This is a genomic window from Paucibacter sp. PLA-PC-4 (assembly GCF_026241155.1).
Taxonomy (GTDB): domain Bacteria; phylum Pseudomonadota; class Gammaproteobacteria; order Burkholderiales; family Burkholderiaceae_C; genus Roseateles_E.
On the sequence record NZ_JAPFGP010000010.1, the window covers coordinates 165,693 to 219,915 of the forward strand.

The following is a 54,223-nucleotide window of genomic DNA, read 5'->3' on the forward strand; positions in this document are numbered from 1 at the left end:
AAATGGCCAGCCTCGATGGCGGCCAGTGCTCGGCGGTGAGATTCCAGCGCGAACTCGTCCTGGGCTTCGCGGCTGATCTTCCACTGCGCGGCCACCTTCTCCGCGGTCAGGCCCATGCCGTAAGCCAAGCCGATGTTCTCGTCGCGCTCGAAGATCGCAGGCGGCAGGCTGGGCTTGTTGCCGCCCATCGGCACCATGCTCATCGATTCGACGCCGCCGGCAATCATCACCTCGGACTCGCCGATGCGGATCCGGTCAGCCGCCATCGCCAGCGCGGTAATGCCCGAGGCGCAGTAGCGATTCACCGTCACGCCGCCGACCGTGTTGGGCAGACCGCTCAATACAGCCGCCACGCGAGCGATATTCATGCCCTGCTCCCCCTCGGGGAAGGAGCAGCCGATGATGGCGTCCTCGATCACCTTGGGGTCAAGACCCGGCACCTGGGCCAAGGCGGCCTGAATAGCGCGGCTCAGCATCTCGTCCGGACGGGTGTTCTTGTAGTAGCCCCGACCCGACTTGCCGATCGGCAGGCGGGTGGCGGCGCAGATATAGGCTTCTTGAACTTGCTTGCTCATGATGTGTTCCAGTCAGTTGGGGACAGAGCTACTCGCGTTGCTCGGGTGGTCTGTCCCGCAAGGTCATTAGTTACGAACCGGCTTGCCGGTCTGCAGCATGCCCATGATGCGTTCCTGCGTCTTCGGGTGCTCCAGCAGCGCGCAGAAGTGCTTGCGCTCCAGCGACATCAGGTATTCCTCGTCGACCAACGAACCGGCTTCGACCTCGCCGCCGCAGACCACATCGGCGATCAGCGCCGCCAGGTGGTAGTCATGGGCGCTGATGAAGCCGCCGTCGCGCATATTGGCCAGTTGACCCTTGATGGTGGCGATGCCCGAACGGCCGGCCACCGGGAACATCGCCTTCAGCGGCGGGCGGTAGCCCGACTCGAACATGGACTTGGCCTGGCTGGAGGCGACGTGCAGCAGTTCGTCCTTGTTGGGCACGACGATGTCGCTGTCCAGCAGGAAGCCGTTCTTCTTCGCTTCCAGTGCGGAGGTTGCGACCTTGGCGGTAGCGGCGGTGGTGAACCCGTCCTTCAAGAAGGCAAAGATGTCCGCATCGGCACTACCCGCCTTGGCCATCTCGGCAGCACGGCGGGCGATATAGGTCAGGCCGCCGCCGCCGGGGATCAGGCCGACGCCCACTTCCACCAAGCCAACATAGCTTTCCATGTGAGCAACACGGCGCGCGCAGTGCACGGCCAGCTCAGCGCCACCGCCCAGGGCAAGGCCGCGCATCGCCGCGACCACCGGCACATTGGCATAGCGGATGCGCAGCATCATGTCCTGCAGCTTCTTCTCTTCCGGCGCGATGCCCTTGGCACCCGACTTCATGAAGACAGGCATCAGCGCTTCGAGGTTGGCACCGGCCGAGAACACATCGTCCGGGCTCCAGATCACCAAGCCCTTGTACTTCGCCTCGGCGATCTCGACGGCCTTGAGCAGGCCCTCGGTCACGGTGGGGCTGATCAGGTGCAGCTTGGCGGTGATCGAGGCGATCAACACCTCACCGTCCAGGCTCCAGACGCGGATCTCTTCGTTCTTGAACTCTTCGGTGCCGGCCTTCAGGGGTTCGTCCGCGCCCTCGCCCACCAGGGACTCAGGGAAGGCCTGGCGCTCATAGACCGGCAGCTTCGCGCGCGGCTTGAACTTGGCCTCGGCAGCGCTCCAGGAGCCTCGCGTGCTGTGCACACCGCCGTTCTCAGCCACCGGGCCCTCGCTGACCCAGGCAGGCAACGGGGCGCTGGACAGGGTCTTGCCCTCCGCGATGTCGGCGGAAATCCACTCGGCAACCTGCTTCCAGCCGGCGGCCTGCCACAGCTCGAACGGGCCCTGGCTGCTGCCGAAGCCCCAGCGCATCGCGAAGTCGATCTCGCGCGCGGTGTCGGCCACGGTGTTCAGGTGCACGGCAGCATAGTGGAAGCTGTCTCGCAGGATGGACCACAGGAACTGGGCCTGCGGATTGCTTGATTCGCGCAGCAGCTTGATGCGATCAGCGGCGGGCTTCTTCAGCATGCGGGCGACGATGTCGTCGGCCTTCTTGCCGCCAGCGACGTACTCGCCAGTTGCGAAGTCCAGGCGCTGGATGTCCTTGCCGACCTTTTTGTAGAAGCCGGCACCGGTCTTTTGCCCCAACGCGCCCTTTTCGATCAGCGCGGCCAGCACCTTGGGTGTGGCGTAGGTGCTGTAGAAGGGGTCATCCTTCAGGTTGTCCTGCATGGTCTTGACGACATGGGCCATGGTGTCCAGGCCCACGACGTCGGCGGTGCGGAATGTGCCGCTGGACGCGCGCCCCAGCTTCTTGCCGGTCAGATCGTCCACCACATCGACCGACAGGCCGAACTTCTCGGCCTCGATCATCGTGGCCATCATGCCGGCGATGCCGACGCGATTGGCGACGAAGTTGGGCGTGTCATTGGCGCGTACCACGCCCTTGCCGACGGCGGTCGTGACGAAGCTCTCCAGCTGGTCAATCACATCAGGACGGGTCGTCGGCGTATTGATCAGCTCGACCAGGTACATATAGCGCGGCGGGTTGAAGAAATGGATGCCGCAAAAGCGCGGCTTGATTTCTTCGGGCAGCACTTCACTGAGCTTGGTGATCGACAAGCCCGAGGTGTTGCTCGCGACGATGGCATGCGGGGCGATGAAGGGGGCGATCTTGGTGTACAGATCGAGCTTCCAGTCCATGCGCTCGGCAATGGCCTCGATGATCAGATCACAGTCCTTCAGCAGCTCAAGATGCTCTTCATAGTTTGCCTGCTGGATCAGCGCGGCGTTCTCCGGCACGGCCAGCGGCGCGGGCTTGAGCTTTTTCAGGCCCTCGACGGCCTTGCTGACGATGCCGTTCTTGGCACCTTCCTTGGCGGGCAGGTCGAACAGCACGACCGGCACCTTGACGTTGACCAGGTGCGCAGCGATCTGCGCGCCCATCACGCCAGCGCCGAGCACGGCGACTTTGCGAACTTGGAATCGACTCATGGTTTGCATTCCTTCAGAAAAATGGGCGTCGAGGGCGCTGCGGCTCACTCGACGCGAATCCAGGTCTGGGTGCGGCCCAGCATGGGCATGCCGACATAGCCGCGCACTTCCAGCTTCTTGCCGCCTTCGATGGGCTTGATACGGACCTTGTAGACCTTGCCGTCATTGGGGTCGAGGATCTCGCCGCCGTCCCACAGCTCTGCATCGTCGGCGTTCTTTTTGACGTTGCGAACAATCGTCAGGCCGATCAACGGCTGATCCTTGCGGTCGTCGGCGCACTTGTCGCACTTGGACTCTTGCTTGGCGGGATCGACGACCTTCTCGATCTTGGCGCTGAAGACACCGGCGCTCTCGCTGATGCGCACCAGCGACTTCTCCTGCTTGGTCTTGTCGTCGATGGTCTTCCACAGCCCGCTGGGCGTGGCTTGGGCCAGCGCGATGCCCGAGAGCAGGCTCAGGGTGGTGGCAGCAATCAGCGATTTCATGGTGTCTCCTTTATGGCGTTATTGAAATCAAGCAAGTCAGAACAGCGCTTCGTCCATCTCCATCAGCGGATTCAGTCCGGCGCGCGCGGTGCGGATCAGGGAGGCGGTCTCGGGCAGCAGCTTCGCAAAATAGAAGCGCGCCGTCGAGAGCTTGGCGGTGTAGAACGGATCGCCCGAGTCCTTCTTCTCCAGCGCGATCTTGGCCATGCGGGCGAAGAAGTAAGCAAAAGTCAGATGGCCTACGACGCGCAGATAGTCCACCGCAGCGGCGCCCACCTCGTCGGGGTTCTGGAAGGCCTTCATGCCGATCTCTGTGGTCAGCTTGGTGACCTTGTCGCCGATATCGGCCAGCGGGTTGATGAACTCCTGCATGGCCTCGTTCGTGCCTTCTTCTTCGACGAAGGCAGCGATCTTCTTGCCGAACTTCTTCAGCGTGGCGCCGTTGTTGGACAGGATCTTGCGACCCAGCAGGTCCAGCGACTGGATCGTATTGGTGCCTTCATAGATCATGTTGATGCGGGCATCGCGGACGAACTGCTCCATGCCCCACTCATGGATGAAACCATGGCCGCCGAAGACCTGCAAGCAGTGCGAGGTCGCGATCCAGCCGTTGTCGGTGATGAATGCTTTGATAATGGGGGTAAGAAGCGCGACTTCGGCCTCGCACTCCTTGCGCTCGTCCTCGTCGTCCGAGCTCAACGCCTTGTCCAACTGCAGGCCCACATAGGTATTCAGCGCGCGGCCGCCTTCGGCGTAGGCTCGCGCGGTCAGCAGCATCTTGCGCACATCGGGGTGCACGATGATGGGATCGGCCGGCTTGTCCAGTGCCTTCGGACCGCTCAGCGCGCGCATCTGGATGCGGTCCTTCGCGTAGGCCACGGCGTTCTGGTAGGCCACCTCGGTCAGGCCCAGCGACTGATTGCCCACGCCCAGGCGGGCGGCGTTCATCATCACGAACATCGCGGCCAGGCCTTTGTGGGGCTGCCCCACCAAAGTGCCGACGGCGCCGTCCAGCACGATCTGTGCGGTGGCGTTGCCATGGATGCCCATCTTGTGCTCCAGGCCGCCGCAATAGACCGGGTTGCGCTCGCCCAGGCTGCCATCGGCATTCACCTTGAACTTCGGCACCACAAACAACGAGATGCCCTTGGAGCCCTCGGGCGCTTCCGGCAGACGGGCCAGCACCAGGTGGATGATGTTGTCGGCCATATCGTGCTCGCCGGCCGAGATGAAAATCTTCTGGCCAGTGATCTTGTAGCTGCCGTCAGCCTGCGGCTCGGCCTTGGTGCGCAGCAGGCCCAGATCGGTGCCGCAGTGCGGCTCGGTCAGGCACATGGTGCCGGTCCACTCGCCACTGGTCAGCTTGGGCAGGTAGGTAGACTTCTGCTCAGGCGTGCCATGGGCATGCAGGGCCTCGTAGGCGCCGTGGCTCAGGCCCGGGTACATGGTCCAGGCCTGGTTGGCCCCATTCAGCATCTCGTAGAAGCCCTGATTCACAATCACCGGCAGGCCCTGGCCGCCGAACTCCGGGTCGCAGCCCAGCGCCGGCCAGCCGCCTTCGACATACTGTTTGTAGGCCTGCTTGAAACCCTTGGGCGTCGTCACCTCGTGCGTGTTCTTGTCCAGGCTGCAGCCCTCGGCATCGCCAGACAGGTTCAGCGGCGCGATCACCTCCGCCGCGAACTTGCCCCCCTCTTCCAGCACCGCATTGATGGTGTCGACATCGATGTCGGCGTGGGCCGGCAGCATCTTGAGCTCGTCGACCACATTCAGCAGCTCGTGCATCACGAACTTCATGTCACGCAGCGGTGGGTTGTACTGGGGCATGTCTAACTCCTCGGTTTCGATTCAATTCAGAACGGGTTCAGGTCTGGGGCCGCTTGCCGGTCTTCTTTGCGGCGGCCGCCACGGATTTGCTGCCTGCGGCCTGCAGGCCTTCGGGCGTGGCATAGAAATTCACGATGCGCTCGAAGCCCGCTCCGGCACGCTCCAGCGCGCCGGGCCGGCGCAGAAATCGCGCATCGTGGTGCAGGGACAGGATCAGCCCATGCAATTCAAACAAGATCTGTTCCACATCGGCGTCGGCGCGCAGATGGCCGGCCTGCAGCGCCAGCACGATGGCCTTGTGCAGCGCCGCGTGCCAGGCCTTGACCATGCTGACCAGGGCGTCGCGCACTGGGCCGGGCCGGTCATCGAACTCGACCGCGCCGCTGATGTAGATACAGCCCGAGTCGATTTCCACCGAGACCCGGCGCACCCAGTGCTCGTAGAGCGCGCGCAGCCGGGGAAGGCCGCGCGGCTCGCGGATCGCGGTGAAAAACACCTCTTCCTCGAACTTGGCGTGATATTCCATGACCACCGCGATCTGCAACTCCTCGCGCGAGCCGAAATGGGCGAACACGCCGGACTTGCTCATCTTGGTGACGTCGGCGAGCGCGCCGATCGACAGGCCTTCCAGCCCCATGTGCGAGGCCAGGCCCAGAGCCGCCTCCAGGATGGCGGCGCGGGTCTGCTGGCCTTTTTGCAGTGAGCGCACGCCGCGGCGCGGCATCTCGTCGCCGTCGGTGGGCTTGGGGCTGGGCAGGGCGGACACGGTGCTTGGGGACTCTGTGGAATTCGCTGGAAAGCCGAATAATAAAACGAACGGTCGTTCTATTTTGCAGAAATCGACACAAGGCCGTGCAAGTATTCGTGGCGATTTCTAGAGCCGCCCGCCTAGAAGTTCACGCCAGCCCGCCAGTCTGGGCCGTGCAGATGTCAGGCCGTTGACGCTGTGGCCGCCGGCGCACAGCGCCTGTCTGCGGGGCTTCAGCACTTGAGTCAGTACGCACTCTTGCAGTACGCTGCGAGCAGGAGGTCAATGCTGTGGATGTTCTTCAACTGGATGTCTCCGGCCGGCCGCAAGCCTGGATCACGACCAAGGAGGCCGCCGTGATCTATGCCAGCGACGGCGTGGCCTGGACTCTGGGCAACCCCTGTCATGTGATGCGCGGCGGCCTGCAGCGCCGTACCGGACTGCAGTCGCGCATCGAAGTCCACCCCATCATCGCGGTGCGCGGGGCCGTGCCCAGCCGTGCCTGGCGCTCGGCGCCTGCGCTGTCCAATCCCAAGCTCTTCGTGCGCGACCGCTATGTCTGCGCCTACTGCGGGCATAGCCACCACGCCGACGACCTGACCCGCGAACACATCATCCCGACCTCGCGAGGTGGTCGCGACAGCTGGATGAACTGCATCACCGCCTGCCGCGGATGCAATGGTCGCAAGGGCAGCCGGCTGCCCGAGGAGGCCAATATGAGCCTGCTCTACCTGCCCTATGTGCCCAGCCTGCACGAGGACATGATTCTGCGCGGCCGCCGCATCCTCGCCGACCAGATGGAGTTTTTGCTGGCCAGCGTGCCGCGTTCCAGCCGGCTGCATGCCTGAGTAAAGACTTGTTGCATGGCCGGCGCCCGCCGGTCAACCGCTTCACAATACGGACCGTTGGGTTGTGATCTGCCCCGAGGAGACCGTGATGAAGAAGTTGTTGATTGCCGCCGCTGTCGTGACCCTGGCCGCCTGCTCGACCACCAGCCCCGATGTGGTGCAACGCGGCGATGCCCAGCGCATGTCCCAGGTCCAGGACGGCACGGTACTGTCGGTGCGCCCGGTCACGGTCGACGGCTCGCAAAGCGGTGTCGGTGGCGTCGCTGGTGGCGTAGTCGGCGCGATTGCCGGCTCCAATGTCGGCGGCCGGCGCGAGGGCCAAATCGTCGGCGTGCTTGGCGCTGTGGCCGGCGCGGCACTGGGCAATGCAATCGAGCGCAATGTGACCAAGGAAGAGGCGGTCGAGATCCTGGTGCAGCTGCGCAACGGCGAGCGCCGCGCCATCGTCCAGGCCAAGGGCAATGAAACCCTGAACCCCGGTGAAGCAGTGATCCTGGTCACCACCGGTGGCAAGACCCGGGTGACCCGCGCCCCTGTGATCAGCGGTGCAGCCAAGAGCTGAGGCCCCTGCCGTTCTTGGCGGCCCTTGGCCGCGCCCGCTCCATCCAGCTTGGGTTTGTACAGGGCCGCTGATGGCCAGGCGCAACGTATGCTTGGCGCTCCTATCAAACGCAGGAGATTGGAACAATGCCCGCCACCCTGACATCCGCACTGAGCCTGGCCGGCCGGGTGCTGCTGGCCCTGATCTTTGTGTTGGCCGGTCCCGGCAAGCTGGCCAACCCTGCCGGCACCGCCGCCTATATGGCCAGCTCCGGCCTACCCGCCAATCATCTGCTGGCACTTGCCGTCGGCGCTTTCGAATTGCTGGCCGGCCTGGCCCTGATCATCGGCTTTCAGACGCGCTGGGCCGCGCTAGCGCTTGCCGGCTTCACGCTGGTGGCCAGCTTCATGTTCCATGCCTTCTGGGCTCTGCCCGCCGAGCAGCAGATGATGCAGCAGCTGCTGTTCATGAAAAACATCGCACTGGCCGGCGGGCTGCTGGTGCTGGCCGCGAATGGCGCGGGTGCGCTGAGCCTGGACGCGCGCCGCCGGCACTGATGAGTCTGCGCCCCTCAGTGGGCACGGCGCTGACGACGACCGGCAAACACCCAGGCCACAGCCAGCACGCCCGCGGCACCCAGAGCCATAACCCAGGCCGAGCCGAAGTGCTCGACCGCCAACCCTGCAGCGCTGACCCCAGCCGATTGGCCAAGGAAGAAGCAGGAGGCAAAGGCCGACACCGCCGCGCCTCGCTGCGCCGGCGCCATCTGGGTGGCATTGAGCTGCAAGGTGTTGTGCAGCATGTAAAAGCCCAAGCCCGCCAGCAGGCAGGCCGGTGCCGCCACCCACCAGGCTGGCGTCAGCGCTAGGCTCAGCAGCGCCACAAACAGCAGCCCGCCGCCCCAGCGCGCCAGCCCCACCTCGCCCAGTCCCTTGACCAACCTCGCTGAGCCCAGCGCGAACAAAAACCCGCCCAGGCCGAACAACATCACCAAGGAACCGGCCAAGGACAGCGATAGCCCGAAATGCCCATGCAGATGCGAGGCGATGAAGGCGAAGGGTCCGTAGAGGAACAAGCCCTCCAGAAAAACCGTCAGCAAGATCACGCGTGCCCAGGGCAGGCCCAGAATGTGTGAGAAGTCGTCGACCATGCGGCGCAGCTGCGAGCCGTCGGCCGGCCGCATCTGACGGGCGTGCGCCGGCAGCTGACGGTTGACACGCCATAGCGCCGCGCTGATCAGCACGAATAGCCCCGCCAGCATGAAGAAGGGCGTGCGCCAGCTCAGATGGTCGGCCGCGAAGCCGCCCAGCCAGACACCCGCCGAGAGCCCGACGATCTGGCCGATCAGAAAGCGCGCCAGCACGGGCTGGCGCTGCTCATAGGCCACCACATCGCCGATCCAGGCCATGGACAGCGGGATGATCGCCGCCGCCGTGGCGCCGGCCAGCACTCGGGCGAACAGCAGGCCCGCGAAGCCACCGGCCAGCGCGCACAGCAGCGAAGTGGCGCCGCAGGCCAGCGTGGCCCAAGCGATCACCCGGTACTTGCCATAGCGGTCCCCCAGGGGCCCGAACACCAGCTGGGACAGCCCGTAGGCGATCGAGAACAAGCTGATCACTTGCGCGGCCTGGCCCAGCCCGACCGCGAACTCCTGCGCGAGTCGCGGCAGCAAGGCGTCGTTGACGCGAAGGGCCACGCCGCTGCCGAAGGCGGCCAGCGACAGGCAGACGATAGCGCGGGCGGGAACGGCCGGGAGCGGCGCTGGTTGTTTGGCTTGATTCATGGCAATGCCGCCATTTTTGCCCGGAAGCGAGCGCGGCTCGCCCCATCGTGCGCGCCCCTCGCACGCCTTGCATTCCCGCGCGGCGCTACCATATCTGCCCTGCATGCCGCCCGGGCAGCAGCCCAACAAGACCAGCTCAGCGTGACCCTGCCCTCCGAATCCTCCGCCCCCATGCCCGCCAAGGTGCAGCGCATCTCCAGCGCCCGCCTGCCTACCAAGCATGGCGAATTCGTCGTCCATGTCTACCAGGCAGCCGACCATCCTGATGAGCATGTGGTCATCGTCAAGGGCGATGTAGTGCGGCCCGAGGTGCTGCTGCGCATGCACTCGGAATGCTTCACCGGCGACATCCTGGGCTCCTTGCGCTGCGACTGCGGCGAGCAGCTGGCGCTGGCGCTGCAGCGTATCGAGGCCGAGGGCGGTGTCGTGATCTATCTGCGCGGCCACGAGGGGCGCGGCATAGGCCTGGGCCAGAAGCTGCGCGCCTACGCGCTGCAGGACAAGGGGCTGGACACGGTGGAGGCCAACTTGGCCCTGGGCCTGCCGATCGACAGCCGGCGCTTCGACGCAGCCGCCGACATCCTGCGCGACCTCGGCGTGCAGTCGGTGCGCCTGATGAGCAACAACCCCTTCAAGGTGGCTGCGCTGAACGAGCTGGGCATCGCCGTGATCGCCCGTGAGGGCCATGAGGTCGAGTCCAACGAGGAAAGCGGCCGCTACTTGAAGACCAAGCGCGAGAAGCTCGGCCATCAACTGCACATGCTGCCGTAACAAAACGACGCACAAAGCGGCAAAACGTGCGCACAGCGCGCACCCCGGCCGGATCGACGGATTTCAAGTCCGCGATTAACCCTGATTCCGCAACGCTGCATTCCACGAACCCGCTCTTTTGATCTCGGTCAGTGCCCGGATCTGTTGCTCCATGCAAGGGCGTCGAGGGACACCCAAGCATCGCTGGTCACATCCATCCGGTGGCCTCCCAACATCGAAAGACGAGTTCATGAAGTACAAGACTTTTGCCTTCTCCGCCCTGGCCCTGGCCGCCAGCTCGATGACTTTTGCCCAATCGAGCAGCGGCACAAGCCAGGTCACCCTGTATGGCGTGGTCGATGCCAATGTGCAGGTGCTGGATGGCGCCTCCACGCTGAGCCGCGTGCAGTCCGGCGGCCTGAACAGCTCGCGCTTCGGCATCCGCGGCACGGAAGACCTGGGTGGCGGTCTGCGCGCCTTCTTCACCTTGGAGTCCGGTATCAATCTGGACGACGGCACCACCGGTCAAGGCGCCTTCTGGGGCCGTCAGGCCTTTGTCGGCTTGGCCACACCCTACGGCAAGGTATCGCTGGGCCGTCAATACGGCAGCGTCTACGCGCTGTCCAGCGACTTCAGCCAGTTCTCCAACAACAACACCGGCGCCTCGACCGCGGTGATCGGCGGCTTCGGCGGCTATGAGCCGGTGCGCGGCAGCAACAACACGGCCACCGGCAACGGCGGCCCGGCCCGTGTCAACAACTCGGTCAAGTTCGAGTCGCAGAACTACGACGGCTTCAGCGCCGGTGCCCTGTACGGCGCCGGTGAGGTGGCCGGTGGCACCACCGACAACCGCATCGCCGACATCTACGGCCGCTACACCAAGAACGGCTTCGACGCGATGCTGTCCCTGGTGGACGACAAGGCCGACGTGATCGGCCAGAACATCCGCACCGTCTCAGCCGCAGCCGCCTACGACATGGGCAGCTACCGCTTCAACGGCGGCGTGATGCAGATCAACGACCGCAGCAGCGCCGACCGGGATGGCACCGGCTACTGGCTGGGCGCCAGCTATCGCCTGGGCTCGCACCTGCTCAAGACCCAGTACGTCCAGAGCAAGAACGACGGCAGGCTGGCAGATGGCAAGACCCAAGCCCTTGGCGTCGGCTACCAGTACGACCTGTCCAAGCGCACCGCGCTGTACTCGTCGCTGACCCAGTTCAAGAACGACGGTGTCGGCTACGCCAATCGCGCCGCCGGGTCGCTGTCTTCGGGTCTGACCAGCGCCTCGGACCGCGATCTGACCGAGGTCGTCGCCGGCATCCGCCACAGCTTCTAAGCCACCCGGCTTCTCGGCACAGCCCACCCATGCGGGTGGGCTTTTTCTTGGGCGCGCGTGATTTTGTAGGCGTCGTCCTACTGCGACACCCGACGCGCGCCGGGAGACAAGGCCAGGAGGCTTCAAGATAATCGGGGCATCCCATGCTTGCCTGCCCGCCCCCCGCCGTCATGTCCGCCCTCCGATGTTTTTTGGTCGAAGACAGTCCCACGATCCGGGCCGAGCTGATTGCCACGCTTGAGGAAATGCTGCCGCTGCAGGTGCTGGGCTGGGCCGACAACGAGCACGATGCGCTCGAATGGCTGGGCAAGCCTGAGCACCAATGCGACCTGATCCTGATCGACCTGTTCCTCAAGAGCGGCTCGGGCATGGGTGTGCTGGCCACCGCCGGTAAGCAGGGTGCTGCCGCCAAGCGCGTGGTGCTGAGCAATTACGCCACCGTCGACATCCGACGCCGCTGCCTGGCGATGGGGGCCGACCGCGTGTTCGACAAGTCCAGCGAAATCGACGAGTTGGTCGACTACTGCCGAACTATTGAATCAAGCCATTCTTGAGTGCGTAGTACGTCAGATCGCTGTTCGAGGCCAGCTTCATCTTCTCCATCACCCGGGCCCGATAAGTGCTGACCGTCTTGACGCTCAGGCACATCAGCTCAGCCATCTGGCCGACTGTCTCGCCCTGGGCGAGGCGCAAAAAGACCTGCAGTTCGCGCTCCGACAACTGCTCATGGGCAGGCCTGTCGTGATCGCCGCCCAGGCCGTCGGCCAAAAGCTCGGCCACGGCCGGCGTGATGTACTTGCGGCCGCGCGCCACCGTGCGTATCGCCAGCACGATGTCCTCGGGATCGCATTCCTTGTTCAAATAACCGCTGGCGCCCTGGCGCAGCAAGGTGGTGGCGTAATGGCTTTCGGGGAAACCGCTCAGTATCAGCACCGGCAGCTCGGGCGCGCGCGCCTTGATCGCAGCGAGCGCATCGACGCCCCCATGCTCGGGCATCGACAGATCCATGATGAGCACATCGATCTCGCCGGCGCGCACCAAATCGAGCGCCTCGCGCCCGTTGGCGGCTTCGCCCGTGACGCTGATATCAACCTGCTCGGCCAGATACTGGCGCAAGCCGGCGCGGACAATGGCATGGTCATCAACGATGGCAACACGGATCATGATGGCTGCAACGGCGCGCGTCGTCTTGAGATGAACACAAAGAGAGTTTAGGTCATGCATGCCGATCAATTTGCCTTGCTGGAGCGACTGCAACGCAGCGCCTACGTCTTCCCTCTGGCGGTGCTGGCCGCCGCGCTGATGATCAGCATCAGCGAGGGCAGCTATGTGAAGGCTCGCGGCACGCTGACCGAGCTGACCGAAATGGGCCGCGCGCGGCTGATGATCTACAACATCAAGCTGCGCGCCACCGATGCCGAATCGGCCCAACGTGGCTATCTGCTGACACGCCGGCGCGAGTATCTGGGCCCCTACGAAGAGGCCAACGAGGACCTCAGCCGCGCCATGAAGAGCCTGCGCGCCCACTACCAGCAGCTCGAGGACGAGCAGGCACTGACCCTGCTCGCGCAGCTCGAACAGGCGCTGGGCGCCAAGATGGGCGAGCTGGCCGAGGTGCTGGAGCGCCAGGAGCGCGGCCGCGCCGACAGTGCGCTGGAACTGATACAGGCCGGCATCGGTCGCGACCAGATGGAGCTGATACGCGCGCGGGCCGAGGAATTGATGCACCGCGAGAACCTGCGCGTAGGCGCGGGGCTGCGCGAGGTCGTTAACGCGCTGCTTCAGAACCGCATCGGCGTGGCGGCGATGACCGCGCTGAGCCTGCTGGCTCTGGCCATGTATCTGCGCCAAAGCCGCGCGCTGTCCAGGCAAAGGCTGGCGCTGGCCGAGGCCGTGAAGGCTGAGCGCGACGTGCTGGAGAGCGAAGTCCATCGCCGTACCGAGGAACTGACCCAGCTAGCCACCCATCTGCAGAGCGCCCGCGAGGACGAGCGCAGCCGGCTGGCCCGCGAACTGCACGACGAGCTCGGCGCGTTGCTGACCGCGGCCAAGCTCGACGCCGCTCGCATCAAACCCAAGCTTCCGCCCGAGTTGCAAGAGCGGCTGAGCCATCTGAACGAGGCGCTCAACAGCGGCATCGCGCTGAAGCGCCGCATCATCGAGGACCTGCGCCCCTCCTCGCTGACCCATCTGGGCTTGCTGCCGGCGCTGGAGATCCAGGCCCGCGAGTTCAGCGAAAGGCTGGAGGTGCCGGTGCTGACCGAGCTGGAGGCAGTGCCGCTGTCGCCGCGCGCCGAGCTGACCATTTACCGCCTGGTCCAGGAAGCCTTCACCAATATCGCAAAGTACGCGAACGCCAGCGAGATCCAGGTCAGGCTGCTCAACCGCGACGGCCGTGCGCTGGTCGAGGTGCGCGACAACGGCCAGGGCTTCGACACCAAGCAGCAGACGCTCTCCTCGCACGGCCTGCTGGGCATGCGCTACCGGGTGGCTGCCGAAGGCGGCCAGCTGATGATCAGCTCGGTGCGCGGCCAGGGCACGGTGCTCAGCGCCAGCCTGCCCCTCCCAGCCCCTTCCCCCCCGCCCGCCGCGCCCCTGTAGGCCCACGCCTACAAAAGCGCCCGCTGCCGCCTCACATCCGCACGGGCGCTGCGCTGCTGGGCTGGCGCAGCACGGATTCCTATAGTGAAGCCATCAAATCTTCACTAGGAGTCCCTCTCATGCTGCACTACGCCGTTGTCTTCTTCCTGATCGCCCTGGTGGCCGCTGTTTTCGGCTTCGGTGGCATCGCCGCCGGTGCCGTTGGCATCGCCAAGGTGCTGTTCTTCGTCTTCGTCATCATGGCGTTGGTCACGTTCGTGATCGGCTTGATGCGTCGAGGCTGAACCCGTTCGCTGTCATCACACCCAAGGAGCTACTCATGAAAACCACGACACAACAACTGGCCATTTACTCCGGCGTCAGCCTGTCAGCCCTGGCACTGATCGCCTGCCAACCGAAGTCCGATGAAACAACGGTAGGCCAGAAGGTCGATGGCGCCATCAGCCAAGCCGAGCAAAGCGCCGACCAAGCCAAGGCCAAGGCCGAGGAGATGGCCCGCGATGCCAAGGCCGCCGGCGGCGCTGCGATGGACAAGGTCGAGACCGGCCTGGGCGACGCCGCCATCACCGCCAGCGTCAATGCCGAGCTGGCCAAGGACGCTCAGCTCAGCGCCTTGAAGATTGACGTCGATACGCGCGAAGGCAGGGTCGCACTGAAGGGTACGGCCCCTACGGCTGACGCGCGCGAGCGCGCCACCCAGTTGGCCTCTGCGGTCAAGGGTGTGATCAGCGTGGACAACCAGCTGAGCATCGAGTCGCGTGGCTGAGTGAGCGCGCAATCCCAAAGGGAACCGGCCGCCATGCAAGCCCATGCCGACATCAGCCAAGCCACTCGCCTGGAAGGGCTGAGCCCGGCCATGCAAAGCTATCTGCGCGAACGGGTCAGCGAAGCCGGGGCCGATGCGCCTTGGCTGCTGCCGGCCCAATGGCAGATGCGGCTCTACCAATGCCTGGGCGATGCGGGCAGCGCCCGCGCCCTGTGCCGGGACTTGCTGGACGTGGCCGACACCGCAGCGTCCGACAATGCCGGCCTCGTCGCCGTCTTCGAATGCGCGCCCTGCCAGGACCGTCGTTCCTTCGAGGCCACTTTGGCCACCCATTTGCGCCTGATGCAGCAGTTCGATAGCCGACTGTCGCTGACCCATCTGCGCGGACATGTCGATGAGGCCCGGCTGCAGATCATGTCGCGCAGCGTACGCATGATCGCGCTGCACGCCACCGCGGAGCGCTTGTCGCGCGTTCTGCCCTGCCCTGTCTTGGCCTTCTCACTGTTGTAAGACTGCAAGGCACTTCATAACCGCGGCCGGGCCCGCTCCAGCAGCCGTCGGCAGGCCTGCAACATCTGCTGATCGGCGGCGCTGTTGCCGCTGTCCATCAAGGGCAGCACCGCAGCCAGGGGATTGATCAGGCCCAGCAGCACGGCCGGCACCAGTCGACGCATCAGCGGCTGGGCCTGCAACTGCCACTGAGGATCACCGAGGCTGCCGCTGATCTGCACCGGTGTGCGCAGCGACAGCGGACTGAAATCCTTTGGCGCCACCCGAAGGCGCAGATCCAGCTGCTCGCTGGCCAGCGACAGACGGCCCTCCATCCACAGCGTGGAGTCCTCGGTATCGAGCACCAGCGCGCGCGGCACGACCTGGCCCTCGGACACATCCAGATCGGCCAGCGCGCAATGCAGCGGCAGCGCGCTGTCGCCGCGCAACAGCAGGCCCAGGCCTTGCGCCAGATCGACCCCGGCAGCCTCGACGGCCAGGTGCGAGATCGCGCCCTGCGACAACGTCGCACTCACGCGGCCGCGGGCACTTGCCAGAAATTCCGCGGTCGAGCGCCCCTGGCCGCTGAGCTTCAGCCGGCCGCGCATCTGGCCCGTGATCCAGCCCGGCTGGCCCGGAGCGCGGGTCTGACGTAGCCAATGCGCGAGGTCGACCTCGGCCCAGTTCAGCTCGGTCTGCCACAGTGCCAGCGCGGCGCGCCCGTCCAGGTTGATCAAGCCGCTTAGGCGACCATGCGAGGTGCCGGCCTGCAGATCCCGCAAGCTCAGCACCCCGTCCTGCAGCAGCAGCCGTGCCCGGGCCGGCGCCAGCGTGTCCGCCAGTGCGCTTCCGAGCTCGATGCGTTGCAGATCGATGCTCACATCGGCATCCATCGCACGCAGCGAGGGCAGATCGAATTGTCGCCTGGGCAACACACGATGATCTCCGGCTACGCGGGGGCTGGGCTCGGCCGGCACGCCGATGGCCGGCCCTAGATCGGCCAGCCACAAGCTCTCGCCGCCGAGGCGGCCACTCAGGGCCGGACGCCCGCCCGCGCTCGCCTCCTTCAGCTCGAAGCTGCCGTCCAAGCGGCTGCGACCCAGCCGGGCTTGCACAACCTCGACCTGCCAGCGCTGGCCCTCACGTGCCAGGCGACCCTTGAATCTGAACGCAGCGGTACTGGGCAGGGTCAGGCCCAGCGCATCGCCAATGGCCGACAGCGAAGGCCCGGCGAGCCGGTAGTTTCCGGCCAGGCCTTGCAGGCCCAGCAGCTCGCGCAGCGAGCCCTCGAAGTCCAGCGCCGTCGCGCCTGCGCGCAGCTGCAGGCGCAGCGGCACGGCGCTATCGCCAGCATTGATCCAGGGAAGCGGCGAGGCCGTATCCAGCCAGGCTTGCAGGGGGCGCCCCAGATACTCGCCATGGGCAGTAGCAAAGAGGCCACCATCGCGGCCGTCCCTATCGGCAAGCGCAAAGTCGATCACTGCGCTGAGTCGGCGCGGCAGGTCATTCAGCACGATTCGGCCGCCGCCAAGACGTAACGCTTCGAACTGAAGCAAGGCGGCGCCCTCCCCGGATTGCGGCCCGGTCTGCATCGCCCAGCTGGCACGCCCCTGAGGGTCGCGCCACAGATCGAGATCGGCCGAACGGGCCTGCAGCGAACGCACGCGCAGGCTACCGCTGCCGCGCCAGTCCCACAGGTCAAAGTAGCGCAAACGCAACTCCACCGCTTGGGCGCGCAGTGTCGGCGTCTGCGACCGCCAGGCCGGGCCGCCAATCAGCAGCTGGTCGGCCCGCAGACGCAGGCCGCCAAGCAGGCGCAGCTGCAGCACGCCCTCACCCTCAGTGGCCGACGCGAAACGGACTTCACGGCCCAGGCGCTGCGAGAGCGTCTGGGCCAGCGGAGCGGCCAGCCAGGGCCAGCCCAGGCTCTCGCCGATGGCAAAGCCGCCCAGACACAGGGCCAGACCGATCACAGTCAGGCGCAGCTTCATCTAAGTCCGATCGGAAGATGGTGCGTGCTAAAAAAAAGCCACCCGGCGCGTTTTCGCGACGGGTGGCCGAGGCTGCGGTCCCTTGGGGGCTCAGGAGCGCACAGACAACTCGTTCTTGACCTGCTTGACGCCGCTGACGCCGCGCGCCAACGACTCGGCCATCGCACGCTCGTTCTGGCTCTTCGCAAAGCCAGACAGCATCACAGTGCCATTGAGCGTCTCGACGCTGATCGCAGCCGCGTCGACCTGCTTGCTCTCGACAAACTTCGCCTTCACCGCCGTCGTGATGGCCGAGTCATCGATGTAGGCGCCCACCGTGGACTGGCCACGACTGACGGCGCAGCCCTGCAGGGCCACCAGGGACAGCGCAGTTGCCAATGAAATAACGATTGCACGAGTAGACATGATCATGAGAGATCTCCTTAAGTTTTATTGCTGAACCGGCGGCTGGGTGACAGCCTCGGTCGTGTCGTACAGAAACGGAAACGCCACTTCGTAGCCGAGTTCGAGAGCGGCCGCATCGACCGGCTCGAGCGGTGCCTGCGGGGCCCACAGGGCTTGAGGGAAATCACTGAAACTCATCCGATCCTCCTGTTGCGGTGGGCCTTGCAGCGGCCTTGGACTGGCCAAGCCTTACTTCTTCTTGCTCAACTCGTTGCCGATGGCACCGCCGACTACCGCGCCGCCGACGGTGCCCACGGTGCTGCCGCCAGTCGCAGCCGCACCGACCACACCGCCGACCACCGCACCGACCGCGGTATTGGCCTCGCGCTTGCTCATCCCGGCACAGGCGCTGAGGCTGAGCGCCAGCGTGGCGATTGCCAGAGTGGAGATAAGGCCGTGTCTATTGATTTTGTTCATGCTTGACTCCTATGAGGGATGTCGGCAGTGTGCGCGGCGCAGTCGTCGGCAAGAATCAGCCAAGCTCGCGAAGCCCTGTCAGACAGCACCGACACGTCACATGCCGCCCTCGCCTGCAAGCACCCATCTCGGCACGATGCAGGGAAAACCCGCAAAATCACGGGCAAACCACAACCGGCCGGTACCCCCCAAGCCATCAATGGACAGACTCACCGCTCCCTCCGCCACACCACAAGCCAGCCTGCCGGGCTCCAGATGGCTGACCCTGCCCGCCCCGCTGCTGGCCGCCCTGTTGGCCGTGCTGCTGTGGCTGAGCTTGGCACCGGCCCAGGTCATGCATGTGATGCGTGAGGGCGGCCCGATCGAGGGCATGACCGAGATCCTCTACTTCGTGCTGGCTGCCGTGCTGTGGCTGAGTCCACGTGCGGCGGGCGAGTGGCGCACAACATTGACGCTGTCAGTGATGCTGGCGGCGGCCGGCGCGCGCGAGATGGACCTGCACAAGTACTGGACCGGCACCAGCGTGCTCAAGGTCAGCTTCTATCTGCGCGACGCGCCGCTGCATCAGAAGATCGTCGCCTTCGTGATCCTGGCGCTGATCGCTGCGGCCGCCATCCACCTACTGCGCCAGCATGGCAAGGTGCTGTGGCAGCGCCTGAAGGCGCGCGAGCCGGTCGCCTGCAGCATTGCGCTGTTCTTCATCACGATGGCCATCAGCAAGGTGCTGGACCGCTCGATCAACGTGCTGGCCGAGGACTTCGGCATCGCCAGCTCGGCCTCGGTGCTTGCCCTGGTGTCGGCGCTGGAAGAGACGGTGGAGTTGGCCCTGCCGGTGATGGCCGGCCTGGCACGCTGGCAGTATCTGCGGCTCAGAAACGCTTAGCATCGCCATCCATGCGCCTCCTCGTTGTTGAAGATGATGCCCAGCTGGGCGATGCGCTGGCCTGTGGCCTGCGCCAGCTGGGCCATGCGGTCGACTGGTTCCAGGACGGCGCCAGCGCCGGCGCCGCGCTGGCCGGCGCGCCCTATGACGCGATGGTGCTGGACCTGGGCCTGCCCGGCGGCGATGGCATGCAGTGGCTGGCGCGCTGGCGCGCCAGTGGGCTGGTGTTGCCGGTGCTGATACTGACGGCGCGCGACGCGGTCGAGCAACGCATTGCCGGGCTGGATGCCGGCGCCGACGACTATTTGGTCAAGCCGATCACGATAGACGAGCTGGCCGCGCGGCTGCGTGCGATGCTGCGGCGCTCCGCCGGCCGGGCCCAATCGGTCTGGCAGCACGGTGCGCTGGCCTATGACCCGGCCACCAAGCAAGTGCGCTGGCGCGGCCAGCCAGTGGAGCTGACCGGGCGCGAGATGGCGCTGCTGGAGGTCTTGATGGCCCATCCGCAGCGCGTGCTCAGCAAAGAACATCTGAAAGACAAGCTCTACGACTGGAGCGGCGGCGAGCCCGAGGGCAACGCGCTGGAGGTACATATCCACCATCTGCGTCGCAAGATCGACCCGGCCATCGTGCGCACGGTGCGCGGCGTCGGTTATGCGCTTGGCCCTGCCGAGGAGATCCCATGAGCTTGCAGCGGCGGCTGCTTCTCTACCTGCTGATGTGTGCGCCGCTGGTCTGGGGCGTGGCGCTGTTCATCTCGGTGGATCGGGCCCGGCATGAAGTGAACGAGCTCTTCGACACCGAGATGATACGGCTGGCCCGCCAGGTCCAGGCCACGCTGAGTTCGACCCAGCAGGGCGAGCGGGTGCCCACCGCACCAGCACAAGGCGCGGCAGATGCCGGTGAGGCGGACGTGCGCGATCTGGCCATCGCCGTCTGGGACTCCGCCGGCCAGTTGCTGCTGTCCGACCGCGAGGGCGTGCAGCTGCCGCGCCGTGCCGAGGCGGCGGGTTTTGTCGACCTGACGCTGGAGGCCGAGCCCTGGCGGGTCTACTACCTGCAATCGGCCGGAGGCCAATGGCTGGTGGCGGCCGGGCAGAAAGCCTACGAACGCGACGAGCTGGTATTCGATCTGACCGCCAGCCAGCTCGGGCCATGGCTGCTGGTGCTGCCGGTGCTGCTGCTGGCGATGGCCTGGGCGGTGCGCCGGGCGCTGGCCCCGGTGCACCAACTCACCGCCGAGCTCCAAGGCCGCGGCCCGAATGATTTGCAACCAGTGCCGCAAAGCCATGCGCCGGCCGAGCTCAAGCCGCTGGTGGGGGCGATGAACGGCCTGTTCGAACGCATCGACACGATGCTGGCGCGCGAGCGCCGCTTCACCGCCGATGCGGCCCATGAGCTGCGCACGCCGCTGGCGGTGCTGCGTGCGCAATGGGATGTCGTGCGGCGCTCGGCCAGTGTCGAGGAGCGCGCCGGCGCCGAGGCCAAGCTGGGCGCCGGGCTGGAGCGCATGGACCGCCTGGTCACGCAGATGCTGGCGCTCTCGCGCCTGGAGGCCAGCGCCGGGCTGGGCCACAGCAGCGAGCTACGCTGGACAGCCATCGTCGAGCAGGTGATCAGCGACTGCCTGCCACTGGCCGAGCGCCGGCGCATCGAGCTGGCCTGCGACTGGCCGGCACCGGGCGAGCATGCGCTGCCCTTGCTGGGCGACGAGCAGCTGATGATGGTGCTGCTGCGCAATCTGCTGGACAACGCCGTGCGCTACGCGCCCCCGGGCACCACGGCCACGCTGCGCTTCGAGCCCGGGCGGCTGAGCGTCGAGAATGCAGGCGAACCGCTGACGGCAGAACAGCTGGCGCGCCTGGGCGAGCGCTTTCACCGCAGCGAGGGTCAGGCGGAAAGCGGCAGCGGCCTGGGCCTGTCCATCGCCCAGCGCATCGCCGCGTTGCACCGGCTGAAGCTCGAGTTCGGCGCTGGCGCCGCTGGGCGCGGCTTCCGGGCCGTGCTGAGCCGGGCTTAGCGGGACTTGGTCTTCTCGAGCAAGGCCCGCACCTCCTCGCGCCGGCCGGTGTCGGCGATCTGGCGGCCGGGCCTGGCCGGCGCCTGCAGAGCGCGTTCCAGATAGGCCTGCGCCTCGGCCGGCTGCTTGGTCTCGATCAGGTATTCGGCATAAAAGAAGTTCGGGTCTATGCCCTTGGGGTTCAGCGCCAGCGCCTTTTGCAGCAGCTCGCGCGCCTTGGCCTTGTCGCCAAAGGCGATCGGCCAGCCAGGCACCTTGTAGTACAGCACGCCCAGGCTGTTATAGGCCGAGCCCTCCAGCGCACTGCCGTCGATCTGGATCGCCGATTCATACAGCGCCTTGGCCTGCTTGACCAGGCCCAGCGCGCCGAGGCCGCCCTTCTCGCCTGCCCAGGAGCTGACGACGATACCCTCCCAGACCAGCGGCTCGCTGCGGCCGGCAAAACTCTCGCTGAGCTTGTGAGCCTTGGCGGCCAGGGCCTCGAAGCGCTTCTCGCGCTCGGCCGCGGGGGTCTGGTAGCGGATCACCTCCCAGTCATGCTGGATCTCGGTGACGGCGTCGTCGACACCGGCGGCCTGGGCCCCCAGCGCACCGAAGAGGGCAAAGGCAAGCAGCGTGTTCAGGTGCAAAGAAGTCTTCATGGATTTGTCCTTGTCAGCAAGCGAGAGTCGCGGGGGCGCCGTCCGCGGAAGGTTGCAGGGGCGGCAGGCTGCGGCGGTGTTTGGTGAAGGCGCCGTCCAGCACGGGGCCGGCCAGGCCGTTGAGCCGCACCGCCAGGGATTCGGGAAAGCCGATGAAGCGCTCGGCGCCCTCGCTCTGCAGCAGGCGCAGCAAGGCATGGGCGACCCGCTCGGGTGCGTCCATCGCGGTGCCGGTGGCGCGGTTATAGGCTTGCACGCCGGCGTTGTTGAACTCGGTGCGGGTGCTGCGCGGGCCCAGGTACTGCACCCGCACCCGGCTGTCGCCCAGCTCGCGGCGCAACGCCTCAGCAAAGCCGCGCAGGCCGAACTTACTGGCGCTGTAAGCACTGAAACCCGGCAGGCCCAGCCCGCCCAGCGCTGAGCCGATGCAGATGATTTGCGCGCGCCGCTGGCAGCGCAGGTGCGGCAGCAGGGCCTGGCTCAGCAGCATCGGTGCGAGCAAATTGAGGTCCAGCAACTGTCGTATCGCGGCGGGCTCCAAGGTCTCGAGCCGGCCGAAGCTGGGCGCGCCGGCACCATGGACAAGCACATTGCAACCCCAATCGGCCGCGACCTCGGCCAGCGGCCGCAGACGCTCGGCCTGGGCCAGATCGGTGGCCACCCAGCGCAGCCGCGCAGGCTCGACGCCATGGCGCTGACCCAGCTCATGGACCTGGGCGGCCAGCTTGGCCGGCGAGCGGCCCACCAGCAACAGCGAGGCGCCGGCCTGCAGCAGGCTGTCGGCCACCGCGCGGCCGATACCGCCGCTGGCCCCGGTCAGCAGCACACGGGCTTGAGCGGCCTTCATGCCAGGACCTCGGCGGCTTGCGACTTGGGCAGCGGCAGGCTGCGAAACACATCGCCGTAAAGACGAAAGAACACGCGCGCCGCATGGACGATGTCGGCCTGGTCACGCGGGTCCTCGATCTGCGCCATCAACAGCTCAAAGTGCTGGATGTGCTCCTTGTCCAGCGTGCCGTGCGAGCGCAGATAGCTAAAGGCGGCATCGGGCAGGCCCAGCGGCTTCTGGATCTGGTCGGCCGCCATCAGAGCCAGCGAGACACTGGTGCCCTCCAGCACCAGCACCATGCCGAAAAAACCCAGCGGATTGACACGGGCGATAGTGTCGTAGGCATAGGCCACCATCAGCTCGGTGGCCGCGCCGGGCTTGCCGTGGCGCACCGCCTCGGCGTCACCGCCGCAGGCTCTGATGTCGTTGAGTATCCATTCATCATGGCCCTGCTCTTCCTCGATGTACTCGTCCAGCGGCCCTTCCAGCCAGCGGTTGCGCTCGGGCAGCGCGGCCTTGCAGGCGTGCAGCAGCGCCACCGTGTGGCGCACATGGTGGTAGGCCTCGGTCAGGAAGGCGATGTAGCTGGGCAGCGAGACCTCGCCGCGCAGGCAACCCTGAATGATGGGCGTGCCGAGCAGGGCCTGCCGGGCATCGGAAGTCTGGGCCAGCAGCTGGGTATGGAAAGACATCGGTGACAACTCCTTGAAGCGATGGATCAGGCAGGACAGGCCAGCGCGTCGGCATGGCGGTCCCAGATGGCGGGGCGTTGCGGGCGTCCGTTGGCGGTGGCCAGGCCGGTCTCGGGGCCGAAGGCGGCGCGGGCTCGTACCCAGGACTGGATGCGGGCGTAGTCGGGCAGCTGGGTGTTGGCGGCATCGACGGCGGCCTGCAGCTCAGCATCGTCGGCACGGGGCTGCGACGGCCACAGCACCGCGCTGAGCGCGGGCTGGCCATCGCCGAAGACCACCGCCTGGGCGATGGCCGGCTCGCCACGCAGCGCGGTCTCCACCCACTCGGGTGAAATATTGCGGCCAAACGCGGTGATCAGCAGGTGTTTCTTACGGCCGCTGATGTGAACAAAGCCATCGGCGTCGATACGGCCCAGGTCGCCGCTGGGCCACCACTGGGGCACCGGCGTCGGGTCGCGCAGATAGCCAGCGAACAGGCTGCCTGCCACCTCGATTTCCCCGTCCGCCGCGACGCGCAGCCGCGCATGCGGCAACGGCCGGCCGGCGCTGCCGGGACAATCGGCACCGGGCAGGTTCAGGGTCTGCACCGAGGCCGCTTCCGACAGGCCGTAGCCCTCGTGCGCCGGAATACCCAGCTCGCGGGCGTCGGCCAGAAGCCGTGTGCCGACCGCCGCACCGCCGACAGCCACCAGCTTCAGCGAGGTCGGCGCGCACTGGCCGCTTTGCAACAGATAGACCGCCCAGGCGCGCAGCATCTGCGGCAGCAGGATCAAGCTATCGGGCCGCTGCGCGACGACTGCGGCATGAAAGCGCGCCGCATCGAAGCTCGATGATCCTGTCAGCCCCAGCTCAGCCAGCGGCAGCACGACGCAGGTCGCCCCGCGCCGCAGCGGCGCCATCAGGCCGGCGATGTTCTCCAGCAGCACCGCAAAGGGCAGCGCGCAGAGATGGCGACGGATATCCAGCGGCGCCATCGCCTGCACCAGACCGGCCGCGACGCGCTGTAGCGCGGCGCCATCAAGGCAGACGCCCTTGGGCGCACCGGTGCTGCCGGAGGTGAAGGTGATCTTGGCCGTGCCGGCCGGCAGCTCCAGCGGCGCTCCAGGCAAGCGCAGGCAGACCAGGGCCTGACCGGCCAGCTCACAGGGATGGGCCGGTGCTTGCGGCCAGCGTGCAGCCAGCTCGCCAGGCGCCAGCAGCGTATCGACCGCGGCCGCCTGCAGCGCATGGCCCAGCTGCTCGGGCGTGAAGAACAGCGGCAGCGGCACATGGACCACCTCGGCCAGCGCTGCGGCCAGATCAGCAATGACCCAAGCCGGCGAGTTGTCCATCAAGGTGGCCAGCACGCGCGTGCCCTCGCCCTGCAGTCGACGCGCCAGGCCACGGGCTGCGCTCTCCAGCGCTTCGCGGGTCCAGGTCTGTCGCCCGTCCTCCACCGCGGCACCATGCCCCAGCAGCAGCCCGCTCATGAGGTCTCCTTCGCTGCACGTCCTTCCCGACGACGGGCCAGCTGCTGCAGCGCCTGCGGAAGATGGCCGGCCAGCACGACCGGGCGGTGCTCGTAGTAGCGGCCCCAAAGCCGCGCCTCGTCGGGGTTCAGCACGGCCGGGTCGGCCAGTCCCAGAGCCAGTGGCGTGACGCCGATGCGCAGGAACAGATGGCGCAGCTCGGTGGTCAGTGTGCTGACCACCCACTCGAAACCCTGCTCGGCCAGGTGCGGCCCCATCAGCATGATCAGGCGCCGGCCCTCACCGGAGCGAGCCGCAGCCAGATGGCCGACCTCGACGATGCGCCCACGTGCCGGCGTCGCCGCGCCGGCCTGGCGGGCCAGCATCTGCTCGATGGGCGCGGCCAGGTAGCGCTCCAGGAACAGCGTCTCGCTGGCGGGCCGGTAGCCGGCGGCCGCGACGATGTTTTCGCCGCTCTCGTCGCACAGGCTCAGCAACAGCGGCGCGAACTGCTGCAGCGTCGCGCCGAAGCGCTGGGCATAGATGGCGGCGATGAAGGCCTCGACCGCCTCGCGGCCCGGCTCGCCCGGGCGATGCAGTCGCAGACGCGGGCTTGCTGGCAGGGGCGCCGCATCCGACGTTCGGGCCAGGCAGGACGGGGGCGGGAAACAACAGGCGGCGCTCAGCAAGGTCACTCCTTTGCAAACCCGCCAGGAGCGGCAGGTCGGTATGGGAGTGGATGCTCGGGGCTGGCGATTAAGCGTGCATTAAGCGCTACGGACCGCGCTGCGGGCCGCTCAGGTAGGACAAGGGCTACAGCCGCAGGCGGGGCTGTCCGCTTCGCGGCGACGGCTGCGCGGACGATGCTCACCCCTGTTCACGGCAAACCTGGAGACGCCCATGACACAGACCGCCCTCATCACCGGCAAGGTCGAGTACCGCGAAGGCGACGGCCCCAGCATCGTGATACGCAAGGGACCCATCGAAGTCCAGACCACCCGAGCCGACGCCACGCTGAGCTGGGTCGATGGCGAGACCCACGGCTCGGCTGCAATACCGCTGGGCGATTTCAAGCGCTTCGTTGCCAAGGGCCTGATCAAGATTGGCGATGAGATTCCGCCTGCTTGATTGATCTGGCGCAAGACCCGCACTGCCTCAGTACCTAGACTGGGCTGCACCGGCACCATCCATCGCACGGAGCCCCCCCGATGAGCTATCGCAGCCTTCTCGTCCACCTGGATCAGACCCCGCAGTGTTCCGAGCGCAGCCGGCAGGCGATCGCGCTGGCGCAGCGCATGCAATGCCATCTGGTCGGCTTGGCGCCAACCGGCCTGCTGAACTTTCCGGCCGTTCCCGAGGCTAGCGGGGCGCTCGCCGAGTTCAACTCCATGGCCTGGGAAATGCTGCAGGAGCAGGCCGGGCAGGCTGCCGAGCGTTTTCGTGCCGGCTGTGCCGTCGCTGGCATGCGCTCCTGCGAAGTGATTGTTGACGCTGCGGATACCGCATCCTCGCTGGTACGCCATGCCCACTGCTCGGATCTGCTGCTGATGAGCCAGCCCGACCCCGACAAGCCCGGCCACTCGCAGGCACGCGCCGTGCTCGAACAGGTCCTTTTGCACAGCGCCCGCCCCACCCTGCTCCTGCCCTATGCAGCCAGCTTCCACACCCTGGGCCAACGCGCACTGGTGGCCTGGGATGACAGCCGCGAGGCCGCACGCGCCCTCAACGATGCCCTGCCGCTGCTGCGTCAGGCGCAAAGCGTGCAGTTGCTGAGCTGGCGTGAGGGCCTGGAGGACGAAGACCTGCGGCCGCGACTGGCGGCGCTGCAGCAATGGCTGGCGTGGCAGGGTGTGGCCGCAGAGGCCCGCGAGGAACGCAGCGAGATCGGCGTGGCCGAGGCCCTGCTCTCACGCGCGGCCGATCAGGACGCCGACTTGATCGTTATGGGTGCCTACGGTCACTCGCGCTGGACCGAGTTGGTGCTGGGCGGGGCCACGCGCGGGCTGCTGGACGCGATGACGGTGCCGGTGCTGATGTCTCACTGAGACCTGCGGCCCTCAGCGCGGGGGTGCGGCCAACCCGCGCAGCCGCAGATGGGCCTGGTCCTGCGGATCTGGTGGCACGCTCTGCCGGGCACTCAGGTAGCGGGCGCTGAATACCTCCAGATAGGCTTCCAGCGTCTGCGCGGCGTGCACGTCCCCTGCCAGGGCCAGGCACAGCGCGGCCACTTCAGAAGTGCAGAAATGATGATCGTGGCTGGAGCGGCGCAAGCGATAGCGCGACAGCTGATCGGGCTTCAGGCTCAGCACCGGCAAGCGGTCCAGGTAGGGGCTTTTGCGGAAGATCTTGCGCGCCTCGGACCAGGTGCCGTCCAGCAGCACGAACAGCGGGCGTCGCCCGTCGCGCAGCGGCGGCGCCAGCTCGCTGACCACCCGCTCGGGCGCGGCCACGAACTCGCCGGGGAACACCACATAGGGCTGCCACTGCGGATCGGCCAGCAAGGCCGGCAGCGCCGGGTCGACCGCGACGCGGGACCAGGTGAACGCGTGGGTCTGCTCCAGCACATCGGCCACCAGCCAGCCGGTGTTGCTGGGCTTGAGCGGCTCGAACTCGGCCATGACCAGGCACACGGCCGCGCGCGGTGGCGCCGCCAGTTGCGGCCGCAGCGCACACATGCAGTGGCTGGGAGCCAGGCGGCAGCGCGCGCAGCGTTCCTTGCGGGGTATGCCGCGATCAAGGTGGGGGCGGGTACTGCTGTGCGCCAGGCAGGCGGCACGCAAGCGGGAGACGGCATGGGGCATCCGGGCAGTCTACGGGCTACCGGCGCCTGGCCTCAATCGCTCCAGCTGAGCATGGGGCCGAGCTGGCGCTGCGCCATGAAGACCGCTTCGCGCAGCGACAGCGCGGCGCCGCCGTTGTGCCACTCGGCATGGGGCAGATCGAAGAGCACGTAGTAGCAGTCGGCGACGCGGTCGCGCGCGAGTTCGGGCGGGTCATCATCATCGCCGCTGCCCAACAACAGGTGGTGGTGCACGATGCGGACATGGCAGGCACTGACCCCGCCATGAAACCACAGGCCCTGCTTGACGCAGGGCAGGCGCTCAAGATCCTTGTTGTCCATGCCTTGGGCCTCCGTTGAGGGCCGCAGTGCAGCCCTTGGGCTACGAAATTCTGCCGACAGGCCCCGTCAAAAGCGGGTACACGGCTGGTTTTTTACACCCGCCCTGCCTATGTTTTGCAGCCCTACTACAAAGCGTACCAAGGCCCGAATGACCCTGTCGAGCTATGCCACCGACTTGCTCGAACGCGAGCAGGCGCTGCTGTGCCTGCAGCGCCTGCATCAGCGCGCCAGTGCGGGCCAGGGCGGCATCCTGCTGCTGACCGGCGAAGCCGGCCTGGGCAAGTCCAGCGTGCTGCGGCGCTGGGCACGCGAGCTCGATGCCGGCAGCCAACTCTGGTGGGGCGGCTGCGGCGATCTGTTCTCCCCGCGCCCCATGGGACCGCTGCGGGACATGGCCCTGAGGCTGGGCAGCCAGGCCCAACCCTTGCTCGATCTGATGGACACAGGTGCCTCGGCGGGGCGCTTATTCGGCTGGCTGCAGGAGCGCCTAAGTCGTTCGCCGCGCCCCTGTATGCTGGTCTTCGGGGACGTGCACTGGGCCGACGAGGGCACGCTGGACCTGCTCAGATTCCTAGGGCGCCGACTGGTCGCCTGGCCCTGCGCGATGGTGCTCAGCTGCAGCGCCGAGGAGGTCATGCCCCCATCCACTGTGCCAGGAGCTGGCCGACCTGCCCGGGGCCAGCCTGCAACGCCTGGCGCTGCAACCGCTGTCGGGCGCAGCCGTCGCGGCGCTGGCAGCGCGTGCCGGCCGGCCTTGCGACGGCCTGCACGAGGCCACCGGCGGCAATCCCTTCTATGTCACCGAAGTGCTGGGCAGCGGCCTGGCCGACGCCGGGCAGGATGTGCCCAGCTCGGTCCGCGACGCCGTGCGCGCGTGCTTGAGCCGGCTGGAGGCCGACGAGCGCGAACTGCTCGACCGGCTGAGCCAGTTGCCCGGCGAGGTGCCAACCTGGCTGATGCAAGCCTGGCTGCCGGTAGCGCTGTCGGCAGCGCAGGACCCCTGTCAGGCACGCGGCCTGCTGGTGCCCAGTGACACGGGCCTGAACCTCCGACATGCACTGGCCCGCCGGGCCACGGCCGAGGCGGTGCCGGCGGCACGGCGCCGGGCCTTGCATGCCGAGTTGCTTCTGTTGCTGTCCCGGCCACCGGCCGGCAGCCGGGCGGTGGCGCTGTCGCAGCGGCAGCACCATGTCTGCCAGGTCGCCAACGCGGCCCAGGTCCGAGCAGGCCTGAGAGGCACTGGAGAGCAGCTACCACCTGGAGTTATTGGGCATCCCGTAACAGGTCCACGAACGCGAGCTCGAAGACCGATAGATCAGGAGACTGCGCGACTTGATCCTTGAACTGGGTACGGGTTTTTGCTTCATTGGCAGGCAGCGCCGAGTCCCACTCGGGCGCAACGAGTACTGCATCAACCGGCTCTCCTACCACTGCTTCTCAATGGCACTCCTGGCCCAAAGCAGGTATGCGGCCCGTCCAGCCCCATCGGCTCGACGTTGCTGGTGGATATCTTGCCGAAACTTAGTTTGACTAGGGTGGGAAGGGCGGCAAATTGCCGCCCTTAGCCGTTCTTTGTCGGCGGAGGTTAGGAGTCGCCGAACGGATCCCGGTCCAACATGCAGTCGATAAACGAGCTCAGCAATGCAGGGCGATGATGCCGGTTGGAGTAGTACAAGAACAAGCCCGGACGAGAAATCGTCCAGTCAGACAGGATCTGTACAAGACGCCCCTGCTTGAGCAGCTCTCCGACCTGATCCACCTCGAAGTGGTAGGCAATACCTAGACCGTTGACCGCTGCCGCCACGCCGATGTCGGCATGGTTGGTGACGACAGGCCCATCGACGGCTATCTCGTGCCGCTTGCCGCGCTTTTCGAACTCCCACCGGTAGAACCGCCCATCCATCTGGAGTCGCCAATTGATGCACGCATGGTCGTGCAAATCGGTGGGCGTCTTGGGCGTGCCGTGCCGGGCCAGGTAGTCCGGAGAAGCAACGGCCATCATCTTCATGTCTGGTGAAAGACGGACGGCGATCATGTCCTTCTTGAGCTGACCACCGACTCGTATCCCGGCGTCGAAGCGGCCTGCCACGATGTCAGCCAGTGCGTCGTCCACTACGATATCCAGCACCACCTCAGGATGCGCCCGATGGAAGCGCTGCAGTCTTGGCGCAATGAGCGTTCTTGCCGCTATCCCGAGGGTGTTGATCCGCAAAATTCCACTTATCTGACCGGTGGCGTCGCTTGCCTCGGCAACCGCGTTGGCCATTTCACGGAACAGCGGCGCCACGCGCGAATAGAGCTGCTCACCGCTTGCGGACGGGGCGACGCTTCTTGTTGTGCGATTCAACAGGCGCGCGCCGATGCGGCCTTCCAGCTGGCGGATGGTTTGACTCAACGCCGACGGAGACAAGCCCAGATACTCCGCAGCGCGGGCAAAGCTTTGCCTTTCAACGACGGCGATGAAAGCTTTGAGCTCGGCAAAGTCGGACCCCCGCATTGTGTACTCTTTTCTACATAGGCCATTCGAATTCTAAGAGATTCTCTAAATGGATGTGCGGGCGCATCCTTCGTTCCGTCCCAACCAAGGAGCACACCATGCCCTCTTCATTGACTCTCCCTGACCCGATCGCCGCGTACTTCGTGGCGGACACGCAAGGTCCCGACCAGGTCGCGCAATGCTTCACCCCGAAGGCCGTGGTGAAAGACGACGGCCACACCTTCATCGGTCGCGACGCGATCCGGGCGTGGAAGCAGGCGGCCGACGCCAAGTACACCTGCACGACCGAGCCCTTCTCCCAGGAGCTGATTGAAGGCGTTCACGCAGTGAAGGCCCACGTGGCCGGCAATTTCAAGGGCAGCCCGCTCGATATGAAGTTCTTCTTCCGTCTCGAGCGCGGTCTGATTGCAAACATGGAGATTACGGTATGAGCTTCGATCTTCAACTGAACGGCCTGCGGGCCGTTGTCACTGGCGGAACCTTGGGCCTCGGCGCCGCGGTTGTCCGTGCTCTGGTGGATGCAGGTGCCCGCGTTGCGACTTCAGCTCGCAAAGCGCCGGAAGCCCCGGTCGAAGGCGTGTCGTACATCCTTGCCGACTTGACGACGGCTGACGGCGTGAGAACCCTGTCCGATTCCGTCCTCAAAGAGTGGGGGGGTGTCGACCTCCTGATCAACGTGCTTGGCGGCTCGCACGCCCCCACGGGCGGCTTCGCTGCACTCACCGACGAACACTGGCTCTCCGAGCTGAATTTGAACCTCCTGCCGGCCGTGCGCTTGGACCGTGAACTTGTGCCGTCGATGCTCGCGCAAGGTTCCGGCGTGGTCATTCATGTCAGCTCGATTCAGCGTGTTCTGCCGCTGCCCGATGCGACCACTGCATATGCTGCTTCTAAGGGGGCGCTGACGACGTACAGCAAGGCGCTGTCACGTGAAATCACGCCTAAGGGTGTTCGTGTGCTCAGCGTCGCGCCGGGCTGGATCATGACCGAGGCTTCCGAGGTGTTCGCGAAGCGTGTTGGCGCCGATGCCGGCACTGACTACGAGGGCGGCAAGAAGATGATCATGGATGCCCTTGGTGGCATCCCAGTTGGCAGGGCGGCCACGCCGCAGGAAGTTGCCGATTTGATCGTGTTCCTTGCGTCACCCCGCTCGGCATCCTCCGCAGGCTTCGAGTACCGCATTGATGGCGGCACCGTCCCGACGCTATAAGCGCTACCTCCAGGCGCCAGGGTGGCTTTGAGGCCGTAGCTCATCGCCACACTCCGCACCTATTGGCAGTTGATCGAGAAGCCGCCGCGGCTGTGCGGTCGTTGCCGGCGCATGCAACTGCTCACCGGCGGCCAAGGTATCGAGCGACTCGTTCGCCTGAGCTGGGCGGACGTACGCGCCGACTCGATCACAATCCAGGACACCAAGGGCTGCCCCGGGGCGAGGCCCGGGAGCACACACCGCGCCCATCACCAGACCTGCCGTGCCTGACCTGCAGGGATTCGAGCGCGTTGGCGACTATGTCTTCTGCACAACAAAGGGCGTCAAGCCAATCTCAGCCACGGCCTTGTCGGGCTGGGCAGCGCAGGCTGTCGATGATGCGATTGAGGGGCTTTAGCTCAAACGCGTTCGATCGGGCGTGGGGCCTTGCTGGCCGCAAACCGCATTGGCCGCGAAATTCGCGGGCACATGCAAACAGCATGGGTCCACTGGCATCCAAGCTCGGAACTATGACGGACTCGACTGCATGCTGCAGGAACGGGAGTCGCTCGATCAGCAGGCTCGCGAGTTGACTGCGGCTGCAAGCACATCCCAAGTCGGTGGGCAAACACACCAAAGGAACAGGTGGCGGTGCACAAGAGTAAGGCAGCAATGTTCCACCTACGTCCTGCAACGCCGACACCTGGTGTTCTGTCGGCGCCAAGCCCGTTGATTCCTTTCAGCGCTAGCCAACAACTAAACTAAGTGCCCCCATTGATACTTGGAGGCCACCAATGCCGAAAACCGTCGAGCAGATCCGCCAGCAGATCGCAAAGCTACAACAGCAGGAGAAGGCGCTTCTCGACAAGGAAGTTAACGGTGTCGTCGCTCGCATACGGCAGGCCGTCGAGCACTACCGCCTGACGCCCGAGCAAATTTTTGGGGTGCATGCAAAGCGCATGTCGACGCCGGCGGTAGCTCAAGCCAAGACTGAGCAACGTGCTCGCAAGAGTGGCGCCGCGAAGGCAGACAACCCTCGGACTAAGACTGCGACGGCTCCCAAGGGAGTAAAGGTGGCGGCGAAGTTCAGGGACAATGCCGGCAACACTTGGTCCGGTCGAGGCAGCCAGCCGCGTTGGCTACGGGCTGCGCTGGAATCAGGCGCAAAACTCGACGACTTCGCAATTACCGAAGCTTGAGGGCTGGCCTGCTGGCGCGCATGCCCGGCGCTGAGTTTCACGGTGCCACGAGCACCGCAGCGCCCAAGCACCGCCACACAGCATCCAGAAGCTCCTGAAATGGAAGTCATTGGGCTCGCTGCCGCCAAACGATCAGTTTCGGTCGGTCTTTTCTTTCGATATCGGTGTGCCGCATCGGCATAGTCTCCTTGCTGGATCGACCCTATCCAAGAAGGTGACTTTTATGACAAGCATTTCAGGGAGAGTGGACACCCCGCCAGTTCTCATCCGCGCTGCCGCAAGCAACAACCCATCGGGTGGCCGACCTGCCGCTGGGCAAGGCGACTCGCGGGACCTCGCTACAAGCACAAGCTATGACGTCTCGCTATCGAATGCCTCAAATTGGAAGCCGCCAGACGTTTACGCGGCTCCAAAGAGCGGCACTGGTGCATTCATGGCCTTTAACTACTGGTCCTCTGGGGAGACTACCAGCGTCGGCATCGCTTCAGGGCCAACCCGTCTGGAGTACAACGTCTACCGACCCGACGGCATTGCCATCGATGGAGCAACCCATCCCTACACGGTTTCGTCGACGGGCGAACCACTGACAGATGATCTCAAGCGAAAGCTAGATGCCATTGTTCAAGGCGTGACCCGGCAGCGCATCGAGATCTACAAGGCTGGAAAGGATGCGGGCTTGTCGGTCTCGGAGATTCGGGAAAGTCTCATCTCCTTCGACAAATCACTTTCTCAGTCCTACCGCGCACTGGTGGGCACCTCGTACATGACGGATCCATCAACTCGCTATGTCAATCCCACACACACCGAGTTGATGGGTGGCCCCAGGCAGTCGGAGTAAGCAGAACGGCCGTCCACATGCATGGCACGACGGCGAGTTGGGCTAATTCGCCACTTCGGTGTTCAAAGCTAGGCCTGGGCAGAGGATCGTTTGGGGATCGCAACTCTGCTGCGACTTTGCCTCGGCAGCGCCGCATTCAGAGACCTTTCCGCACGGCATGATCGACCCGATGTTGTCGCCGGCATGTAGCCGTCCAGTCGGGACGTCTTGTCTAGCCCTGAATTCCAGGCCCAGTGCGTTGCTTCAGGAGTCCACGCCGGATCCCGGCATGGCTTCACCGTTGCGGCGGGCCTTCCTCCGCATTTGACCGCGACCCATACCCTTGCTGGGTCGGCTGGGCTCACCAGTGCCGCCGGAACTGCCGCCGACATCGGTGCGCGACTGCCCGCTCCCTTTAGCTCTGGCAAGATCATCCGCAGTGCCGCGGGCCTGGGATTCGAGCTCGACCTCAGAATCGGAATCGTCGGGAAATTGGTTGGCGGTCGATGTGAACCGTGCCCTGGGCTCAATTTGACCTGAAGTCGGATGCTGCCATCCCGGAAACCGCTCTCCATGCGTCCCACGGATATCCATCGACCGTTTGAGTTCGACCGCATAGTCCGAGCAGTCTCCGCAAGACAACTTGCTGACTCCGATCAATCCCGGAACGCTCTCAGCTAGCAGTGCGCTTTCGCCATGGACGGCGCCTCGGTTGACCGCTATCGTATGGTCAACATACTGAACCGGATTGCCATTGAAGACTTGCGCCAGTTGCGCGCGAAACTCCTTTCCGCCGACCTTGCCGTCATCGACCCCACGGAAAGTATTTCGCAGCTTGGCATAGTCCTTCTCTAGACGTTCCTGCGCACGATCCTTAGGTTTAAAGCCGCTGGATGGTGCGGTCCTACAAGCAGCATCGTGTGGAGTCATCTCGCCTTTCAGCGTCTTGCGCAGCACCTCCAAACGCTCAGCATCAACCGCCTTCTGGCGATCACTCGTGGCGTTGTGCGCGATGGCCAACGGATACTCGTCTTGCGCGGTGAAACCCACGGCTGTCACCACAGGGTTCGGGAATGATCTGTCGGTGTTGTACTCCCCGGGCATGGATGAGTGCAAGGTACGTGCCAAACTGTCCATTCGACGCATCGAAAGACTGCTGCTTCCCGTGCTCTCCGATCGTGGCAGCACGTTGCGGGTGGCAGCAAGTTCGGATGGCGGACCGTCGATCTGACGCGGACGCGTCTGAGACGGCCGCCCGCGCGGCGCGTTGGCGGCAGGCAGGGCGTTGGAGCCCCCAGCCTGGGAGGCCGGAAGAGGCACCGACGATCGCGAGATTTTGCGGTTATTTGGCATGATGATCTTAGATCGGAGAGAAGAGGGAGCCGTGCGGCGGCGGTCGCTCTGGAAGCCAGTTTTCCTTGACGGCGAAGCGCATGTTCACCAACGCGCATTGGCCAAGGTTTGCGAAATCAATACTGACGCTCCGGCCTCGGACCACTTCGGGATTGAGCGAACTTGCGTTCATCGGCGCGAAGGACACTGGTCCTCGCAGAAGCCGCATCGCCTGTCAGGCCGTCAAACGCCAAGACAGGCTGGGCGCACAACAGCCAAATTTCGCTGTACACCGACACTTGGCCATCAAGCATGAACAGGCCCGGACCCGGCGGTCAATTCAAACTGCAGTCCACCGCCTTCGCGAGCGCGCTATCGCCACGGCAACCTGGGATCTTCCGATGCGCAACAAGCCATGACAACCTGTGCATTGAACTCGGCACTGTGGATTGAGCAGCTGGCTTCTATCGCCTGCCTACTCCGCAGTCGACTGGGTCTGCACCAGTTCACCGGGCCCTTCAAGGGGTCTTGGCTGGTCGCCTACTTTCGACCACCAAGATGCAGCCTTTGCCTTCAGCACGCTCGCGAATGCCGATCGCTCCGGGCTACTGACCCCCAGAAGGTTTCGTCAAGGTCCCTGCAGGTGATTTAGAGAGACCTCAAGAAAGCCAGCAAAGCCTCCCGATCCGCCTTTGTCATCGCCTCAAAGCGCTGCCGCGACTTCTCGCCCTCGCCGCCGTGCCACATGATGGCCTCGGTGAGATTGCGAGCACGACCATCGTGGAGATATCCAACGTTGGCACTGCTACCCATGACCTTGTCGGTGTAGCCGATGCCCCAGAGCGGTGCAGTGCGCCACATAGACCCCTTGGCCTGGCCCTCGACATAGTTATCCGCAAGCCCTGGCCCCATGTCGTGCAAAAGAAGATCGCTATAGGGCTTGATGGACTGACTGCGAAGTTCCGCGAACAGATGCCCCGGTCCGGTCTTCAGTGATGCTGTGTGGCAAGCCGTGCACCTCGCTTGTTCGAACAGGCGGCTACCAGCGCTGACTTGAAGCTCATCAACGCGGTGCTCGTCCAGTGGAGAGACGCCTTTGGGGAACCCGCTGGAAAGGCTGCGCTGCGCCGGAACGCCAACCAAAGCAACATAGCGTGACAAGGACTGGAGATCCGCTTCCGAGATGCCTTTGTCGGGCTTGCCCGCTGCACAGGCTGCTGGTCCGGCATTGCATGCACGGCTGGGGTAGACCGGAGAAGTGACTGCCATGTCCTGAAGCAGTGCGGCAGCGCTTTGGTGGCGCAGCGACACCTTCGAAGCCTTCCAGCCGAAGCGTCCTAGTTGCACAGCGCCGGTCTCGGGGTCGAATGCGAAATTTGGCACACCCTTGACGCCATCGGCATCTGGCGCAGACCGCGCTAGCGCGAGGATTTCGGCCTCGGGAATCGCTTCAAGCAAGCCAGCACCGATCATGGGCTGAGCTGCGCGAAGAGAGAATATCTGAGGCGTTGGCCCGTCGAACGCGAGCGTCGGCTTGCGCAGCTCGATGCGCGCGCCATCGGCCAAGGTGACGGTCCTGACTTCAAACCCGGCAACGCGGACACCTGTTCCCCAGTCCTGGGGCGCTCCAGTTGCGGACTGAGCGTTCATCAGAACAGTAGATCCATAGCTCGGATGCGGCAACTGACGTCCGCCAGCGTCGATCGTCGCTGCACGAACCGACATAGTATCCAAGCGTTGATTGATGGCCCGCGGTGCGGGGCTGCGCCCATTGTTGACATGGCAGGCGATACAGGCCGACTGGCTGAAGCGCGTACCTTGCAGGCCCACGGCCGGCGTATAGCGATCATTGCCTGGTTCGTTGTGATGGCCAGTGGTGAAGTTGGTGTGCACCAAGCGGCGACCTTCAACGAAACGTTGCATGTTCTGCATGCCAATGTTGTTGTGTGGCTGCTGGAACATGAAAACGCCTTCGTCGGAGTAGTTGTAAGAGACCGATCCACTCCCGCCCGACAGCGTGGCGACTGGCAAAGGCGCATTCATCAAGCGCGGTTGCACACCATAAGAGGGGCGCAAGCCCGTACCGACGACATAGGTCCATTCACCAGCGTAGTAGCGCAGATCCCCGTTGTCTCCAATGGCGTCCATAGCCTGGCGAGTGGAGAAGAACGACGGCGACACCTCGATGACGTCACCAATAGCCAGCGGTCGTGCCGGCACGTTCTTGCCATTAGGCAAGCCGTCCGCACCAAGCGCACCATGACCCGGGTACTCCTTAACCGTCAAGCTGCAACCGTCGTTCAGGATGGTGGAACTCAGCAGCTTCCCGTTAGATGGGTAAGGCACCGGTGGGCAGATCGTGACCTTGGGATCGGATAATTCCCCAGGACTCATCCAACCGTAGCCCGTCACCCCTGGCCGGTCAAAAGCGCGAAACCACGCCACACCACCGGGCAACTGCTGCTGGGGGAAGTACTGGTTTACCCGCAAGGTCGGCGTCTTCACGCCGGCTACGCGGCTGTTATCGATGACCTCGAAACCCCAGGTGCGATTCTTGAAGTACTGCGGGACGAAGTTCAAGAATGCGCCAGGCTGCTTATTGACCGGGTTGCCGAAGGCATCCACCGTGTCGTTAGGGCCGTAGCCAATTTCGTTCCACTCCTCACCACGCTCCCGGCCGTGACGGGCGAGGCCACGTACGCCAAACCGTGTAACGAGCGTGCCATCCGCCAGTGTGAACTGGAGCGACTCCAGCGGCTCAGCCGTCGTCGGCAGCGGCACCAAGCCATTGCCATTGGTAGGAAAGCCCAACGGCGATGTGGCGACGATTGGCAACGTGTTGTCGCTGCCTGGTGTCTTGAACTCGACTTCAAACAACGAATAGCCGTACTGTGTCGCCCGAACCTCGCCTTGCAGGCGGATGTATCGAGCATCGACGTTCAGGTTGAAGAACTCCTCCGTACCGCCTCGACCGTTACTGACGTGGCGCAGCGCTGTCCAGTTCACTCCGTCATCGGACGTCCGCAAAGAATAGACCTTGCCATAGGCGTTCTCCCAGGAGAGCTTCATGTAGCCGACCCGAGTCTTGGCTCCGAAATCAAATTGAATATAGGCACCATCCTCGAAGTCGCTGGCCCACCGCGTGCCGGGCTTTCCGTCAATGGCGAGCGTCGCTGCGTTGCCACCCTCAATCCTGGATGAGGTGGCTGTTACCGGCTTAATGAGAACGCCCGGCTGATCTACGCCGACTGGATCTGGGCTGGGTGTTGGTGTTGGTGTTGGTGTCGGTGTCGGTGTCGGTGTCGGTGTCGGTGTCGGTGTCGGTGTGGGTGTTGGTGCGGGCGCGGGCGCGACGCCGGAGAATGCCTGGATCTCAAAAATGGAGTACCCGTAGTCCGAGGACCGCTTGATGCCCTTGACGCGCAGGTAGCGCCCCTGACCGGCAAAGCCAGCCCAGTCTTCGGTGCCACCATGGCTGTCGCTTACGACTTTGAGCGTGGTCCAGTTGCTACTGTCGAGAGAGACCTGCAACTCGTACGCTTTGGCATGCGCACGCTCCCAGTCGATTCGGACACGATTGATCGTGACCGTTTTGCCATAGTCGAGGACAAGGTACTCATCGTCAGAGAACCCGCTGCTCCACCGAGTCTCAGTCGATCGATCAATCGCCTTGTCCGCCGACAGATCACCTCGCTCCGAGTTGCTGGCGTTGGCGGACACTGGCGTCAGCACCGCCTCACTTTCTCCAGCGTCGGCGGCAAGCGCCTTGGACATTCTGGTCGTGAGAACTTCAGCGTCCTGCGTGCTTGACTGGGGTGGATCGCCAGAGCCTCCGCCGCAAGCTGCGAGACAAAGGCTGACGGCTAGAAGTAAGCCATCCTTGGAGAGCTTTGGTAAGCGGAGCTTCTTCATCTTGTTTCGTCCATTTATCGTTGAGTAGTTTGCGAGGAATTTATCGGAGATCATGAAGATGCTCCGCTTGAAATGGCCCGCGCGCTGCCGCGCAAATATCGCAAGTTATTGGAACTATCAGGAGCTTTTGACCAACTGAGTTGTTAGTTTCTTTTACTAACAATCTCCTAACGATGTTCAAAGAGGGCCTTCATCGAAAGCCCTACGCTTCTGTCAGGCCGACCTTTAGTTCCGCACAAAGTTAGTGGCTCTCGGTAGCCTGAAGTGATGCTCCATCACCCCTTTAGCCGGCGTCGATACCCTGCGATCAGAAGCAAGCCGGCAACCATGCTGGCCAGCGTGCCAGGCTCGGGTACTGCCGAGATCGATATGTTGTCAATCGTGACGTCAACATAGGCATCACCGTAAAACATGCCGGGGACAGACGTTGTGATCCGGACTTCATCAACATTCTTGAGTAGATCCGTGAACGTGACGCCGTCTGGCAGAACACTGCCGTGCTCAGAGGAGAAGCCGGACCAGCCTGTCGGCAGCGCTGCGGAAGATGTGTCGCTGATCGTTGCACTGAAGTGTTGCCACCCCTTGTCGGCACCTGTTGTGCCAACATTGAAAAAGACACTTGAGAACGTCTCGTCGGCGTTGATGCTGCGCAGTTCAACCACAACGTCCCGCGTCACTTCCTGTCCATTGAACAGGTAGACAAACGACTCGGTGTGGAGGTCAAAGCTGAAGTTGACACTCCCTACCTTTGTTAGATCACCGGTCACCGCGCTCGATGTATTGACCCAGGTTGCGTCCCAGATCACAGGAAGCTGGCTGTGAAGCGCCGCCCCACCGTCTTTTCCCGCATTGGGATCGACCCAGGTCCGCCAGCCGTTCTCCGGATCATTTTCAGGCGCTTGGATTCGCCAGTCTCCCGTGCCGCTGTTGAAGTCCACCTTTGGCGCGCCTGTAAATCCGTGTGCAGTGAGCGATAGCAGCGCTGAGAGCGCTAGTGCAGTTGCTTTTCTCATGAGCTTTATCCCGGTTTGATGAAAACGAATGGGAAGACAATGCTATGGAGGAAGCAACTACAGAACTTGACAGGAACATAACGATGAATCGCGGAGAAGCATCCTCTCCCGTACTTACAGAAATAAGCCTCGACCGAGATGGCATGCCGTGGGTGAATGGCAGACTTCTGAAGGTCTCGCGCCAGGAGCGGTTGGTGCTCGTGATGTTGGTCGAACGGCAGCCAGGCGTGGTTTCAAAGGACGATTTCTCCGCACGCGTGTGGGCGAATCAAGCCATGTCCGATGAGGGCTTGGCCATGTGCATCAGTCGCCTGAGGCGGGCGTTGCGGCCTCATGGCTGGGACATTGCAGCCGAGTACGGGGTGGGCTACCGATTGCGTCGCGATGGCCGTTCATCAGCTGAGAATGGAAGCACCGATGACAGCCATCCTGGCTATGAGCACGCCAGAAAGCTCCTTGAACAACGCAGCCCTGCTGCGGTGGGCGTTGCACTTAGATTGCTCCGTGAGGTGGTGACCAAGGACCAGGCCCACGGTGCAGCGCGAATTGCCCTTGCGGATGCGCTGGCCATTGCCATAGGCTGGGGCCAGACCTCAACACCTGACGCCGTGAGTGAGGGCCTGGCGGCCCTTGGGCAGATCGAAGATCCAGGACTGTTTTCCGCCGCTGAAGCGGCACGCGGCGCGCTGCTTGACCTGGCCTGGCGATTCGACGACGCTGCAGTGTGTTTCGAAAGATCACTGCATGCCGAGCATTCAGATACGCGGTCCTTGCTTGCTTACAGTCGCCATCAGCTCTACATGAATCAAGCAGTCAGTGCTGTTGAAACTCTAAGAAGAATCAGACGGCTTTCTCCACATGCATTGGCGCCGCGAATGGTTTTGTCCCGCGCACTGGTGCTTTGCGATCGAGGTGACGAAGCCGTTGCTGAGATAGCGTCAGCCAGCCAGGACCATCCTGGCGATCTAGCAGTGACCGCTTTCGAGCTGGCGATTCAGGCAGTTGTAAATCCCCGACCCGAGCTTCGATCTACCGCGATTCGCATGACCGAAGGCGCGCACACCCCGACTTTCGTGTGGAGTGTTTCGTCCTTTGTATTGGCGCGGTTGCAGGAAAGAGAGACCGCCCTCGACATCATTGATTCCGTGCTGCTGTGTTCGAGGACGACAACTGGCGAGGCAGCGCTGTACGCGGCCCCTCTTGCAGAGCTGGGGTACCGGGACCGCGCAGCCGCCTTGCTGGAAGCAGCATTCAACGAACGTTGTGGAATGCTGGCCATGATCCTGCGGGACCCTGGCAACACGTTCTGGCTTTCTCATGATCGCCGAGGGAGCGCGCTGCTTGCCGGTGTGTTTGGTCCTCGACGCTAGCGCTCCTCTGCGCAGGTCAACGAACCTGTCATGCCGGCTCTCAAAGGGATCTTCCAGGTCCGACACACTTTGCACTCGAGCACAGTCGCCAGACCGTCCCGAAGCGCAAAGAGCTTGCCGTGTCGGGCCGGCTAAGCGCGATGGTCGATGAGATGGCCCGTCTGACCCAGAGGCAGCTTGACTCGTGCGGCCATCTGGCAGTTGGGGTCGTCCGGCGACACAGTAGCGAGCGCATGCATCTGGCTAGCGGCGTCGACGGCGGCCCATGCGCCGGCTCTGGGCATTGTGGGTGGAATGGCTATGGCCACGGTGGCCCGCAGCACGCTGGGCCGCAATGGGCATTTCTGGCCGCGGTTGATGCGTCATCGTCGAGGGCCGGCCGGGCTTGGCAACCTGCTCTGGCCATGAGAGACAGGCTCGTGAACACCCTGCCCAACCCGATTCGCAACGTTTTACAAGGCTTGACTCGCTTTGCGGTCTCCGCGCAGCCAAGATGATTGCCAACGCTCTCATCGAGACGTCTTGCTAAAGGAGATTGCCTTGAAGCCGCAAATCAATGTCCTCATCTGCCACGCGGATCCTGTCACGGTGGCGGGCCTGTCCGCCATTCTGAGCGCTGACCACGAAATCCAGTCCAGCGCCACAGACTCCAGTGGGCATGCCGGCCATCGCGTCGATATCCTGATTTCGGACTACACGGGCGGTATGGCCGCTCTTGCCGGGCAGCGGGCCTGCAGCGGCGGCATGAGCAGCAGCCCCCGGCCCCGCGTGCTGATCTTCAGTTCCCGGTACCGGGAACAGGAGGTGCGGCAGGCCATGGGCTTGGGCGCTTATGGCTATCTCGCTCAGGGCTGCTCGGCCGACGAGATTGTGACCGCCATGCACACAGTCCATCGTGGCAGCCGCTACCTCAGCCCCCGGATCGCCCAGCGCATCGCTGATAGCTTGGCGCAAGCCAGCCTGACGAGGCGCGAGTCCGACGTCCTGCAGTTGATGGCCGGTGGTTTGTGCAATAAGTCGATCGCCCGCGAGCTGGGCATGGCCGTCAGCACGGTCAAGGCGCATGTCACGGCCATTCTTGAGAAGCTACAGGCCTCAAGCCGCACCCATGCAGCCTCGATTGCGGTTCAGCGGGGCTTGGTAGCGGATCCGGGGCCATCGTCGAGCAACACCTCACGACCAAGCCTGCACGAGCCGCTGCCCTTGGCCGCCCCATCGGGCCCGGCGTCGCAACGCTGGTTGAACATGGCCATAGCGGGCGAGGAATGAGCTCAGCGGCCGTCGAACTCAAATACAACCAGTTCGGGGATCGGCAAGCCATTGCCGACCAAACAGAAGTTGGCAAGCGCGCCCAGGCGGCACGGTAACGTAAGTTTGGTACACCAGCTGGTTGTCCACGCCATTGTGGATATTGCAAAGCACGACTGCAAATGGCTGCGTCTTCGCACGCGCATTGGCAACTGGCACTCGCTCTCCATGCGCATGAGCCGATCAACGAAGTCGGGCATGCTGGGTCGAGTCCTCAAGCAACTCATGCAAGCGCAGACAGTGCAGACCAAGATCGAAGCCTTGTCGCTGAACATCACCGTTTTGAAGGTGCCCCCTAGCGGCACCGATGCACCCGAGAAGAGCGGCCTACAGGCTCTGAATGCGACGAGATCCGCCCACTGACTATTGATGCCGGCATCAATCCCGTCGTGCCGTCGCTGCGCACGGGCATCAAGCCAAATGAGTACGACCACGAGATGCACATGAGTGGCAGCGAGGTTGAGCACCTGTTGCGCACGCTAAAGGGCTATCGCCGCATGTTCTCCAGATTCGACAAGTTCGACGTCATGTTCATCGCCTCATCTGCTGGGTCCACATCGCAGATGGCTTACGGAAGGGCTAACAGCCCCCCAGGTGAAGCATGGTGTCGAGAGCGTATGTAGAGAGAAGAAGAAAACGTCCCAACTATTGGGCAGGTGCCTCGCCAGCGGTTACGGATGAAGGTCCGACACCGTTGGCGAGGCAGGTTTCGGAGCGCCCGGCGGGCGCTCCGCTTGTCATCACGATTGGATGAAGGCCAGCAGGTCAGCGTTGAGCTTGTCCTTGTGGGTATCAGCCAGGCCATGCGGCGCGCCGGGATAGACAACCAGCTTGGCGTTTTTGATCAACTTGGCTGCAGCCAGGGCGGCGGCGGCGATCGGAACGATCTGGTCATCGTCGCCGTGCAGCACCAGCGTCGGGATGTCGAACTTCTTCAGGTCTTCGGTGAAGTCGGTCTCCGAGAAGGCCTTGATGCAGTCAAAGGTGGCCTTGTGGCTGGCCATCATCCCTTGCATCCAGAACGTGTCGACCAGGCCTTGCGAGAGCTTGGCGCCCGGACGATTGAAGCCGAAGAAGGGGCCGGAGGCGATGTCCTTGTAGAGCTGGGCACGGTTGGCGCGCTCGCCGGCGCGAATACCGTCGAACACCTCCATCGGCAAACCGCCGGGATTGGTGGCCGTCTTCAGCATCTGCGGCGGCACCGCCGAGATCAGGCCGGCCTTGGCGACGCGTTTCGTGCCGTGGCGCCCGATATAGCGGGCCACCTCGCCGCCGCCGGTCGAGAAGCCCAGCAGGGTTGCGCCCTTGATGTCCAGCTTGTCGAGCACCGCCGCCAGGTCGTCGGCATAGGTGTTCATTTCATGGCCGCCCCAGGGCTGGCTGGAACGGCCGTGACCGCGGCGGTCATGGGCGATCACGCGGTAGCCGTGTTCGGCCAGGAAAAGCATCTGCGCTTCCCAGCTGTCCGAATTCAGCGGCCAGCCGTGGCTGAAGGTCACGACCTTGCCATCGCGAGGGCCCCAGTCCTTGTAATAGAGCTCGGTGCCGTCTTTGGTGGTGATGTAGCTGTTCATGGTCTTGGTTCCTTGGGAGTTTTTGGAGGCTGTGGTGGTGGCGTTGGCGTTCTGGGATTGGCCCAGTCCGACTGCTGCGACTGCGGCGGCGGCGCTGCCGACCAGCAGGCTGCGGCGCGAGGCACCAGGCGGCATGTTGCTGTTTTCTTCGGACATGATTGCTTCCTTGTGAGCGAGTTCTTAGGGCTGTACACCACACCTGCAGAACCGGGCCGGGGCCTTGTTTCTGCTCTGAGGTGTGTGAACGAAGAATAGGTTTGGCAGCCCCAGCGAGGAACGCACCTTGTGCTAATGCGGGCCCCCTCCCTTCGGATAAGACCGGTGCGCTCACAGGCTGATCCAGGCACAGACTCCTAGACAACGCCGATCTGGCCTGAGCGCTCGACCGCAGCAAGCAAAACTGCCGGCTACTGACTAGTCGCGCATGACAATGAGGCTTCAGATGCCGCTGCAGACACAGCGTGCTGGCAGATCAGCGTCTGCCGCTACGCCGAACCCCACCTGAATGCCGAGACGGTATAGGCACTTTGGCCCCACAGGCGCAGCTCCAACTCTGCACCGTGGGGTTCGGCGGAGCCGATTCGCAAGCGCCTTCGCGCATGCCCAGCAAGCCCCAGTTCCCGGTGCGCTTGTGCTTCAGTACCGCGAGATACATGCTGACGCCGTCGTCACTGACGCGCAGGAGCAGCAGCAGCTTGTGCGCACCGAAGTCCACCCCCAGATGGACCCGCCGGACTTGGGCATGCCGGCAGGCATTGAGCAAAGCCTCGCCAATGAGCGCGTGCAGCCCCCGCTACACGGCGGCGCGCATCTCGAACGCAAAGCCTGGGATTTCTACCAGGCAACTGACGAGCACCCACAGGCGATCCAGAGAATCCAGCGGGTTAGCCACACTGCGGCACAACTCGTCCGCGCGTTCGTGGCCCTCGATGATCAGCTCCAGCTCCAGCTCCAGCTCCAGCTCCAGGCCGATGCGGTGCGGCGCGAGAGCGTCGGCCTGTATGCGTTCAGCAAGTGACAGGAAGGTGAGCATCAGCCCCTGCATGCCACGCAGCGGCGCTACGTGCAGCTCGTGCGCAATACGCTCACAGTCGAACAGCTTGGCCTTGACGCGGGCGTTCATCCGCGGTGCGCCATGACGCCCTGCTGCGAAGGCCTTGCGGTGCGAAGGCTTGCGCAGGCAGTAATCGAGCCGTTATGAGATGTTATTGATCGTGCCAGTCAACCTGCTGGCGCCAGCCTACTTGTGCGGCGGTGCGCATCATGAGGTCCAGACGGCTGGTGTTGGATCGGTCCGGAAAATCTAGCGCAATGGGGATAGTTGCGAACCACCGTTCCCGGTGCAGATCCGCAGCAGGCCGAGTTGACTCGCGAGTTGATGCCGTCGCCGCCCTTGCGCGCCGGTGAAGGCTTCAGCACTGGGGATAGATAGTCCGGACTGGCTGCGTTGGAACAGATCCGTTCAAATGCCGCGCCCCTGGCAGCCGGTCGCGGCAAAGAAAAGGAAGGTCCGCGCCTCTACGCCGACGCATTTGCTGCAGTGGCCTTGACTTGCATGCATGCATAGCAACGCATCACAAGCCTTAACTCGCATTGCGGCGGCTTGTCGACGAGGATTGTCATCAACCAGGCACCGGTACCCGCCGGAGGTCGACAAGCCCAGAAACCCATCCGCGTAGGAGAGATCCATGAACCCGACCCAAACCCGTCCCGTTGTCGTTCTCGTGATGCACGCCGAACCCCTGTTCGCCCGCGGCCTGCAGGCATCCCTGCAGGAATTGCCGGGGCTGCGCGTGCTAAGCGCTCAGCCTGGTGAACACTACGAAAGTGACATCCGCGTCGACGTGGTGGTCACAGACTATGCAGGTGGCATGCGCCTAGCCAGCGCCGCCCGCCAGGGCAATCTCCCCGGCGCGCTAGCCCAGGCCCGGATTCTGGTCGTCACGGACGCGCACCGCGAGCACGAGGTGCGTCAGGCGCTTGAGTTCGGCATTCAGGGCTATCTTCTGAACGACTGCCGGGAAGACGAGCTATTCGATTGCGTGCGCACGCTGGCCCAGGGCTCACGCTACCTGTGCCCGATGGTGGCGCAGCGAATGGCCGACAGCCTAGCGCGCCAGCCGCTGACCAACCGAGAAGTCGAGGTACTGCAACTGCTGTCGCAGGGGCGCTGCAACAAGTCGATTGCGCGGCAGTTGGAAATCGAGGTGACCACCGCCAAGGCACACGTGAAAGCTATCCTCGGCAAGCTGCACGCCAGCAGCCGCACAGAGGCGGCAAGCATCGCCTCGTTGCGTGGACTGGTGCATCTGCAGCGACCAGCGACGGTCCGTAGCAGTGGGCAAATCGCCTTCTGCTGAAGTCGGCTTGCGTCAGGTGAAGTCGCCGCCGCCAATGTCGCATGGCTGAGCTCAGTTAGCTCATCTGGCCGCCTTCATTCACACGACCTTCGATACGCAGGATCGGGTGCCCCCGAGCCGGGGGTGCTCCCGCGTCATCGCACGATCTGCGACTCCGGGCGTTCTAGCTCCAGGAGTAGTGAGAGTTCTTCGTGCAAGCACTCATGCTGCCAGCGAAATGAGCTTGATCAAGCGGGACAAATTGGTTATCAACGGCACGAATCGCATGTCATCGTGGCAACTGAATTAGATGGTAGCGGGACCTCACGCCATCGCTAAAGCAGGCCTACCCGCTCTCCCTCAACCTATCCAGACTTTGACGCGCTTGCCAACGGCCACTACAAAACGCCGAGCTTGACCGCCTCGACCAGGCGCCGGTGGCGCTCGATCTGCGCTGCCATGAAGCGCTCGACTTCCAGCATGTCCAGGCGAGGCCCGGAGTCTGTTCCGGTCATCGCGAGCTGACGCACAAATGTGGAGTCCCGCTGCAGCGCCGCCACGATGGAATGCAGGCGCTCGGCTGCACTCTCTGGCGTGGACCGGTGCACAAACAGTCCCGTCCATATGTCGTAGTCGAAGTCCCGCCATCCGGTGGCCTCGGTCATGGTCGGCAGCGCCGGGAGGAAGGCGCTGCGCCGCGCATTTGCCAGCGCATAGGCTCGCAGACGGCCCTGCCGGACCAGCTCTAGGAGCGTGCCTGCCAGCGGCAGGAATGCGAAATCGACTTGCCCGCCTATCAGGTCCTGGATCAGCGGCGGTGCCCCCTGGTAGGGCACATGCGTCAGGCCCAGGCCTGCGCGGGCTACGAAATCCTCGGCCACCAAGTGGAAGAGCGAGCCGACGCCGGTGCTACCAAAGCTCAGCTCGGCCGCGCCAGTGCGGCTGCGGCCCTCGATCAGCCGGTTGAGCGGCATGGCCGCTTGTCTAGCGCCACCCACGAGCAGCAGAGGCGCTCGGCCTACCACCCCAATCAGACGCAATTGCTCGGGCCTATGCTTGACCTCCGGCCGCGTCAGCGGCGCCAAGATCACGTCACTGGGCGTTCCCAGCAGCAGGTGGTGTCCATCGGGGGACGAAGCCAGCAGCCGCTGGATGCCCAGAGCACCTCCGACGCCACCAAAGTTTTCGACCAGCACCCGCTGTCCAAGTTGCGCACTGAGAAGCGGTTCCACCAGGCGTGCGGTCGCGTCCGCCGGCCCGCCCGCAGGATACGGAACAATCAGATGAACAGACTTGGCAGGAAGCGCGAGCGCCTTGCCTGCACCGGCCAACATCAATGCGATCCCCAAGCAGGAACGCCGATGCACCCCTGGCCGATGAGATGAAACAGACAGTGAACAGTTCAAGCCTGCCTCCGTGCCAGCGTCACATGCCGCGATGAGGGTTCGCGCGCGCATCCATCATGCAACTCGCTGACCGCCCGTGCAAGGTTCTTGCCGTCAGACTTAACCGCGATGCAGGCTTTCACGAAGCGGGTCCTGGTATCTCGGGTCCACTCTTGCGACAGCGCCATGCTGGCGCCAAATGCCTGGTGGCTCAGCTCGAGAGCAATGGTTTCGCCCGGGAGCGGATTGAGGATGGTCATGACTGCGAAGGACTTTTCTGAATGCCGGACAAAGGAGCCCGGCCTGCGATGCGACGAAGGGCCGCCCTTATTAGATGAAACCGTGACTTGACCCGTATCAGCCCTTGTCCCAGGGCGGACTCATCATCATGGCGGATTGACTTTCACGCCAAGATACCCATGGTCCAAGCATGCCAAGCGGCACAACGGGCTACGGCGGATCGCCGTCCGACGATCCGATCAAAACGATCTCAGCAGCGGCGGCAGCGCACTGCGCTTGCCAGAGGACTCTGCGAACGTTTGCGCTCAGCCGGTCTTCGATTCGGCGACGCGGCATTGGACGACAAGGATCTGCGGCTGAAGATGGACCTGCGGCGAGTCCATAAGGCTGGTCCGGAGTCTTCGCCAGCCGCCCCGCAGGTGTTGTCGCAATGGCCGGTCCTGGCTGGGGCCATGCCACCGTCGGTCTACGGGAGCGAGTGGTCGTGCGGTGCAGGCACGGTACTGGGCCTTACAGCCTACGCCGAGCGGGAAGTAGGCCATGGGTTCCAGCATTTAGCGCCAGCCGTTCACATCGCCGCACGAAGGCGACCGCTCAGTGGGCCGGAGTTATCCCAAGGGAGTAACTGTCGAGCCTCCCCAAGCAGGGCTTCAAGAAGCTGGGAATTGCGGACATTGGAGGGGCGGGTTCAAGCCCGCTTCCCTACACCCTCACATTGAAGGACTCGCCATGAAAACCTCTTCCCACCTCACGCTTGCCATCCTCACGACGGCACTTTGCGCCGGCGCCGGTGCCGGCGCTGCTGAACTCACCCGCGCACAAGTGATTGCCGAGTTGCATGCGGCTCGCCTGAACGGAGACATCCAGGTAGGCGAAAGCAGTCTGACGCTGCGGGAGCGCTTTCCCCAGTTGTACCCAGCAGCCACTCAGCCAGTAGTCGCCCTGTCGCGCGAGCAAGTGAAAGCTGAGCTCGAGTCGGCCCGTCGCAACGGTGATCTGGCCCACCAGATCAGTGGTGAACGCCTCAATGAACGATATCCGCAGCTCTACCCGCGCCAACCGCTGGGTATGGCCAAGACCCGCGCCCAGGTGCAAGCCGAACTCGCCGAGGCCCGCCGTACCGGCGATCTGGAAGTTGGCGAGAGCGGCCTGAAGCTGTACGAGCGTTCCCCCGAACGCTACGCCGCAGCCCGGGCACAGCAAGAGGCCCGTTCCGGCACCGCCCCTGCCGGCCTGTGATTTCCGCCGGATCTAGACACCCGATAGCAAAGTGCTCAATGGCCGCACTGCTACTGGCAGTTGCGGCCATCTCGGCCACAGATTCGCCAGCCGAGCGGGGCTGGCAGCCCGACGATGCGCTGCGCACAAGCAGGCCGCTCAGCGCCCTCCCCCAAAGCCTGGCAAGGACTTCGAGAACTGTGTCAATCCTCGGGTCTGCTCGCACGGAACGTGCAGCAGGCCCTTAGGGAACGCCATCACGACACAGCCAGCGCAAACCGACAGCGCGGCCCCTGCCCGCCAGCCCTGGACAGTGGCATCGTCGGCCTTCAGCGGGGCGGCCGCGAGCGCCTGACTCGTCCCATCGTCGAAGACCTTATTGTTGATGGCCATCACGTCCAACGCGGCGCCAGGATGTCGGAGAACTTGCACTTCAAGCGAGTACCGGCCGATGCTCGCGCCCTCCGTGCACGGGCTGGCGGTCCACGACCCTGTACCAGCCGACCGGCCTGATCGGCTACTGCCCGCACCATCTGGCGCAGATGTTCTCAGAGCGCTGCAAATGCTTGGATGTGAACACATCATCCCGATCACACCCGGCGATCAGGGACACGCCCCAGATCAACAGTTCAATCGACCGCGAAGTGGCGTTGGTCGGTTCCTCCGCTGGTGACGGTCAACGCGGGTAAAGCGGGCTGAGCGTGAGTGAACATCCAGCCCTCGGGAGAGCCGCAATCACCTCGGCCAAAAGCAGGCCCGCAGACACCGCCTTAACTGCACAGTTGCCGCGAAGATGCGAAAGCCCGCCGCTGCCGCCGGGCAGTAGAGGTGCATCCAGTGGTGCAGGTGCCGCTCGCCGAATGCCAGCCCTGCCCAGACCGCCGACGACCGCAGCGAGGGCGATGCGCAGCAGAAAGCGGAATCGGCCGGCGCCCGCAGGTGCTTTGCCCGCAGCGGGGGCTTCATCCTGAAGCCCTGGGCCTCGCGGGGATGGTCAGACACGTGCCAATACTGGCGATGATCCAGCGACCGTGATACCGGGCATGCAGCACATTAAGGGTATCGTCTGGCGGCTTGCTCGTGCTATCTAAGTTCTCGACCATCTCCTCGGCCGGAAGATGCACTGTTCGCCCAGTTGTATTTGGCCTGCATCTTGTGTGCTTAGCAAAATGGCTTGGACGCGCAGGAGCTAGGGGCGACATGCTTCTCCGGTGCGGCCGCCAGGAGCGTATCCCGGCGGCGCGCCTCGCTCAGCCCAGCGCCTTGATAGCCGTCGCCACGCCCTCACCATACGCCGGGTCGGCCAGGCGGCAGTTGTCTACATGGCGCTGCTTGACCTCGGCGCTGGCATTTCCCAGTGCCCGCGCGGTATTTTCGAACAGCGCCTGCTGCTGGGCAGGCGTCTGCAGGCGAAACAGCAGGCCAGGCTGGGTGTAGTAGTCGGTGTCGCTGCGGTGATCCCAGTACCCTGCCGCACCGTGCACCGCCAAGGACGGCTCGGCTAACGCGGGCTGGTCCTGCCAATGGCCTCGGCTGTTGGGCACGATGCTGGGCATGCTGCCCGCGTTGCCGTCCACGCGCATAGCACCGTCCCGGTGGTAGTTGTGGAAGGGGCACTTGGGCGCGTTCACCGGGATCTGGTTAAAGTTCACCCCAAGGCGGTAGCGCTGGGTGTCGCCGTAGCTGAACAGCCGCCCCTGCAACATCCGGTCAGGCGAAAAGCCCACGCCCGGCACCACATTGGCCGGCGAGAACGCGGCCTGTTCCACCTCGGCGAAATAATTGTCCGGATTGCGGTTGAGCTCCAGCACGCCGACCTCGATCAGTGGTGCGTCTTGATGCAGCCAGACCTTGGTCAGGTCGAAAGGGTTGTACGGTAGTGCGTCGGCCTGGGCCTCGCTGAGCACCTGCACATAAAGCGTCCAGCGCGGATATTCGCCGCGCTCAATGGCTTCGTAGAGGTCGCGCTGCGCGCTCTCGCGGTCCCTGGCAACGACGGCCTGGGCCTCATCGTCGCTGAGGTTCTTGATACCTTGCTGGGACTTGAATGTGAACTTGACCCAGTGGCGCTCGTTAGCCGCATTGACGAAGCTGAAGGTATGGCTGCCAAAGCCATGCATATGGCGATATCCATCGGGGAGGCCGCGCTCGCTCATCACAATGGTGACCTGATGCAGCGCCTCGGGCAGCAGCGTCCAGAAGTCCCAGTTGTTCTGGGCGCTGCGCATATTCGTGCGCGGGTCACGTTTGACGGCGTGATTCAGATCCGGGAAGCGCAGCGGATCGCGCAAGAAGAACACCGGCGTGTTGTTGCCGACGATGTCCCAGTTGCCTTCCTCGGAGTAGAGCTTGACCGCGAAGCCGCGGATGTCGCGCTCAGCATCGGCAGCGCCGCGCTCGCCGGCCACGGTCGAGAAGCGGACGAAGGCCTCCGTCCTCTTGCCCACTTCGGCAAGCATCTTGGCCTTGGTGAATCTCGTGATGTCCTGCGTCACCGTGAAGTGACCGTAGGCACCCGAGCCCTTGGCGTGCATACGACGTTCGGGAATGACTTCGCGGTCGAAATGAGCGAGCTTCTCCAGCAGCCAGATGTCCTGAAGCAGCGCAGGCCCGCGGGGACCGGCAGTCTGGATGTTGATGTTGTCGACGACGGGGGCGCCGGTGGCGTGGGTCAGTTTTGGATTCATAGGGGCCTCTCAAGTGTTCAAGGCCTCAACGATGCCTGGCTTCGGTCCGCCGGCAATCATCCAAAGGGAGCGTCTGGCACCCCGCATGAAGAGTGCAGCAGCGACTCTGCCCGCACTTCGATACGGGCGTGAGCCTGCAAGGACGGTATCTGCATCGATTCAGAGGGCGAAGGCACCTCAGATCAGGTCGACTGGCAGTTAGTCGCGCAGCTCAAAGCGTCTGCCGCTTGCGCCAGTCTCGGGGCGACTGTCCGGTCTGGGCGCGGAAGGCACGCGACAGCGCGGCCTCGCTGCCATAACCCACCTCGCTGGCGATCCACTTCAGGGACTGACCCTGACTGAGCATCTTCTGCGCCAGACCGATGCGCCACGCCTGCAGGTAGGCCCCTGGCGTGCAGCCCACCGTGTCGCGAAACGTCCCCGAGAACACGGTGCGTGACATGCCAGCCTGCTCGGCCAGCGCTGCCAGCGACCAGTCGCGCTGCGGCTGCTCGTGCATGGCCACCAGCGCGCCGCGCAGTCGCTCGTGCCCGAGGCCTGACAGCATCCCCATCTGCGTCCGGCCCTGCGCCATCAAGACGCGCAAGACCTGGATCAGCACCAGCTCGAACAGGCGGTCCATGACAGCCTGGCGACCGCAGTTCTGGGCCTCGGCCTCGGCAAACAGCAATTGCAGCACCGGCTCGCAACCACTGAGCTCCGACAGCGGCAGGCAGACCCAAGGCGCTAGCGCGGCTGCGATCGGGTTGGCATTCTGGCCTTCGAAATCAAGGTGCGCGCAGACGAAGTCGGCGCCCTGCTGTGGGTCGGTCCGGAAGCGATGCGACATCGGCTGCGGATACAGCAGCAGGCTGGGCTGCGAAATCCGCAGCGCCGGGCCGGTGTCATGCAACACCTCCACCTCTCCACTGCGGATGAGGTGGAGTTGACCCAGGCGCGTGCCGGCATCCAGGGAATTAATGCCGCACAACGGCCCGGCTTGGAAGGTTTGGGCGTGGATCGAGAAATGCTGAAGCAGCGAGGCTAGGCGATCTGGCATGTACGAATTATCAAGTAAACAGAACTATATGAATCATATGGTACGGACTACTCAGGCAAAGTTCACCCATCGCGAAACACCTTTGTTCCCCTACCCACCACCACTTCGTAAAGGACATCATCATGAGCAAGAAGCTGACTCTCGCAATCGTCGCCCTGATCGCAGCCGGCAGCAGCCTGGCTGGAGGCCTGAGTCGCCAGGAAGTCATCGCTGAGCTGGAGCGTGCCCGCGCCAGCGGCGAGCTGGCACGCAACCACAGCGAGAACCCCGATTTCTACCGCCCTCTCATTTCGAGCGCATCCACGGTGAGCCGTGCGGAAGTCCTGGCCCAGTTGGAGCTGGCCCGTGCCAGTGGCGAGCTGGCACGTTCGCAACGGGAGAGTTACGAGCCGCCGATACCCACGGGCCGCGCCCTGAGCCGAGCGGAAGTCGTGGCGGAATTGCTTCGAGCCCGCGCTACAGGTGAGCTGGCCATCCTGCACAGTGATCGAAACGACTTCGGCACCTTCGCTGACCGAGAAGTCAAGTCGCCTCGACCGACGGCAACAGCGACGGGCCAGAGCGCAGCAGCCCTGTAATCGTCTCGGACAAATGAGCGCCGCGGGTTCGGGCCAGGCAAGCCAGTTAAGGCAGGCGTGGCCCGGCCGCGCCGTCTGGCCGTATCACCAGAGCGGGTGCGCGCCTGGTGGGACTGCGCCGTGTAAGCTCCTGCGAAGCCTCGGCCCAAGCTGTGCAAGGAGAGCCACGATCGTAGATCGAGGTTCTTGATAGGCCCAGGGCATACGGACCGCGTTGGGTGGATCTGGCTTTCTCAAGCCACCTTGGCGCCGGTCGGGGCTCAGTGTCGCCACGCTATTGCCGCCTGCGCGATACACCGAAGAGCCGGGGCCGGCGCTATTGCGAAGGCCACTCCGAGCTGGTGAGCTTCGCCATCAATCACCTCCCACCCGTAGGCGCCCCCCTGCCACCGTCGGTATTGCAGATGCGTCCTGCGGCATCACCCAAAGTACACGCAGACAGGTGTTCGATCTCCAACTGTACTGGTCTGGCTCGTGAAGAGATGGGAAAATCCGGTCGTCTTCGCCGTCAAGGCTCGAGGGCGCTGATCTTTGGCTACAAGCTGGACGATGGCAGCGCACGCGGCGACGGCATCACGCACTCGGCATGGGCCACCCACGGATCGCGATCCTGGCCGCCAAAGGTAGTGACCAGGAAGTCCAGCATCGCGCGGGTTCGCGCGGGCACATGCTTGCGTGTTGGCATGCACACCCAGATCGTATGTCGGTGCAGCTGCCACCCAGGCAGTACGCGTTCCAGCACACTCTCCAGCATCGCATCTTCCACGACGAATGACGGCAGGCCACAGATGCCCAGACCGGACAGAGCGCTCGCGTAGGTCATCTCGG

Annotated in this window: 57 protein-coding genes and 1 pseudogene (2 of these 58 only partly in view); 28 read left to right on the plus strand and 30 right to left on the minus strand. The window is 64.3% G+C overall.

Annotation, left to right across the window (positions count from 1 at the left end; translation table 11 throughout):
- The 5 genes from OOZ63_RS16925 to OOZ63_RS16945 all read right to left on the minus strand — a co-directional run.
- On the minus strand, positions 1-575 hold the beginning of the coding sequence (locus tag OOZ63_RS16925; protein WP_266006758.1) for an acetyl-CoA C-acyltransferase. The gene continues 640 nt to the left of window position 1, outside the view; only the first 575 of its 1,215 coding nucleotides appear in the window; the start codon lies at positions 573-575; its stop codon lies off the left edge, out of view.
- A 66-nt stretch (positions 576-641) separates the two neighbouring features.
- Positions 642-3,038 (minus strand): 3-hydroxyacyl-CoA dehydrogenase/enoyl-CoA hydratase family protein, encoded by a 2,397-nt coding sequence (locus tag OOZ63_RS16930; protein WP_266006759.1) that lies wholly within the window; start codon positions 3,036-3,038, stop codon positions 642-644.
- Between the two features lie 44 nt (positions 3,039-3,082).
- Positions 3,083-3,523: a DUF2147 domain-containing protein gene (locus OOZ63_RS16935; protein ID WP_266006760.1), complete on the minus strand. Its 441-nt coding sequence runs from the start codon at positions 3,521-3,523 to the stop codon at positions 3,083-3,085.
- Positions 3,524-3,559: 36 nt separating this feature from the next.
- Positions 3,560-5,350: an acyl-CoA dehydrogenase C-terminal domain-containing protein gene (locus tag OOZ63_RS16940; RefSeq protein WP_266006761.1), complete on the minus strand. Its 1,791-nt coding sequence runs from the start codon at positions 5,348-5,350 to the stop codon at positions 3,560-3,562.
- Between the two features lie 37 nt (positions 5,351-5,387).
- Entirely contained in the window at positions 5,388-6,074 is a 687-nt protein-coding gene (locus OOZ63_RS16945; protein WP_266006823.1) for a TetR/AcrR family transcriptional regulator, read from the minus strand.
- A 314-nt stretch (positions 6,075-6,388) separates the two neighbouring features.
- Here OOZ63_RS16945 and OOZ63_RS16950 point away from each other — a divergent pair, with 314 nt between their 5' ends.
- The 3 genes from OOZ63_RS16950 to OOZ63_RS16960 all read left to right on the plus strand — a co-directional run bounded on the left by OOZ63_RS16950 (position 6,389) and on the right by OOZ63_RS16960 (position 8,044).
- Positions 6,389-6,946, plus strand: a complete 558-nt coding sequence (locus tag OOZ63_RS16950) for an HNH endonuclease (protein ID WP_137941211.1) — start codon at positions 6,389-6,391, stop codon at positions 6,944-6,946.
- An 88-nt stretch (positions 6,947-7,034) separates the two neighbouring features.
- A complete protein-coding gene (locus OOZ63_RS16955) occupies positions 7,035-7,508 on the plus strand; it encodes a glycine zipper 2TM domain-containing protein (protein ID WP_266006762.1) in 474 nt (157 codons plus the stop codon).
- Between the two features lie 125 nt (positions 7,509-7,633).
- The gene (locus tag OOZ63_RS16960) at positions 7,634-8,044 is read left to right on the plus strand and encodes a DoxX family protein (RefSeq protein WP_266006763.1); all 411 of its coding nucleotides are present in this window, start codon (positions 7,634-7,636) and stop codon (positions 8,042-8,044) included.
- A gap of 14 nt (positions 8,045-8,058) precedes the next feature.
- On the opposite strand, the gene OOZ63_RS16965 is transcribed toward OOZ63_RS16960, so the two are convergent.
- Positions 8,059-9,270 carry an MFS transporter gene (locus OOZ63_RS16965; protein WP_266006764.1) on the minus strand — a complete coding sequence of 404 codons (1,212 nt, stop codon included), beginning with the start codon at positions 9,268-9,270 and terminating at the stop codon, positions 8,059-8,061.
- A 171-nt stretch (positions 9,271-9,441) separates the two neighbouring features.
- Between OOZ63_RS16965 and ribA the strand changes: the two genes are divergently transcribed.
- The 3 genes from ribA (at position 9,442) to OOZ63_RS16980 (ending at position 11,910) form a co-directional block, all read left to right on the plus strand.
- A complete protein-coding gene (ribA, locus tag OOZ63_RS16970) occupies positions 9,442-10,041 on the plus strand; it encodes a GTP cyclohydrolase II (protein WP_266006765.1) in 600 nt (199 codons plus the stop codon).
- 229 nt (positions 10,042-10,270) lie between these two features.
- Positions 10,271-11,356, plus strand: a complete 1,086-nt coding sequence (locus OOZ63_RS16975; RefSeq protein ID WP_266006766.1) for a porin — start codon at positions 10,271-10,273, stop codon at positions 11,354-11,356.
- A 170-nt stretch (positions 11,357-11,526) separates the two neighbouring features.
- Entirely contained in the window at positions 11,527-11,910 is a 384-nt protein-coding gene (locus OOZ63_RS16980; protein ID WP_266006767.1) for a response regulator, read from the plus strand.
- On the opposite strand, the gene OOZ63_RS16985 is transcribed toward OOZ63_RS16980, so the two are convergent.
- Positions 11,888-12,520 (minus strand): response regulator transcription factor, encoded by a 633-nt coding sequence (locus tag OOZ63_RS16985; RefSeq protein WP_266006768.1) that lies wholly within the window; start codon positions 12,518-12,520, stop codon positions 11,888-11,890. The two genes, OOZ63_RS16980 and OOZ63_RS16985, sit on opposite strands and share 23 nt — an antisense overlap.
- A 54-nt stretch (positions 12,521-12,574) precedes the next feature.
- On the opposite strand from OOZ63_RS16985, the gene OOZ63_RS16990 reads away from it, so the two are divergent.
- From OOZ63_RS16990 to OOZ63_RS17005, 4 genes are all read left to right on the plus strand, one after another.
- On the plus strand, positions 12,575-13,957 hold the full coding sequence (locus OOZ63_RS16990) for a CHASE3 domain-containing protein (RefSeq protein WP_266006769.1): 1,383 nt from the start codon (positions 12,575-12,577) through the stop codon (positions 13,955-13,957).
- Between the two features lie 119 nt (positions 13,958-14,076).
- A complete protein-coding gene (locus OOZ63_RS16995; protein ID WP_266006770.1) occupies positions 14,077-14,241 on the plus strand; it encodes a DUF1328 domain-containing protein in 165 nt (54 codons plus the stop codon).
- 35 nt (positions 14,242-14,276) lie between these two features.
- Positions 14,277-14,723 (plus strand): BON domain-containing protein, encoded by a 447-nt coding sequence (locus OOZ63_RS17000; RefSeq protein WP_266006771.1) that lies wholly within the window; start codon positions 14,277-14,279, stop codon positions 14,721-14,723.
- Positions 14,724-14,756: 33 nt separating this feature from the next.
- Positions 14,757-15,233, plus strand: a complete 477-nt coding sequence (locus OOZ63_RS17005; RefSeq protein WP_266006773.1) for a hypothetical protein — start codon at positions 14,757-14,759, stop codon at positions 15,231-15,233.
- A gap of 14 nt (positions 15,234-15,247) precedes the next feature.
- On the opposite strand, the gene OOZ63_RS17010 is transcribed toward OOZ63_RS17005, so the two are convergent.
- The 4 genes from OOZ63_RS17010 to OOZ63_RS17025 all read right to left on the minus strand — a co-directional run bounded on the left by OOZ63_RS17010 (position 15,248) and on the right by OOZ63_RS17025 (position 18,064).
- The gene (locus OOZ63_RS17010) at positions 15,248-17,203 is read right to left on the minus strand and encodes an AsmA family protein (protein WP_266006774.1); all 1,956 of its coding nucleotides are present in this window, start codon (positions 17,201-17,203) and stop codon (positions 15,248-15,250) included.
- A gap of 90 nt (positions 17,204-17,293) precedes the next feature.
- Positions 17,294-17,608 carry a BON domain-containing protein gene (locus OOZ63_RS17015; protein ID WP_137941299.1) on the minus strand — a complete coding sequence of 105 codons (315 nt, stop codon included), beginning with the start codon at positions 17,606-17,608 and terminating at the stop codon, positions 17,294-17,296.
- Positions 17,609-17,632: 24 nt separating this feature from the next.
- Entirely contained in the window at positions 17,633-17,785 is a 153-nt protein-coding gene (locus OOZ63_RS17020; protein ID WP_266006775.1) for a hypothetical protein, read from the minus strand.
- A gap of 51 nt (positions 17,786-17,836) precedes the next feature.
- The gene (locus tag OOZ63_RS17025; protein ID WP_266006776.1) at positions 17,837-18,064 is read right to left on the minus strand and encodes a glycine zipper 2TM domain-containing protein; all 228 of its coding nucleotides are present in this window, start codon (positions 18,062-18,064) and stop codon (positions 17,837-17,839) included.
- A 199-nt stretch (positions 18,065-18,263) separates the two neighbouring features.
- On the opposite strand from OOZ63_RS17025, the gene OOZ63_RS17030 reads away from it, so the two are divergent.
- Genes OOZ63_RS17030 through OOZ63_RS17040 form a run of 3 tightly spaced genes read left to right on the plus strand, consistent with a single transcriptional unit; the run spans position 18,264 to position 20,967 of the window.
- Positions 18,264-18,947: a hypothetical protein gene (locus OOZ63_RS17030; protein ID WP_266006777.1), complete on the plus strand. Its 684-nt coding sequence runs from the start codon at positions 18,264-18,266 to the stop codon at positions 18,945-18,947.
- An 11-nt stretch (positions 18,948-18,958) separates the two neighbouring features.
- Positions 18,959-19,633: a winged helix-turn-helix domain-containing protein gene (locus OOZ63_RS17035; protein WP_266006778.1), complete on the plus strand. Its 675-nt coding sequence runs from the start codon at positions 18,959-18,961 to the stop codon at positions 19,631-19,633.
- Complete coding sequence (locus OOZ63_RS17040) at positions 19,630-20,967, plus strand: ATP-binding protein (RefSeq protein WP_266006779.1); 1,338 nt, start codon at positions 19,630-19,632, stop codon at positions 20,965-20,967. Before OOZ63_RS17035 ends, OOZ63_RS17040 begins: the two co-directional genes overlap by 4 nt.
- On the opposite strand, the gene OOZ63_RS17045 is transcribed toward OOZ63_RS17040, so the two are convergent.
- The 5 genes from OOZ63_RS17045 to OOZ63_RS17065 are packed head-to-tail and all read right to left on the minus strand — an operon-like array spanning position 20,964 to position 25,266.
- Positions 20,964-21,608: a tetratricopeptide repeat protein gene (locus tag OOZ63_RS17045; protein WP_266006780.1), complete on the minus strand. Its 645-nt coding sequence runs from the start codon at positions 21,606-21,608 to the stop codon at positions 20,964-20,966. The two genes, OOZ63_RS17040 and OOZ63_RS17045, sit on opposite strands and share 4 nt — an antisense overlap.
- 13 nt (positions 21,609-21,621) lie before the next feature.
- A complete protein-coding gene (locus OOZ63_RS17050; protein ID WP_266006781.1) occupies positions 21,622-22,455 on the minus strand; it encodes an SDR family oxidoreductase in 834 nt (277 codons plus the stop codon).
- Positions 22,452-23,129, minus strand: a complete 678-nt coding sequence (locus OOZ63_RS17055) for a TenA family transcriptional regulator (RefSeq protein WP_266006782.1) — start codon at positions 23,127-23,129, stop codon at positions 22,452-22,454. The genes OOZ63_RS17050 and OOZ63_RS17055 overlap by 4 nt, the downstream gene beginning before the upstream one ends.
- A 26-nt stretch (positions 23,130-23,155) precedes the next feature.
- Positions 23,156-24,598 carry an AMP-binding protein gene (locus OOZ63_RS17060; protein ID WP_266006783.1) on the minus strand — a complete coding sequence of 481 codons (1,443 nt, stop codon included), beginning with the start codon at positions 24,596-24,598 and terminating at the stop codon, positions 23,156-23,158.
- The gene (locus OOZ63_RS17065; protein WP_266006784.1) at positions 24,595-25,266 is read right to left on the minus strand and encodes a thermostable hemolysin; all 672 of its coding nucleotides are present in this window, start codon (positions 25,264-25,266) and stop codon (positions 24,595-24,597) included. Before OOZ63_RS17065 ends, OOZ63_RS17060 begins: the two co-directional genes overlap by 4 nt.
- Before the next feature lie 211 nt (positions 25,267-25,477).
- Between OOZ63_RS17065 and OOZ63_RS17070 the strand changes: the two genes are divergently transcribed.
- The gene (locus tag OOZ63_RS17070; protein ID WP_266006785.1) at positions 25,478-25,705 is read left to right on the plus strand and encodes a hypothetical protein; all 228 of its coding nucleotides are present in this window, start codon (positions 25,478-25,480) and stop codon (positions 25,703-25,705) included.
- 80 nt (positions 25,706-25,785) lie between these two features.
- Positions 25,786-26,622 (plus strand): universal stress protein, encoded by an 837-nt coding sequence (locus OOZ63_RS17075; protein ID WP_266006786.1) that lies wholly within the window; start codon positions 25,786-25,788, stop codon positions 26,620-26,622.
- Between the two features lie 12 nt (positions 26,623-26,634).
- On the opposite strand, the gene OOZ63_RS17080 is transcribed toward OOZ63_RS17075, so the two are convergent.
- Positions 26,635-27,378 (minus strand): tRNA-uridine aminocarboxypropyltransferase, encoded by a 744-nt coding sequence (locus OOZ63_RS17080; RefSeq protein ID WP_266006787.1) that lies wholly within the window; start codon positions 27,376-27,378, stop codon positions 26,635-26,637.
- Between the two features lie 32 nt (positions 27,379-27,410).
- Positions 27,411-27,698: a hypothetical protein gene (locus OOZ63_RS17085; RefSeq protein ID WP_266006788.1), complete on the minus strand. Its 288-nt coding sequence runs from the start codon at positions 27,696-27,698 to the stop codon at positions 27,411-27,413.
- A gap of 148 nt (positions 27,699-27,846) precedes the next feature.
- Between OOZ63_RS17085 and OOZ63_RS29230 the strand changes: the two are divergent.
- The 3 genes and pseudogenes from OOZ63_RS29230 to OOZ63_RS29235 all read left to right on the plus strand — a co-directional run.
- Positions 27,847-28,269, plus strand: a pseudogene (locus OOZ63_RS29230) (ATP-binding protein); the annotation flags it as partial.
- A 235-nt stretch (positions 28,270-28,504) separates the two neighbouring features.
- On the plus strand, positions 28,505-29,041 hold the full coding sequence (locus tag OOZ63_RS17090; protein ID WP_266006789.1) for a hypothetical protein: 537 nt from the start codon (positions 28,505-28,507) through the stop codon (positions 29,039-29,041).
- On the plus strand, positions 29,031-29,228 hold the full coding sequence (locus OOZ63_RS29235; protein ID WP_416234743.1) for a hypothetical protein: 198 nt from the start codon (positions 29,031-29,033) through the stop codon (positions 29,226-29,228). The genes OOZ63_RS17090 and OOZ63_RS29235 overlap by 11 nt, the downstream gene beginning before the upstream one ends.
- A 55-nt stretch (positions 29,229-29,283) precedes the next feature.
- On the opposite strand, the gene OOZ63_RS17095 is transcribed toward OOZ63_RS29235, so the two are convergent.
- Entirely contained in the window at positions 29,284-30,195 is a 912-nt protein-coding gene (locus OOZ63_RS17095) for a LysR family transcriptional regulator (protein WP_266006791.1), read from the minus strand.
- Positions 30,196-30,293: 98 nt separating this feature from the next.
- Here OOZ63_RS17095 and OOZ63_RS17100 point away from each other — a divergent pair, with 98 nt between their 5' ends.
- The 4 genes from OOZ63_RS17100 to OOZ63_RS17115 all read left to right on the plus strand — a co-directional run bounded on the left by OOZ63_RS17100 (position 30,294) and on the right by OOZ63_RS17115 (position 33,421).
- Positions 30,294-30,626, plus strand: coding sequence for a nuclear transport factor 2 family protein (locus OOZ63_RS17100; protein WP_266006793.1), 333 nt, complete (start codon positions 30,294-30,296; stop codon positions 30,624-30,626).
- The gene (locus OOZ63_RS17105) at positions 30,623-31,405 is read left to right on the plus strand and encodes an SDR family oxidoreductase (protein WP_266006794.1); all 783 of its coding nucleotides are present in this window, start codon (positions 30,623-30,625) and stop codon (positions 31,403-31,405) included. The genes OOZ63_RS17100 and OOZ63_RS17105 overlap by 4 nt, the downstream gene beginning before the upstream one ends.
- A 773-nt stretch (positions 31,406-32,178) precedes the next feature.
- The gene (locus tag OOZ63_RS17110) at positions 32,179-32,583 is read left to right on the plus strand and encodes an H-NS histone family protein (RefSeq protein WP_266006795.1); all 405 of its coding nucleotides are present in this window, start codon (positions 32,179-32,181) and stop codon (positions 32,581-32,583) included.
- 433 nt (positions 32,584-33,016) lie between these two features.
- Entirely contained in the window at positions 33,017-33,421 is a 405-nt protein-coding gene (locus tag OOZ63_RS17115) for a hypothetical protein (protein ID WP_266006796.1), read from the plus strand.
- 243 nt (positions 33,422-33,664) lie between these two features.
- Here OOZ63_RS17115 and OOZ63_RS17120 read toward each other — a convergent pair whose 3' ends face one another.
- The 3 genes from OOZ63_RS17120 to OOZ63_RS17130 form a co-directional block, all read right to left on the minus strand.
- Positions 33,665-34,537, minus strand: coding sequence for a hypothetical protein (locus OOZ63_RS17120; protein WP_266006797.1), 873 nt, complete (start codon positions 34,535-34,537; stop codon positions 33,665-33,667).
- An 843-nt stretch (positions 34,538-35,380) separates the two neighbouring features.
- On the minus strand, positions 35,381-38,698 hold the full coding sequence (locus OOZ63_RS17125) for a di-heme oxidoredictase family protein (protein WP_416234744.1): 3,318 nt from the start codon (positions 38,696-38,698) through the stop codon (positions 35,381-35,383).
- A 221-nt stretch (positions 38,699-38,919) separates the two neighbouring features.
- Entirely contained in the window at positions 38,920-39,657 is a 738-nt protein-coding gene (locus OOZ63_RS17130; RefSeq protein WP_266006798.1) for a PEP-CTERM sorting domain-containing protein, read from the minus strand.
- Positions 39,658-39,701: 44 nt separating this feature from the next.
- Here OOZ63_RS17130 and OOZ63_RS17135 point away from each other — a divergent pair, with 44 nt between their 5' ends.
- The 3 genes from OOZ63_RS17135 to OOZ63_RS29240 all read left to right on the plus strand — a co-directional run bounded on the left by OOZ63_RS17135 (position 39,702) and on the right by OOZ63_RS29240 (position 42,698).
- Positions 39,702-41,027 (plus strand): winged helix-turn-helix domain-containing protein, encoded by a 1,326-nt coding sequence (locus tag OOZ63_RS17135; protein ID WP_266006799.1) that lies wholly within the window; start codon positions 39,702-39,704, stop codon positions 41,025-41,027.
- A 540-nt stretch (positions 41,028-41,567) separates the two neighbouring features.
- Complete coding sequence (locus OOZ63_RS17140) at positions 41,568-42,296, plus strand: LuxR C-terminal-related transcriptional regulator (RefSeq protein ID WP_266006800.1); 729 nt, start codon at positions 41,568-41,570, stop codon at positions 42,294-42,296.
- A 264-nt stretch (positions 42,297-42,560) separates the two neighbouring features.
- On the plus strand, positions 42,561-42,698 hold the full coding sequence (locus OOZ63_RS29240) for a hypothetical protein (RefSeq protein ID WP_416234745.1): 138 nt from the start codon (positions 42,561-42,563) through the stop codon (positions 42,696-42,698).
- 377 nt (positions 42,699-43,075) lie between these two features.
- Here the strand turns inward: OOZ63_RS29240 and OOZ63_RS17150 are convergent, their stop codons facing one another.
- Positions 43,076-44,065, minus strand: a complete 990-nt coding sequence (locus OOZ63_RS17150) for an alpha/beta fold hydrolase (RefSeq protein WP_266006801.1) — start codon at positions 44,063-44,065, stop codon at positions 43,076-43,078.
- A 637-nt stretch (positions 44,066-44,702) separates the two neighbouring features.
- Complete coding sequence (locus OOZ63_RS17155) at positions 44,703-45,032, minus strand: hypothetical protein (protein ID WP_266006802.1); 330 nt, start codon at positions 45,030-45,032, stop codon at positions 44,703-44,705.
- Positions 45,033-45,597: 565 nt separating this feature from the next.
- On the opposite strand from OOZ63_RS17155, the gene OOZ63_RS17160 reads away from it, so the two are divergent.
- Positions 45,598-46,269, plus strand: coding sequence for a LuxR C-terminal-related transcriptional regulator (locus OOZ63_RS17160; RefSeq protein WP_266006803.1), 672 nt, complete (start codon positions 45,598-45,600; stop codon positions 46,267-46,269).
- Positions 46,270-46,646: 377 nt separating this feature from the next.
- Here OOZ63_RS17160 and OOZ63_RS17165 read toward each other — a convergent pair whose 3' ends face one another.
- Both OOZ63_RS17165 and OOZ63_RS17170 read right to left on the minus strand, forming a co-directional pair.
- Positions 46,647-47,705 carry a tripartite tricarboxylate transporter substrate binding protein gene (locus tag OOZ63_RS17165; protein WP_323055758.1) on the minus strand — a complete coding sequence of 353 codons (1,059 nt, stop codon included), beginning with the start codon at positions 47,703-47,705 and terminating at the stop codon, positions 46,647-46,649.
- Positions 47,651-47,893 carry a hypothetical protein gene (locus OOZ63_RS17170; RefSeq protein ID WP_266006806.1) on the minus strand — a complete coding sequence of 81 codons (243 nt, stop codon included), beginning with the start codon at positions 47,891-47,893 and terminating at the stop codon, positions 47,651-47,653. Before OOZ63_RS17170 ends, OOZ63_RS17165 begins: the two co-directional genes overlap by 55 nt.
- A 709-nt stretch (positions 47,894-48,602) precedes the next feature.
- On the opposite strand from OOZ63_RS17170, the gene OOZ63_RS17175 reads away from it, so the two are divergent.
- The gene (locus tag OOZ63_RS17175) at positions 48,603-49,112 is read left to right on the plus strand and encodes a DUF4148 domain-containing protein (protein ID WP_266006807.1); all 510 of its coding nucleotides are present in this window, start codon (positions 48,603-48,605) and stop codon (positions 49,110-49,112) included.
- 138 nt (positions 49,113-49,250) lie between these two features.
- On the opposite strand, the gene OOZ63_RS17180 is transcribed toward OOZ63_RS17175, so the two are convergent.
- The 3 genes from OOZ63_RS17180 to OOZ63_RS17190 all read right to left on the minus strand — a co-directional run bounded on the left by OOZ63_RS17180 (position 49,251) and on the right by OOZ63_RS17190 (position 52,817).
- Positions 49,251-49,484, minus strand: a complete 234-nt coding sequence (locus tag OOZ63_RS17180) for a hypothetical protein (protein WP_266006808.1) — start codon at positions 49,482-49,484, stop codon at positions 49,251-49,253.
- An 857-nt stretch (positions 49,485-50,341) separates the two neighbouring features.
- Positions 50,342-51,778, minus strand: coding sequence for a catalase (locus tag OOZ63_RS17185; protein ID WP_266006809.1), 1,437 nt, complete (start codon positions 51,776-51,778; stop codon positions 50,342-50,344).
- Between the two features lie 211 nt (positions 51,779-51,989).
- Positions 51,990-52,817 (minus strand): AraC family transcriptional regulator, encoded by an 828-nt coding sequence (locus OOZ63_RS17190; protein ID WP_266006810.1) that lies wholly within the window; start codon positions 52,815-52,817, stop codon positions 51,990-51,992.
- 122 nt (positions 52,818-52,939) lie between these two features.
- On the opposite strand from OOZ63_RS17190, the gene OOZ63_RS17195 reads away from it, so the two are divergent.
- Complete coding sequence (locus tag OOZ63_RS17195; RefSeq protein WP_266006811.1) at positions 52,940-53,395, plus strand: DUF4148 domain-containing protein; 456 nt, start codon at positions 52,940-52,942, stop codon at positions 53,393-53,395.
- A gap of 535 nt (positions 53,396-53,930) precedes the next feature.
- Here OOZ63_RS17195 and OOZ63_RS17200 read toward each other — a convergent pair.
- On the minus strand, positions 53,931-54,223 hold the 3' portion of the coding sequence (locus OOZ63_RS17200) for a LysR family transcriptional regulator (protein WP_266006812.1). 700 nt of this gene lie beyond the right edge of the window; the window shows 293 of its 993 coding nt (coding positions 701-993); its start codon lies off the right edge, out of view; it ends in the stop codon at positions 53,931-53,933.

Bases quoted from the DNA above. Each gene is read 5' to 3' on its own strand.
- OOZ63_RS16930 (WP_266006759.1), bottom strand. From the start codon at position 3,038: ATGAGTCGATTCCAAGTTCGCAAAGTCGCCGTGCTCGGCGCTGGCGTG.
- OOZ63_RS16935 (WP_266006760.1), bottom strand. From the start codon at position 3,523: ATGAAATCGCTGATTGCTGCCACCACCCTGAGCCTGCTCTCGGGCATC.
- OOZ63_RS16940 (WP_266006761.1), bottom strand. From the start codon at position 5,350: ATGCCCCAGTACAACCCACCGCTGCGTGACATGAAGTTCGTGATGCAC.
- OOZ63_RS16945 (WP_266006823.1), bottom strand. From the start codon at position 6,074: ATGCCGCGCCGCGGCGTGCGCTCACTGCAAAAAGGCCAGCAGACCCGC.
- OOZ63_RS16955 (WP_266006762.1), top strand. From the start codon at position 7,035: ATGAAGAAGTTGTTGATTGCCGCCGCTGTCGTGACCCTGGCCGCCTGC.
- OOZ63_RS16960 (WP_266006763.1), top strand. From the start codon at position 7,634: ATGCCCGCCACCCTGACATCCGCACTGAGCCTGGCCGGCCGGGTGCTG.
- OOZ63_RS16965 (WP_266006764.1), bottom strand. From the start codon at position 9,270: ATGAATCAAGCCAAACAACCAGCGCCGCTCCCGGCCGTTCCCGCCCGC.
- ribA (WP_266006765.1), top strand. From the start codon at position 9,442: ATGCCCGCCAAGGTGCAGCGCATCTCCAGCGCCCGCCTGCCTACCAAG.
- OOZ63_RS16975 (WP_266006766.1), top strand. From the start codon at position 10,271: ATGAAGTACAAGACTTTTGCCTTCTCCGCCCTGGCCCTGGCCGCCAGC.
- OOZ63_RS16980 (WP_266006767.1), top strand. From the start codon at position 11,527: ATGTCCGCCCTCCGATGTTTTTTGGTCGAAGACAGTCCCACGATCCGG.
- OOZ63_RS16985 (WP_266006768.1), bottom strand. From the start codon at position 12,520: ATGATCCGTGTTGCCATCGTTGATGACCATGCCATTGTCCGCGCCGGC.
- OOZ63_RS16990 (WP_266006769.1), top strand. From the start codon at position 12,575: ATGCATGCCGATCAATTTGCCTTGCTGGAGCGACTGCAACGCAGCGCC.
- OOZ63_RS16995 (WP_266006770.1), top strand. From the start codon at position 14,077: ATGCTGCACTACGCCGTTGTCTTCTTCCTGATCGCCCTGGTGGCCGCT.
- OOZ63_RS17000 (WP_266006771.1), top strand. From the start codon at position 14,277: ATGAAAACCACGACACAACAACTGGCCATTTACTCCGGCGTCAGCCTG.
- OOZ63_RS17005 (WP_266006773.1), top strand. From the start codon at position 14,757: ATGCAAGCCCATGCCGACATCAGCCAAGCCACTCGCCTGGAAGGGCTG.
- OOZ63_RS17010 (WP_266006774.1), bottom strand. From the start codon at position 17,203: ATGAAGCTGCGCCTGACTGTGATCGGTCTGGCCCTGTGTCTGGGCGGC.
- OOZ63_RS17015 (WP_137941299.1), bottom strand. From the start codon at position 17,608: ATGTCTACTCGTGCAATCGTTATTTCATTGGCAACTGCGCTGTCCCTG.
- OOZ63_RS17020 (WP_266006775.1), bottom strand. From the start codon at position 17,785: ATGAGTTTCAGTGATTTCCCTCAAGCCCTGTGGGCCCCGCAGGCACCG.
- OOZ63_RS17025 (WP_266006776.1), bottom strand. From the start codon at position 18,064: ATGAACAAAATCAATAGACACGGCCTTATCTCCACTCTGGCAATCGCC.
- OOZ63_RS17030 (WP_266006777.1), top strand. From the start codon at position 18,264: ATGGACAGACTCACCGCTCCCTCCGCCACACCACAAGCCAGCCTGCCG.
- OOZ63_RS17035 (WP_266006778.1), top strand. From the start codon at position 18,959: ATGCGCCTCCTCGTTGTTGAAGATGATGCCCAGCTGGGCGATGCGCTG.
- OOZ63_RS17040 (WP_266006779.1), top strand. From the start codon at position 19,630: ATGAGCTTGCAGCGGCGGCTGCTTCTCTACCTGCTGATGTGTGCGCCG.
- OOZ63_RS17045 (WP_266006780.1), bottom strand. From the start codon at position 21,608: ATGAAGACTTCTTTGCACCTGAACACGCTGCTTGCCTTTGCCCTCTTC.
- OOZ63_RS17050 (WP_266006781.1), bottom strand. From the start codon at position 22,455: ATGAAGGCCGCTCAAGCCCGTGTGCTGCTGACCGGGGCCAGCGGCGGT.
- OOZ63_RS17055 (WP_266006782.1), bottom strand. From the start codon at position 23,129: ATGTCTTTCCATACCCAGCTGCTGGCCCAGACTTCCGATGCCCGGCAG.
- OOZ63_RS17060 (WP_266006783.1), bottom strand. From the start codon at position 24,598: ATGAGCGGGCTGCTGCTGGGGCATGGTGCCGCGGTGGAGGACGGGCGA.
- OOZ63_RS17070 (WP_266006785.1), top strand. From the start codon at position 25,478: ATGACACAGACCGCCCTCATCACCGGCAAGGTCGAGTACCGCGAAGGC.
- OOZ63_RS17075 (WP_266006786.1), top strand. From the start codon at position 25,786: ATGAGCTATCGCAGCCTTCTCGTCCACCTGGATCAGACCCCGCAGTGT.
- OOZ63_RS17080 (WP_266006787.1), bottom strand. From the start codon at position 27,378: ATGCCCCATGCCGTCTCCCGCTTGCGTGCCGCCTGCCTGGCGCACAGC.
- OOZ63_RS17085 (WP_266006788.1), bottom strand. From the start codon at position 27,698: ATGGACAACAAGGATCTTGAGCGCCTGCCCTGCGTCAAGCAGGGCCTG.
- OOZ63_RS17095 (WP_266006791.1), bottom strand. From the start codon at position 30,195: ATGCGGGGGTCCGACTTTGCCGAGCTCAAAGCTTTCATCGCCGTCGTT.
- OOZ63_RS17100 (WP_266006793.1), top strand. From the start codon at position 30,294: ATGCCCTCTTCATTGACTCTCCCTGACCCGATCGCCGCGTACTTCGTG.
- OOZ63_RS17105 (WP_266006794.1), top strand. From the start codon at position 30,623: ATGAGCTTCGATCTTCAACTGAACGGCCTGCGGGCCGTTGTCACTGGC.
- OOZ63_RS17110 (WP_266006795.1), top strand. From the start codon at position 32,179: ATGCCGAAAACCGTCGAGCAGATCCGCCAGCAGATCGCAAAGCTACAA.
- OOZ63_RS17115 (WP_266006796.1), top strand. From the start codon at position 33,017: ATGGCCTTTAACTACTGGTCCTCTGGGGAGACTACCAGCGTCGGCATC.
- OOZ63_RS17120 (WP_266006797.1), bottom strand. From the start codon at position 34,537: ATGGACAGTTTGGCACGTACCTTGCACTCATCCATGCCCGGGGAGTAC.
- OOZ63_RS17125 (WP_416234744.1), bottom strand. From the start codon at position 38,698: ATGATCTCCGATAAATTCCTCGCAAACTACTCAACGATAAATGGACGA.
- OOZ63_RS17130 (WP_266006798.1), bottom strand. From the start codon at position 39,657: ATGAGAAAAGCAACTGCACTAGCGCTCTCAGCGCTGCTATCGCTCACT.
- OOZ63_RS17135 (WP_266006799.1), top strand. From the start codon at position 39,702: ATGGAGGAAGCAACTACAGAACTTGACAGGAACATAACGATGAATCGC.
- OOZ63_RS29240 (WP_416234745.1), top strand. From the start codon at position 42,561: ATGCAAGCGCAGACAGTGCAGACCAAGATCGAAGCCTTGTCGCTGAAC.
- OOZ63_RS17150 (WP_266006801.1), bottom strand. From the start codon at position 44,065: ATGTCCGAAGAAAACAGCAACATGCCGCCTGGTGCCTCGCGCCGCAGC.
- OOZ63_RS17155 (WP_266006802.1), bottom strand. From the start codon at position 45,032: ATGAACGCCCGCGTCAAGGCCAAGCTGTTCGACTGTGAGCGTATTGCG.
- OOZ63_RS17160 (WP_266006803.1), top strand. From the start codon at position 45,598: ATGAACCCGACCCAAACCCGTCCCGTTGTCGTTCTCGTGATGCACGCC.
- OOZ63_RS17165 (WP_323055758.1), bottom strand. From the start codon at position 47,705: ATGCGCGCGCGAACCCTCATCGCGGCATGTGACGCTGGCACGGAGGCA.
- OOZ63_RS17170 (WP_266006806.1), bottom strand. From the start codon at position 47,893: ATGACCATCCTCAATCCGCTCCCGGGCGAAACCATTGCTCTCGAGCTG.
- OOZ63_RS17175 (WP_266006807.1), top strand. From the start codon at position 48,603: ATGAAAACCTCTTCCCACCTCACGCTTGCCATCCTCACGACGGCACTT.
- OOZ63_RS17180 (WP_266006808.1), bottom strand. From the start codon at position 49,484: ATGGCCATCAACAATAAGGTCTTCGACGATGGGACGAGTCAGGCGCTC.
- OOZ63_RS17185 (WP_266006809.1), bottom strand. From the start codon at position 51,778: ATGAATCCAAAACTGACCCACGCCACCGGCGCCCCCGTCGTCGACAAC.
- OOZ63_RS17190 (WP_266006810.1), bottom strand. From the start codon at position 52,817: ATGCCAGATCGCCTAGCCTCGCTGCTTCAGCATTTCTCGATCCACGCC.
- OOZ63_RS17195 (WP_266006811.1), top strand. From the start codon at position 52,940: ATGAGCAAGAAGCTGACTCTCGCAATCGTCGCCCTGATCGCAGCCGGC.